Source organism: Pseudonocardia sp. N23 (genome assembly GCF_002583555.1).
Taxonomy (GTDB): Bacteria; Actinomycetota; Actinomycetes; order Mycobacteriales; family Pseudonocardiaceae; genus Pseudonocardia.
In genome coordinates this window covers 41,308-97,190 of the sequence record NZ_BEGX01000063.1, presented here as the reverse complement: position 1 = coordinate 97,190, position 55,883 = coordinate 41,308, and the positions used below count along the sequence as shown (strand labels likewise).

Here is a 55,883-nt window from a genome sequence, read left to right as displayed (position 1 = left end):
ACACCCATGCTGACCACACGGGTCAGGAACCCGACGAGCTACGAGCCATCCGGCAGCGGCTGCTGACCTCCATCGTGCTGTCAGTACCGGTCGTCGTCCTGGCCATGGTCCCGGCCTGGCAGTTCACCAACTGGCAGTGGATCTCACTGACCCTCGCCGCGCCGGTGATCGCGTGGGCCGCTTGGCCGTTCCACCGGGCGGCGTGGGCAAACCTGCGCCACGGCGCCGCGACCATGGATACCTTGATCTCGCTGGGCACCCTCGCCGCGTTCGCGTGGTCGCTCTACTCGCTGCTGTTCGGCACCGCCGGCATTCCGGGTATGACGCACCCGTTCGAGCTCACGATCAGCCCCTCGGACGGCGCCGGCAACATCTACCTCGAGGTCGCAGCCGGGGTGACCACCTTCATCCTCGTCGGCCGCTACTTCGAGGCCCGCTCCAAGCGCCGCGCCGGCGCAGCCCTCCGCGCCCTGCTCCATCTCGGCGCCAAGGACGTCACCGTGCTGCGGGAACGCCCGAACGGCGCCCGCGTCGAGGAGCGCATCCCGATCGGGCAGCTCGCCGTCGGTGACCGCTTCGTGGTCCGTCCCGGGGAGAAGATCGCCACTGACGGGACCGTCGTCGAGGGCCGCTCTGCCGTCGACGCGTCCATGCTCACCGGCGAGTCCATTCCGGTCGAGATCGGCGCCGGAGACGAGGTCGTCGGGGCCACCATCAACACCAGCGGACGGCTCGTGGTGCAGACCAGCCGGGTCGGCGCGGACACCCAGCTCGCGCAGATGGCCAAGCTCGTCGAGGACGCCCAGACCGGCAAGGCAGCCGTCCAACGGCTGGCCGACCGAATCTCCGGGGTGTTTGTGCCGATCGTGATCGCCCTGTCCGCGGTCACCCTGGCGTTCTGGCTGGGCACCGGTGCCGGTGCGGCGGCGGCGTTCACCGCCGCGGTCGCCGTTTTGATCATCGCCTGCCCGTGCGCGCTCGGGCTCGCCACCCCGACCGCGCTGCTGGTCGGCACCGGACGCGGCGCGCAGCTGGGGATCCTCATCAAGGGCCCCGAGATCCTCGAGTCCACCCGCAGGGTCGACACCGTGGTCCTGGACAAGACCGGGACCATCACCACCGGCCGAATGTCCCTGCTCGCCGTGCACACCGCCGATCCCCTCGGACCTGGTACCGACCGACCGAGCGCGGACGAGGTTCTGCGGTTGGCCGGTGCGTTGGAGAACGCCTCGGAGCACCCCGTCGCCGCAGCGATCACCCGCGCGGCCCGCGAACGGGTGGGCGAGCTGCCCGAGGTGTCCGAGTTCGGCAACCACGAGGGCCTGGGCGTGCGGGGCGTCGTGGACGGGCACGCGGTGCTGGTCGGCAGGCCGGCGCTGTTGGAGCAGTGGAGCCAGCCGCTGCCCGAGGACCTGGCCATTGTGCTCGGCGCAGAGGCCCGCAGGGGCAGGACGGTGGTCGCTGTCGCCGTCGACGGCCAACCACGAGCTGTGCTCGTGGTGGCCGACGCCGTGAAACCGACCTCGGCCGAGGCGATCGCGAGGCTGCGCCGACTCGGGCTCACCCCGATCCTGCTCACCGGCGACAACCAGGCCGTGGCCGAGACGGTCGCCCGCGAAGTCGGCATCACAGTCGGCCCCGACACCGTCATCGCGGACGTGCTACCCAGCGACAAGCTCCAGGTGATCGAGGACCTGCAGGCCCGAGGCAGGGTCGTCGCCATGATCGGCGACGGTGTCAACGACTCTGCCGCGCTCGCCCGCGCTGATCTCGGGCTGGCCATGGGGACCGGCAGCGACGTCGCCATCGAGGCGGCCGACATCACCCTGGTCCGCGGTGACCTGCGCGCCGCCGCAGACGCCATCGAGCTGTCGCGGCGCACCCTCGCCACGATCAAGGGCAATCTGTTCTGGGCCTTCGCCTACAACATCGCCGCCCTGCCACTGGCAGCCCTCGGCCTGCTCAACCCCATGCTCGCCGGAGCCGCGATGGCGTTCAGCTCGGTGTTCGTCGTCGGGAACAGCCTGCGACTGCGCAGGTTCCGGCCAACCGGCCACTAGACTCCGGACCGACGACGCGGATGCCGGGCAGAGACGTCCCGGGGGCGGCCTGCAGCAAGGCCCGGCAGGCAGGCCGGGGAGCGAGGGGCGGCGAGCAGCGGCCCCTCGCTCTCGTTGCGTTGCAGGCTCGGCCTGGACTCCGGTCAGCCCCCGGCGGCCGACTTCAGCGCGTCGGCGCGCGAGGTGGACTCCCAGGGCAGCTCGACGTCGGTGCGGCCGAAGTGGCCGTATGCCGCGGTCTGGGCGTAGATCGGGCGCAGCAGGTCGAGGTCGCGGATGATCGCGGCCGGGCGCAGGTCGAAGACCTCGGTGATCGCGGCCTGGATGCGGGCCGGGTCGACGTGCTCGGTGCCGAACGTCTCCACGAACAGCCCGACCGGTGCGGCCTTGCCGATCGCGTAGGCGACCTGGACCTCGATGCGGTCGGCCAGGCCGGCCGCGACGGCGTTCTTGGCGACCCAGCGCATGGCGTAGGCGGCCGAACGGTCCACCTTCGACGGGTCCTTGCCCGAGAACGCGCCGCCGCCGTGGCGGGCGAAGCCGCCGTAGGTGTCGACGATGATCTTGCGGCCGGTGAGGCCCGCGTCGCCCATCGGGCCACCGACGACGAACCGGCCGGTGGGGTTGACCAGGAGCCGGGCGCCGCTGGCGTCGATGCCCGCGCGCTCGAGCTCCGGCTCGACGACGTGCTCGCGCACGTCGGGGGCGAGCAGCGCGTCGAGGTCGACGTCGGCGGCGTGCTGGCTCGACACCACGACTGTGTCGACGCGGACGGCGCGGTCGCCGTCGTACTCGATGGTGACCTGGGTCTTGCCGTCCGGGCGCAGGTAGGGCAGCAGGCCGGACTTGCGGACCTCGGTCAGGCGCCGGGCCAGCCGGTGCGCGAGCGCGATCGGCAGCGGGAGCAGCTCGGGGGTGTCGGTGTTCGCGTAGCCGAACATCAGGCCCTGGTCGCCCGCGCCCTGGCGCGCGATCTCGTCCTCGCTGGCCTCGACGCGCGACTCGTAGGCGGTGTCGACACCCTGGGCGATGTCGGCCGACTGCGCGCCGATCGCGACGTTGACCCCGCAGGAGTTCCCGTCGAAGCCCTTGGCCGACGAGTCGTACCCGATCTCGAGGATCTTCTCCCGGACGATGGTCGGGATGTCGGCGTAGGCGCTGGTGGTGACCTCGCCCGCGACGTGGACCTGACCGGTGGTGACGAGGGTCTCGACCGCGACACGGCTGCGGGGGTCCTGGGCGAGCAACGCGTCCAGGATCGAGTCGCTGATCGCGTCGCACATCTTGTCCGGGTGTCCCTCGGTCACCGATTCGCTGGTAAACAAACGGCGCATGGAGTCGTTCATCCAAGCCTCCTCGCAGGTTGTATCGAGCATAGCGTTGTCGCAGTGATGACATATTCGGCATACGGGAGTTTTCTGGGCACGGAGTCAGCATCTGAGGTTTGCCACATTCGGATGTGCTCCGGTCGACTCGACTGGATCCCGTCAAGTGCCAAAGTTGCCTTGCATCGTACGAGATGGCCATCGTAGGAGATGATGGACCGGATCCAGTCGCCACTTCACCGAAGCGTTTGAGGAGACGGCACTGAGATCCGACGTCTATGTGCGAAGCACGCAAGGTTGTACCAATCGAGACGACGTGGATTGCCGGTAAGGCGCGATCCCACACCGACGTTGTCGGGACTTCGGATCCGAGATCCGTGCGCGAATCGGGGCACGCAGGACGGGCACCCCAGCGGATAGCGGCAGAACGGTGACGCTGAGGACCGCATCGCCAAATTGCATCGGAGTATGAGTGCACGATGTTTCGTCGCGGTCGTCCGCCGCGGCTGCGCTTCTACTGCTCAGGCTCAGTGGAGGTCACCAGGAGTGCTCGAGTCGCTGCGAGAGCCGCTCCATGAGCAGACCGGCCGAGGTCGTGGGCGCCGGCAATTGCTCGGGCGGCACTGGTCAGTTGACCAGCCGACGGGCCCGAGCCGACGAGGTCGATGCCGGCGGTAGTGCCGCTGCGGAGCGCGTCACGATCGCATGCATCCCGACAACGGTGAGGGCGGCCAGGAAGACGAGCAGCGGACGTCGCGGTTCCACCGCATCGCCCCAGGTCCACGCTCTCATACTACGGTCGACACAGCCGGTCGATGTGCCAGGGGCCGCCGCCGGTCACGGCCCGCGACCCCTGTTCAGCGCATCAGCAGTGCCGTCCACCTCCCTGACGAGCGCCCTGTTGGCGCCTGCCAGTAGCGTCGAAGTCAGGTCACGGAACAGGAACGAGACATGAGGATCATCCCGGCGGGCGGAGCAGGCGGTGCGGTCGCACGTGCCGCTGCGTTCGCCGTCGGGCTGTGGGGTGTGACCCATGTTGTCACGCACGCCCTGTTCGCCGACGTCGTTCCATCGACCTCAGGCGAGGTCGCCTACCGCTCGGTGGCCGGGCCGCTGACGATTGCCGCCCTGGCGTTGATCTTCGCGTCTGCGTTCGCCATCGTCGTTGGTACCGGAGGTAGGTCGACAGGCTGGCGAGAACGACATCGTGGCAGTGATGAACGCATTCTCGCAGCCACGCCTGCGGTCGCTCCCGTCGTGTTCATGGTGACCGAGGCTGCGACACATCTCGGGTCTCATCACGGCACTCCGCCTATCGATCTGCTCGTCGTCGGCTCGCTCCTCCACGCTGTGGTCGTCACCGTCGCGCGCCAGCTCTGGACCGCGTGTGTCGATCGGACAGTTCGCCTTCTCGACCGCCCGACCTTCAAGCCGCTTCTGCCGGCAGACCGCGGTGCATTCACCGAGATCGCCTCCTCTTGGGCACCTTGGGCACCGTTAGATTCGCGTCCGAGTCGCGGCCCTCCCGTTTACTGTAGGTGACGGTCTCCCACTCAGCGCGTATCCGACTCCATATTCGGTGGGCCTCTGACCGCTGGGCACCATGCAGCAAAATGGGTCGTAGGCTTGGTAATTGTCGTGCGCGCTGCTAATCCTATTAGTAGAGGGCTAGTATGTCGATGCTCACCAATAGTCTCTTGGTTCGAGAAATTCGAATGAAGTTGTGGCGCGCCATGCAAATGGCCGCCCCCCAGGGCGAACAGGGGACTTTTAGCGATCCGGCCGACCTTCCACCCGTCGACTCAACCCAATGGGAGGTCGAGGATAGGGAGGCATTCACCAGCCCGGAGATGGAGACGTTCAGGGCGTCGCTGCGTGACGGCGATCGTACCGTCCGGGAGTCTCTCCTCGACGACCTCGCCACCTATCACGGGATCACTCCGCAGGAGGCCCGAGACTTCTGTCTTCACTGGGAGCAGAAGAGTGTTGAGGAATGGGCATCGACAGGCGCCTCCACCAGCGACGCTGGCCGTGTCGAATTTTATCGGACCACGCAATCCTGGAGCTTCGACCTCACGTGGTGGGCCTACCTGCAATCCGAGTGCAGGACCGCCCCGTCGACCGTGCTCGCTCTCCGGTTCTTGCAGCAGTATTCCCCCGGGCGCCGTCATCTGGATTTCGGTTCCGGGGTCGGTGTGACCAGTCAGCTGTTCAATCGCAGCGGCTGGCGAAGCACATCGGCAGACCTCTCCTCAACGCTGCTCGATTTCGCTCGTCACCGTCATAAGCGCCGCGGCGACGACGTCGCGTACATCGATCTGCTCACCGGCGGCCTGCCTGCCGGCAACTATGATGCGATCACCGCCATCGACACCCTCGCTCACGTTCCGGACATGTTCGATACCTGCCGTCGCCTTCATGACGCACTTGGCCCGGATGGAGTCTTGGTCGCCAATTCGATATCCGGTCCCCGGCACCTGAGACTGCGTGGCATCTCTACAGTGACGAACTTCGACCGCTCTACGATCTGCGGCGTGCGGGCTTCTCCCCGATCGGCGACATCGGTTACGGGATGGTGGCCTATCGGAAGGTCCGAGACCACGGGGCCGGCCACGCGTTGCGGGTCGTTCGGGACTGGCTCGCGCTGGTCAGTCCCCCTCGCCGGCTGGCGCGCAGCGTGAGCCGGCCGTTGCTGCGAGGCCTCGTGGCCATTCGCCGGACGACCAGCCTAGCTTGAGACAACGGGGGCGGCTCCGATCGCCGTTCGCCAGAGCATGCGCCGCACCTGCGAGCGGGCCACGCCACCACCGCCATGATCCGGCCGATGACGCCACCGATCGGGGACGGGGCGCACGACCACGTTCGGCGGCCACAGTGATCTGGTGCCGGGGCTGTTCCCCGGCACCAGATCACCTCTTGCTCGGCGATCACCGTGGGCCGGCATTCGTGGGTACTACGCCAGCAACGCCCTCACCTGCGGCTCCACCGCGTCCGCCAATGAGCACCGCGGCCACGTTCGCACTTGGGCCGGACTTCCGAGCGCGGTGCGGACTGCACAGTGTTGCGGGCGGCCCCGAGCCGGCGGGCGCTCTCCTTGATAGGCACGCCATCGCCCCGCTGCAGACGACGGATCTCGGCCCAGTCCTCCACTGATAACACTCTCAGCGTCGTACAGAGGGGGTCAATCCCGATCCATCGACACTACACGGCTGAGGCCCATGACCCCGCCGTACATCCACGCGTGCCGCGCGGCACCATCATCGTGTCCACGCAGCGACGAGCCTTGCTGCAAGCAATCCGCTCCTTGGAGGAGCCGTGACGCTCGCGTACCTGCCGAGCCCCTCTCAAGGCGTCTGGCACATCGGCCCGCTCCCGATTCGTGCCTACGCGCTCTGCATCATCGCCGGGATCCTTGTAGCCGTGTCGCTCACCCGACGGCGCTGGGCCGATCGCGGCGGCCGCCCGGACGATGTCGTCGACATCGCGATATGGGCCGTACCCTTCGGCGTCGTTGGAGGACGTCTGTACCACGTCATCACCGATCCCGAGTTCTACTTCGCCCCCGGCCAGCAGCCCATCCGCGCGCTCTTCATCTGGGACGGTGGCCTCGGTATCTGGGGTGCGGTCGCACTCGGGGCAGTCGGAGCATGGATCGGATGCCGGCGCCGCGGCATCAGGCTCGCCGACTTCGCCGACGCGATGGCTCCCGGCCTCGTCCTGGCCCAGGCGATCGGCCGCTGGGGCAATTGGTTCAACCAGGAGCTCTACGGAGGGCCCTCCACGCTCCCCTGGGCCTTGGAGATAGATCCCGGCCACCGGCCACCGGACACGCCGCTCGTCGCTACGTACCAGCCGACCTTTCTCTACGAGTCGCTATGGGACATCGCGGTCGCCGTCCTGCTCATCTGGGCGGGCCGACGCTGGGCCCTGAACAACGGACGGCTCTTCGCCCTCTACGTCGCCGCCTACACCGTTGGCCGAGCCTGGATCGAGGCGCTGCGCGTCGACCACGTCAACCACTTCCTCGGGCTGCGCCTCAACGACTGGACGAGCCTCGTCGTGTTCTTGCTCGCCACCGCGTTCGTCGTGTTCCGCAAGCCGCGGCCCGGGCACGTGGACACGCCCACTGCCGAGACGAGCAGTCGCACACCGATCTGAGGGGACCGCGCGCATCGCCCGGCGCCGAGTACAAGGCCGTCTCGTCGGCTGGTCACAGTGCGATGAGACTCTGGATCCCGACGAAGATCCCCACGGCGACCAGCATGCCGGCGAAGGACTTGGTGAGCGTGGCACCGGAGAGCCGGTCCGCGACGCGCTTGCCCAGGAGGGTGCCGAGCACGGCGGCGATGGTGAACGGGGCGATGACATGCCAGTCCAGGTGCGTGACCCCGAACCGGGACACCATGGATGAGATCGAGTTCAACACGATCACCAGCAGGGACGTACCCACGGCCAGGGCCATCGGCATGCGCAGCACGATGACCAGAGCGGGGACGACCAGGAACCCACCGCCGACACCGAGGAAACCCGTCAGGAACCCGACTGCCGCGCCGCAGGCCACGACCTCGCCTGCGGTGAGCAGGAGCGCGGAGCGTGCAGGACGTTTGCGCAGGGCGGTGGCTGTCGCACCGGGCGACGAGGGACTGACGGAGGTCGTGTCCTCGGTGTCGGTGTCGGGGTCGGGTTCGCGGCGTGCGTTGAGCAGCATCGCGGCCGCCGCGACGATGGTCAGCGCCGCGAATGCGAGCAGGAGCACCGGTTGGCTGACGTGGTGGTTGAGCAGGGTGCCCAGGTAGGCGGCGGGGATGCCGATGACGCCGAGTGCGATGCCGTTGCGCCAGTCGACCCCGCGTCCCTTGATCCTCGCGGCGGCGCCGACGGCGGCGGTGATACCGACGATGATGAGGCTGCTTGTCGTGGCGTCCTGAGCGTTCTGCCCCAGGACGTAGACGAGTGCGGGAACCGTGAGCACGCCCCCACCGCCACCGAGGCCCCCGATGACCACGCCCATCACCAGCCCGAGGGCCGCCGCGAGTGCGAGCATCAGGCGACCGAGCCCGGTGTGCCGTCGTCGCGGGCGACAGTGCGGCCGTCCGCAGCCCAGGCCTTCATGCCTAAGGCGAGGTTCCGCACGTCGAACCCCGCCTGCGCGAGAGCGGCGGCAGCCTTCCCCGACCGCTTCCCCGAGCGGCACACGGCGACGACGACCCGGTCCCGAGGGATCGCTGCGAGGTCCAGGGAGCCGAGCGGCATGTGAACCGCCCCGGGGATGTGCCCGGCGGTCCATTCATCGGGCTCGCGAACGTCCAGCAGCAGGGCACCGGCGCCGGTGAGAGTCTCGGCGGCGGCGGGATCGATCTGGCTGATCTGGTCGGATGAGGTCATCGGACGCCCTTTCTGAGTTGAGCGTTGGTGAGCTGGAAGCCTTCGCGGCGAGGGAAAGAAGCGCTGACCCCGAATCGGTCACCACGCACGATGGTGCGACGCCACTCGACCGGCCGGCCGCGTGAGCAGCCAAGACGGTCGATGGCGAGCACGGCCACCTGTAATCGGTCGGCGAGACCGAGGATGTCGCGTTCACCGCGGGTCGGGACCAGGGCCCGGATCTGCTCCTGACCACCGGTCAGGTGCACCCCACAGAGTCGGGCGTACTAGTCGTAGAGGGCCATGTGGCTGAAGTCGACATCGAGCAGCGGAGCCGCCAGAGACCCCGGGAGCCAGACGCGGTCGAGGGCCAGCGGCTCGTCGTCAGCCAGCCGGAGCCGCTCGAGATACACCAGCGGGGTGGACACCTCGAGCCCGAGCCGGGCAGCCACGGATCCGTCGGCGCGCAGATCGAGCGTGTGCACGATCGAGCGCTGCTCATGTCCGGCCTGCTCGACCGAGGCGAACAAGCTCTAGAGAGTGCCGAGTGGCTGCTCGAACTCTGCGGCCGGCAGGACCTACGGCGGTCGACCACGATCGGCCGACACCACACCCTCACGCCGGAGCCGGCCGAGCGCTTCACGGACGGTATGGCGGCTGATGTCGTACTCGCGGGCCAGTGCCAGCTCACCGGGGAAGGCGTCGGCGAACTCGTCGTCGGCCATCCGCCTGCGTAGGTCGGTCAGAACCTGGACCCACAGGGGCCCGCCAGCACCATGTCGGTCGAGCGGCCGAGCGGCCATAGTCCTTCAACTCCCACTGTTCGGGACAGCTGTCGGTAATGTACGGTCATTATCAGTCGACAGCAAGGGAGGCCTCCCGTGGGTCTGTCCGTCGCAGTGATCGAGACCAGCGAGTTGGGTGATCGCAGCTATGTGGCCCACGACGGCGAGATCGCCGTGGTGGTGGACCCGCAGCGAGACCTCGACCGGGTCGAGGCCCTCGTCGACGAGCTGGGCGTCCGGGTGGGCATGGTGGTGGAGACCCACATCCACAACGACTACGTGACCGGCGGCCTGGAACTCGCGCGCCGCACCGGCGCGGACTACCTGGTGGCCGGAGCTGACGCGGTCGAGTTCAGCCGTGACGCCGTCGGTGACGGCGACGAACGCACCGTGGGCACCCTGACGGTGCGCGTGGTCGCGACGCCGGGCCACACCGACACTCATCTGTCCTACCTCGTGGACGACGGCGTGTCCATGCCGGCGGTGTTCACGGGTGGATCTCTGCTCTTCGGCAGCGTCGGGCGCACCGATCTGGTCGACCCCGCCCGCACCGAGGAGTTGACCCGAGCCCAGTTCCACTCAGCTCGGCGCCTGGCCGAGCTGCTCGACAACGACACCGCGGTCTACCCCACCCACGGCTTCGGCAGTTTCTGCTCCTCAGGAGCCGCAACCGGGGGTGACGCCAGCACCATCGGGATCGAGCGCACCCGCAACGACGCTCTCGTCGAAACCGACGAGAGCGCCTTCGTCGAGCGGCTGGTGGCCGGACTGACCGCCTACCCCAGCTACTACGCCCACATGGGCGCCCGCAACCGTCAGGGGCCCGGCCCTGCCGACCTGTCCGCACCCGAGTCGGTCGATCCCGACGAGCTGCGGCACCGGATCAAGGCCGGCGAGTGGGTGGTCGACCTGCGAGACCGCACCGCCTACACCGCCGAGCACATCGGCGGCACGATCGGCATCGCGCTGGGCACGCAGTTCGCCACCTACCTGGGTTGGCTGATCCCCTGGGGCACCCCACTCACGTTGATCGGCGAGTCCGCCCAGCAGGTCACCGACGCCCAACGACAGCTGGTCAGGATCGGCATCGACCGTCCTTCCGGCGCCGCGTCAGGCACCCCCGGAGAGCTCGCCGCACCCGATGAGCTGCGCAGCTATCCGAGCTCGACCTTCGCAGAACTCACCCACGCCCTCGACCGCGGCGACGCCCCGGTCGTGCTCGACGTGCGACGCCACGACGAACGCACCGGAGGCCACATCCCCGGCTCGGCCCACATTCCACTCAACGAGCTGCTCGACCGCCTCGACGAGATCCCGGACGGCGAGTTGTGGGTGCACTGCGCGTCGGGGTTCCGAGCCAGCATCGGCGCGAGTCTGCTCTTCCGCGCCGGACACCGGGTCGTACTCGTCGACGACGAGTACGCCAAGGCCGTCGACACCGGCCTCGCTGTCACCTCACCGTCAGACCAGGAGAACCGATGACCGACGTGCTCCACAGCGGCGATCTCGTCTTCCGCCAGTACTACCTCGGGTGTCTGTCCCAGGCGTCGTACCTGATCGGTGACCGTGGGACCGGACGCGCGGTCGTCGTCGACCCCCAGCGCGACATCGCCGAATACCTGCGCGACGCCCACGTCGAGGGGTTGAGCATCGAGCGGGTCCTGGAGACCCACGTGCATGCGGACTTCCTGTCCGGACACCTGGAGCTGGCCGCCGCCACCGGCACCCCGATCTCCTACGGTGACGCCTGCGAGGTCGAGTTCCCGATCGAACCGCTCGCCGACGGGCAGCTCCTGTCGCTGGGGTCGGTGACATTGCAGATCCTTCACACCCCCGGCCACACACCCGAGTCGATCTGCATCCTCGTCCGGCAGTCCTCCGACGGTCCGCCGTGGGGGGTTCTCACCGGGGACACCCTGTTCATCGGCGACGTCGGGCGACCGGACCTGCTCGGCGGCGCCGGATGGTCGGCCGAGCAGCTGGCCCGCGCACTCTACCGCTCGACCCGCGAGCGCCTGCTGACCCTGCCCGACGAGACCCGCGTCTATCCGGCCCACGGCGCAGGGTCCGCGTGCGGCAAGAACCTGTCGACCGAGACCTCCAGCACGATCGGCGAGCAGCGCCATCACAACTACGCCTTGGCGCCGATGGACGAGGCAGCCTTCGTCGCCGCCGTCACCGAGGGCCAGACCGTCGCGCCGATGTACTTCGAGTTCGCCTCACATCGCAACCGCGAAGCCCGGCCTGTCCTCGACGAGACCGCCCCCGTGCCGGCGCTGTCCGCGGCGCAGATCGACGGCGCTGTGGCCAACGGGGCACTGCTGCTCGACACACGCGACCCGCAGGACTTCGCCCGTGGGCACCTCGCCGAATCGATCAACGTCGGGCTCGGAGGCCGGTTCGCCGAGATGGTCGGACAGGTCGTCCCCGCCGACACCGACATCGTGCTCATCGGCGATCCCCACACCGCGACCGAGGCCCGCAACCGGTTGGCCCGCATCGGCTTCGACCACGTCCTCGGCCACCTCGGCGGCGGCCCCACAGCAGCCCCGGTCGAGCACCTGCGCACCGCCGGCCGGATCGCGGCGACCAGACTGGCTGGGCTCGCCGAGCAGGTCCAGGTCGTCGACGTCCGCGGCCCGGGTGAGGTCGCGACCTCCGGCATGGTCCCCGGCGCGCTAGCCATCCCGCTGCCTGCACTGGTATCCCGGCTCGCCGAGATCGACCCGGCTGCCCCGACCGTCGTCTACTGCGCGGGCGGGTACCGCTCCTCGATCGCCGCGTCGCTGCTGCGCGCGCGAGGGTTCGCCCGCGTCGACGACCTGCTCGGTGGCTTCGGGGCCTGGACAGACGGTTCGCGACCGGTCGAGCGGCCGGTCCCGGCGTAGGACTCAGAAAGGCACGGACGCCGAATGGGCGGCGCGGGTGGCCTCCCCGATCCGGCCCAGCAACCCACGCAGACCACGAGCGGCGTCGGCCAGGCGGACGGCACCCGCTCGGCTCGGGGCCCGGTCGGGGGAAACGTCCGGCGTCGAACCGGTTGTGGTGTCGGACAACGGGGCGGGATGTGAGACAGGGGCGGCGCTCATGGCACGAGTCCTTAAGAGGGTGACGACGGACGGCGGCAGGCCGACCACGCCCCGATCAGTTCGGGGAGGTCAGCGCGCCGTGCGACAGAACCGGTCGTCGATGGAGAGCTGATCGGTCGCCAGCAGGCACACGCAGAACGCGCACCGCATCGACCGCCCCTCAGCACTCACGTTCATCAGTTCACCACCCGGACCGCCCTTCGTGCAACCGAGTGTGACGGTCATGCCCTGCTCGCCGACGTCAGGATCTCCCACCCAGCGCGATGGCCGGGCGCGGGACGCGTCGGGCATCTCGGAGCGCTGTGCGGGGGCGACGCCGGCAGTCGATGATCGGGTTCCGAGCCAGTAGGAGCCCGGCCGACGCGTCCCGCTCGACGTTCCTCACGGGCGCCGGCATACCCGGCGGCGACTCTGGATCATGTGTGCCGGCGTGTAGGTTCGCCGAGGTGGCAGACCGCACCCAGGATCGACACGGGCACCGGATCTTTGCCGCGCTCTACGATCGCATGACGGCACCTGCCGAACGCGCGATCCTCGGGCCCCGCCGTGCGGCGCTCGTCGGCGAACTCACCGGCCGTGTGATGGACGTCGGCGCCGGGACCGGTGCGAACCTGCCGCACTACCGCCGCGCCGACGAGGTCATCGCCGTCGAGCCGGACCCGGCGATGCGTCGCCGCCTCACCGCCCGCGTGGCCGACGCAAGGGTCCCGGTCACCGTCATCGCGGCGGACGGCGAGACGCTGCCCGCCGAGGACGGCACCGTCGACTCCGTGGTCTTCACCCTCGTCCTCTGCACGGTGCCCGACCCTGCACAGGCGCTCGCCGAGGCCCGCCGGGTACTCCGCCCCGGCGGAACACTCCTTGCGCTGGAACACGTCCTCGGCCACGGCCGCGCCGCGCTCTGGCGCCGCCGGCTCGATCCCCTGTGGACGCGTGCCGCGGCCGGCTGTCATCTCGACCGCGACACCGAAACCACCATCCGCGCGGCAGGCTTCGCACCCGCGACCATCGAGCACTTCAGCACGTCGCCGGCCTGGGGACCGATCGGTGACCTGTTCCAGCTCACCGCTGAACGCTGACGCAGACGTCCTGGTCAGGCGAGCCCACGGAGCATGGCCTGCCAGTACATCGTGGGCAGCCCGTAGCGCTTGAGGTACCACATGTCCTTGCGCTCCTTGAGCGTGTCGATGACCGGGATCGTCGGCGTCGGGGTCATCGAGTAGTCGAACTCGGCTAGCAGCATCGAGTGGCGCGACGTCGTGAGTGGGCACGAGGCATAGCCGCCATAGCTCGCGCTCGGGGGCCGGCCCGCCATCACATCGAGCGGATTCGTCACGCCGACCGGCGCCTGTTTGCGGATCGCCGCCCCGGTCTTCGAGTTGGGGCTCGACCCGGCGTCGCCGAGGGCGAACACGTTCGGGTTCCGGGTGTGCTGCGTGGTGTGCTTGTCGATCTCGACGTATCCGGCGGGGCTGGCCGGATCGGCCAGCGAGGTCTTCTTGACCCAGTCCGGGGCGCTCTGAGGCGGCACCATGTGCATCACGTCGTAGTCGAGGGTGGTCTCGGCGTCCTCGTTGCCGTGGTCCACGACCGTGACCGTGCGGCGGTCCGCGTCCACCGCCGTCGCCTCACTCTGCAGATGCACGGTGATCCCGTACCTGCGAGCCACACCCTCCAGCACCTGGGCGAACTCCTTCACCCCGAACATCCCGGGTGTGGCAGCACCAGGTGGACATCGATGTCACGCGACACACCCTGCTCACGCCAGTAGTCCGCTGCGAGATAGGCGATCTTCTGCGGGGCGCCGGCGCACTTGATCGGGCCCGCCGGCATCGTGAAGACCGCCGTACCCGATCGCAGCTCGCGGATGAACTTCCAGGTCGCCGGTGCCAGCTCGTAGAGATAGTTGCTCGACACCCCGTCGCGGCCGAGGGTCGCGCTGAGCCCGGGAATCTTCTCCCAGTCCAACTGGATGCCAGGGCACATCACGAGGTAGTCGTGGGCGACAGCAGACCCGTCGTCGAGTGAGACCTCCTTCGCCTCGGGATCGACCCCGACCGCGGCGTGCCGAACCCAGGTCACACTTGTGGCTGGGATCGCTGAGCTTGAACCCGCCGTTGAACGCGGCGGCGATGTTCGCGCCGGCGAGCGACGTGGACGCTGCCGCCTGCTCGCCCTCGGCCCACCCGCGCGCTCGGCATGCGCCGCGGCCGATGAGTGACTCTCCTCGTTCGGTAGGCCACGGGATCAGGGGCCCGCCCACAGCGAGAACAGTCCGCCGTGCCCGCGGAGAGGCCCCACCGTCAGGTCCTCTGACCGCCATCCCGCAAGGAGCTCCGGCAGAGCCTCGAGGGTGCTGCGCCACGAGCCCGGCGCGGACGCGGTGTCGGCATCGTGGAGCAGGATCGTCCCGCCTCGCGCCGGCTGCCGCCGCACGGCGTTGATCACCGATGGGCCCGTGGCTCTGGACGACCAGTCACGGCCCCACGCCGTCCACAGGACAGGACGGAGGCCCACGTCAGCAGCCGCGAGGGTGGCGGTTCTCGACATCACGCCGAACGGGGGCCGGTACCAACGAGGAGCCGCGCCCGACGCCAGTTCGATGAGGTCTGCTGTTCGGCGCATCTCCTCGCGCATGCGCCGACGGCTTCGGACCAGTGGGGTCATGTGGTCCCAGCCGTGCACGCCGAGCTCGTGGCCGTCACCGTGGATGCGGGACGCGAGATCGGGATTCACGCTCAGGAGCCGGCCGAGGACGAAGAACGTCGCGCGTACGTCGTGTACGGCAAGCAGATCGAGAAACGCCGGCGTCGAAGCCGGGTCTGGTCCGTCGTCGAACGTGAGGGCTACGTGACACGTCTCCGAGCGACCTGCCACCGTCGGCGCCAGGGCTCGGCGGACTGGCCCGATCGCGGTGATCATCGGCGAGATCTGCCAACAGCCGGCTGCAACAAGAAGTCCCGCGGATACCGCCTTCATCCGGCGATCCAGTCGGCGAGGCCTGCGGAGGCGATGACCGCCTCGCTCACCGACGACCCCGGAAAAGGTCTTTCGCTCCGGAAGCTGGACCTTGCGCCAGGATCAATTTCGTCATCATCCGAACGCTACCCAGACCATGGTTCGGGAATGTGAAATTGAAGGACAGGCGTCGGCAAACTTCTTGTTCGGACTATTTACCCATCTTGTTGCTCGATTCGCTTCGCCACCGCAACTATGCCACGCTGCTCATGCGTCCTGACATCGTCAGGGTGCTGTGCGACCTCGGGACGTATTGGTCGGCGAGCACGACCTTGAGCTCGTCCGGCCGGAGAATCTCCGCGTAGGCCTGGTAAAGCTCGGCGCGGCCACCGAGGCCGACGCCGGCAACCCGTCGTGCCGATCACCCGACGAGGGCAACGCACTGCCGTTCGCTCCACGTTTGTGTCCATGAGCGTGGATACCGCTCGAAGATCGACACGTTCGGCTGGCAAGGCACCGGGGCGGGTGAGGCTCGAACCCACGACGTGACGGATCATGAGGGAAGCGCTCCACGCCGACTATGGCCGCTACCACCAACGATGACCTTGCGAGGGGCGACTTCCGCCTCGGGAACCACTCCTGAGCAACAGTTCGCACCACGTTGGGCTCCACGGCGTGTCGCGGCTACTAGGAACCGGCTCGGTAGACCTCGCGACGATGCGCCACATGCACGACCACGATGAGCAAACGACTGTCCTCGACGCTGTACACGACCCGGTAGTCACCGACTCGCAGGCGCCGCAGACCCGGCGAGCCGACGAGCCGACGAGCCGACGAGAGCCTTCACACCGGCAAGGCGAGGATCGTCCGCGAGTCGCTGGATGGCAGCGAGCACGCGGCGGGCGATCGGCGGGTCGAGCTTGCGCAGGCTCCTCAGCGCGGCAGGACGGACTTCGATCGAGTAGCGCTCGGACACCGCGTCAGAGGTTCATCTCGCGCAGCACCTCGGACAGCGGCACCGACGGCTCCGGGTCAGCAAGGGACTCGGCAGCGACTTTCTTCAGGTCCTCGTCCTCGAGATGCTCCAGATACTCGGCGACGTCCGCCGGCACGATCGCAGCGACACGACGCCCCCGGTGCGTGATGTACGTCGTGTGACCGGCATGTTCGGCCCGACCGACCACCGCAGCGAACGTCGCGCGAACCTCCGCAGCCGACAACTCCTCGGGAGCAGGTTCAGGACGGAAGTCTGGCGCTACTCTCATGTACATATCGTACCTGACGTACACGGTGGCCATCCTATTTTTGCCCGCCGCGATCGAGCGTGACTGTCGTGTATCTGCGCTCGCCAGCTTCGGTTCGAGGGCAGGCGTGCCACGGATCAGCATGGCGGTGCCGTGGACATGGCTGCCGTCGACGGGTGGTTCTGGTCGCAAGTGCGGCATCGCGTTGGGGTCGCGCACGACTCGCTGACGGCCGCCGTCGCATTCCTCGACCACTGACCGAGTAACTCAAGTAGATACTTAAACAAGACTATGCTTGAATGGTGACATGGCAATCACAACGGAGGATGAGGGGCTCGACGCGATGTTCGGCGCGCTGGCTGACCGGACCCGTCGAGACATCGTGGCGCGGCTGGCCGCCGGCGACGCGACGGTCACGGAGCTCGCCGCGCCGTACCCCATGAGTGTGCAGGCCATCTCTCAACATCTCGGAGTGCTCGAACGGTGCGGCCTGATCACCCGCGGTCGCCACCGCCAAACGCGGCCGTGCCGGCTGGAGCCACTAGCCCTGGAGGCCGCGATGTCCTGGATCCAGGAGAGCCGACGCACTTGGGCCGAGCGTATGGACCTGCTCGAAGCCCATCTCGACCGTCTGCGCGAGGACCGACAGCAATGAGAGACGACGAGCTGATCCACCAGCGAGTCCTCAAGGCACCCCGGGAGCTGGTGTGGCAGTGCATGACCGAGCCCACACACCTCGCCCATTTCTGGGGCCCGCGCGGGACGAGCACCCCGGCCGACGGCATCGTCGTCGAACTTCAGCCGGGGGGCCGGTTCGAAACCGTGATGATCGGCGAACACGGCAGCCACCAGATGCGTGCGACCTTCACCGAAGTCGCCCCTCCCGAACGCCTGGCCTGGCTGGAACCGGACAGCGGCATGCACACCACCACCACGTTCACCGATCTCGGCGACGACCGCACCGAGATCATGATCCACCAACGCCACGTACCCGAGGCGCTGCGTTCGCCCGACACGCGCGCCGGATTCCTCACCTCTCTGGACAAGTTCGAGGCTCACCTCGCCCACCTGACCGGCACTTGTGGGGACCACTGATGACCAACTTGCAGACGTCGGTCGCCGTCACCTTGCGCGACCTCGCCGACCTGCTCGCGGCCACGCCCCCCGCGACCTGGGACACCCCGTCTCTCTGCGCGGGCTGGCAGGTCCGCCACGTTGTCGCGCACGTGACGATGCCTGCCCGGCTCACCCCTGAGCAGTTCGGTGCCGAGATGGCAGCGGCAGGCGGCGACTTCGGAGTCTTGTCGAACACGATCGCGACTCGCGACTCACATCTCCCCCTCGACGAACTGCTCGCCGGCCTACGCTCCCCCGACTTGCACCAGTGGCAACCACCCGGCGGCGGAGCGATCGGCGCGCTCAGCCACGCCGTCATCCACTCCCTCGACGCGACCATCCCCCTCGGCGAGAAACCCACCGCGCCCGCCGACGGCATCACCGCCGTCCTGGACCACCTCACTGCCGCTCACGGAGCGATCTTCGGCCTCGACCTCACCGGTCTCCACCTTCAGACGACCGATGGCACCTGGGCCTGGGGCCACGGCGACCAGAGCATCCGAGGCGATGCCGACCAACTGCTCGCCCTCCTCGCCGGACGCACCCTCCCCGATCGACGCATCCTCCCTCGAGCCGGATGACCCCACCCGAGCAGCGCGGTGCGAATGCCGGCGGAGGTTCAGGCACACGACGACTCGCCGTGGGCGAATGAACGCGGTCTCCGAGGTGCTCGGGGGTGGGCCGGGACAAACGTGCGCGAATCCACCAGACCGAGGTCGACGACGGGAGCCGACCGGGCACCACCAGCGAGGAGTGCGATGAGCTCGAACTGTTGCGGCGGGCGGCTCGCAGCCAAGGCGCCCAACGAGACATTGCTGGTCCTCGGCTACTACGTCGCCGCCGCCTCGAGCACGTGCTGCACCGGGTCCATCCCGCGGCACGAGCACGACCACTCACGCCAACACCCGGCCATCAGGATTTCCGCGGGGCCAGCTCCCGGGCAAGCCTGGCGAGGTCCCTACGGTTCGCACGGCGTATCGCGGCCGCCATCGCGGGTGCCGTGACGGCGGCAAAACCGGACGGCTCGCCGCTGTTGTGCAGCGTCATCAGGGTGCGGCCCTCGCCTGCGTCGTCCCAGGTGTAGGTGGTCTCCATCGGGAACGGTCCTTGCTCGGTGCGCATGGCGAGCCTCCGGCCGGGCTCGTACTCGACGACCTCGTACACGTACTCCAGAATGCGCCCGAGGAACCGGGCCCGGAATGCGAGCCGTGAGCCCACAACCAACGGCGGCGAGGTCAGCCACTCGACTCCGTCGATGTTCGCGTACCAGCGCGGCGCGTTGGCTGGGTCACCGGCGAACGCTGCGACGAGCACCCGCGGATGGTCGAGAACAGCCTCTGTCGTGACGTCAACGACCATGGCTCCTCCGGCGCTCCCCGCACCGGCCCACGCCTGGCACCGCAGGTTCGCGTAGGTCGTCCTGCCTCAGCAACCGGATGGTCGCCGCGGTGGGCCACTGTAGTCATTGCGGTTGCCAGCGGTCGGTGCGCGAGCCTGAGACCCGCTGCGGCCAGTATCGGCCGGCCTGCCTCCACCGCCGACCGCAGGCTCGCAGCCACAATCCCGGTGCACAACGGCGCCGGCACGACGTCCGGCACCGCCGCCAAGGCGTACACCTCACGGATGGCCGCACCGGCCTCGTCGCGACCCGGACCGCGTCCGTCTAGGTCGTGGGCGCCTCCCTGGCCGAGGTTGACATCGACGCCACCACAGCATTCGCTCTGGGCCCAGCCGCCGGTGGCCGGCCGTCCGGCCGCGGCTGGACGGCGCTGATCGTCGCACCGACGGCCCCGTCGAGATCCTCGCGAGCGGCGGCTGGCCCCAGGGAAAGCGGTGCCCACCCGGGGCCCAAGGACTCACCCGCATCAGGTGCGGGAATCACCAGACGAAAGCCAACTCCCGGACTTCTGAGGAACCGCTGAGGCGCTTTCCCATTCCCTTGCCTTCGGGGCGATACGTTCCCGCGCGCCCGGCCGAACCGCTGTGCGGAAACGGTGCCGCCGGCCTGAACGCAATCCAAGGAGTAGTGGGCTGTTGATCGAAGCACGCGGCGTGACTAAGAAATATGGGGACAAGTCCGCGGTGTCCGACCTGACTTTCACGGTCCGGCCCGGGATCGTGACCGGTTTCCTCGGGCCGAACGGGGCGGGCAAGTCGACGACGATGCGCATGATCGTCGGGCTCGACGCCCCGACCACAGGCACCCTCACCGTCAACGGCAAGCACTACGCGCAGCACCCGGCGCCTCTGCATGAGGTCGGCGCTCTCCTGGAAGCCCGGGCGATCCACACCGGCCGCACCGCGCGCAACCATCTGCTCGCACTCGCCGCCACCACCGGAATCGGCCGCGACCGCGTCGACGCCCTGATCGAGCTCGTCGGCCTGTCCGACGTCGCCGACAAGCGCGTCCGAGGGTTCTCCCTCGGTATGGGCCAGCGGCTCGGCATCGCCTCAGCCCTCCTCGGGGACCCGCGCACGCTGATCCTCGACGAGCCGGTCAACGGCCTCGACCCCGAAGGCATCCTCTGGATCAGGAACCTGCTCCGGTCACTCGCCGCGGAGGGCCGGACCGTGTTCGTGTCCTCGCACCTGATGAGCGAGATGGCGCTCACCGCGGACCAGGTCATCATCATCGGCAAGGGTCGGCTCCTCGCCGACGTCCCGGTCGCCCAGGTCGTCGCACAGGCGGCGGGCGCGTACGTGAAGGTGCGCACCCCGGACGCCGCGGGCCTGCGCACCCTGTTGGCAGGCCCCGACGTGACCGTCACGACCACGGCGCCCGACGAGCTACAGGTCGCCGGCCTGACCAGTGACCGGATCGGCACGATCGCCGCCGAACACCGGATCGCACTGTTCGAGCTCACGCCGGTACACGGGTCGTTGGAGCAGGCGTTCATGGAGCTCACCAGGGATGCGGTGGAGTTCAGGACACCCGGCACCCTCGAGCAGCCGCTCGCGATGTCGGCGAGCACGGGAGACGAGCGATGAGCCCGACGGTGCAAGCATCGGCGGGGCCCGCCCGGAGCAGCGGCGCAGTCACGCTCCCGCGGACCATCGCATCGGAGTGGATCAAGTTCCGGACGCTGTGGTCGAGCGTGCTCGTCGCGACGGTGTCGGTCGTCGGGATGATCGGGGTCGGCTGGGTGGGGTCCTTCTTCACCAACGCCGACTGGGCCCACATGCGCCCCCGCGAGCTCGCCCGGTTCGACCCCGTCGTGACCAGCCTCAACGGCTACACCGTCGCGGAACTTGCCGTCGGCACACTCGGGGTGCTGCTCGTGACGGGCGAGTACTCCACCGGCATGATCCGGGCCACGATGGCCGCGGTCCCCGCACGGCTACCCGTGCTCTGGGCGAAGCTGATCGTCTTCACCGGCCTGACGGCAGTCCTCATGGTGCCGACTGCGTTCGTCTCGTTCCTCGGCGGGCAGGCCCTGCTCGGCACCCATTCCACCAGCCTCTCGGCTCCGGGTGTCCTGCGCGTCGTGATCGCAACAGGTGTCTATCTGACCATCGTCGGCGTCCTCGGAGTGGCCTTCGGCGCGCTGGTCCGCAACACCGCCGGCGGGATCGCGGCCCTGTTCGGTGTACTGCTGGTGCTCCCGGCGATCGTCGGTGTCCTGCCCAGCACGTGGCAGGACACAATCGGCCCCTACCTGCCCGCGAACGCCGGCCAGGCCGCCCTGTCCGTGACACCCGATCCCGCGGCTCTCGCACCGTGGACGGGGATGGCCGTTTTCGCCGCCTACGCCGTCGTCGCGACGGGCGTCGCCGCGGTCCTGCTGAAGCGGCGCGACGTGTAGCCGATCGCGGGATTCGACGAGCCACTGCGCCGCGCGCGCGGCCGACCCGCTGCGCCCAAATGCACGGCGGCGGACGGGGTCGCGTAAGCGCCGGGCTCCGGCATCGTCGGCAGACAGGGACGGCGAGGCCGGTGAGATCACCGCCTGCCGAGCACTCTCGCCTGATTCGTCCCTGGCGTCGGTTGCCGGGTGAGCGACTGGCAAGAAGTCGGCAACAGGTCACCGATTGGCGAAACGTCCTTGGCCCATGTCCGAGCACCATCCTGGCGGTGCAGTCCGCCGGATCGCCAAAACACGCGAGCATTCGACGGGAGCCGCTCGATGACATCGTCCCCACTCGGACGACAGCACGACGCCGCATGGACGGACGGCGCCGGCCATGTAGCGCCGCCACACCGGATGCGCGGGATCAAGGTCCCCGAGCTGACCCTGCTGTTCTGGGTCATCAAGGTCCTCACAACAGGGATGGGCGAGACCGCGTCGGACTGGCTCGCCCGCACGATCGATCCGGTCATCGCGGTCGCGCTGGCCCTGCTCGCACTCGCCGCACTGCTCGTGGCGCAGCTGCGGGCGACGCGGTACCGGCCCTGGCTCTACTGGGCCACCGTCGCGATGGTCAGCGTGTTCGGCACGATGGCAGCCGACGTCCTGCACGTCGTCATCGGCATCCCCTACGTCGTGTCCACGATCGCCTTCGCGGTGGCCGTCGCCGTCCTGCTCCTGCTCTGGCACCGGGTCGAAGGCACCCTCGACATCCACACGATCACCACCGTCCGACGCGAGTGCTTCTACTGGACGACCGTCTGCGCGACGTTCGCGCTCGGCACGGCCGCGGGCGACCTCACCGCGAACAGCGTCGGACTGGGCTACCTGGCCTCGGGCATCTTGTTCACCGTCGCGTTCGCCGTCCCGGCCGTCGCGCACCGGTGGTGGGGCCTGGGTGCCGTGCCTGCCTTCTGGATCGCATACGTCCTGACCAGACCACTGGGGGCGTCGTTCGCGGACTGGATCGCCGTCCCGCCTGCGCGCGGGGGCCTCGACCTCGGCACGGGGACGATCAGTCTCGTCCTGCTGATTGCCATCGCGATCGCGGTCGCCGTGCACACCCGGCAGGCTCGTCCGTCCGACCGAGCTGATGAGTCCGGCCGGTCCCTCAGATGAGCAATCTCCGGCACCCGGTTCAGGGCACGCTGAACCTGCGGAAGCAGATGATCAGGGGATCGCGGTGGTGACGCCTAACCCGATGACGAGGCACGATGCGGCGACCCGGTGCGCTGACGTCAAGATCCTTCGCTCAATCGTCCCAACGAAGAACAGCAGCAGGATGCTGTGGCCGAGGTTCTAACGGGAAGCACTCGACAACACTCTGCCTCGCGCCGACGGCGATGGCGTCTGCTCAGCTGCGCCATCACGCTCGGCTCCTGATTCCTGTAACGATCACGTCTTGTTCTCGGACATCCGCGGGTATGACGTAGCGGCTGCTAGCGAGTCCCGGCGAAACATTGAGCTGGCCGTCGCCTTCGAGGTCCGCCCGCCCGTCCGGGTTCGCGTCGAGTGCGGATCGGCCGGGGGAAGACTGCGTGGCGAGCATGCCGATGAGCAGCACCGCCATGCTGACCGTCGCGATGACGAGCGCGATCGGCGACGTCGTCATGGTGTCGCCGAACCAGAGTCCGCCGGCGACGAGCCCGACGACCGGATCGACGACCAGGATCACCGAGACGACCGCGGCCACCCCGACACCCTCACGCAGCGCGTGTTGGCTCAGCACGATGGCCAGCGAACCCAGTACGACCGCGACGTACAGCGCAGGATGGTCGAGCGGCGTGGCGACGCCGTCGGCGAGCTGGGCACCGACCTGCTTGAGCTGGACCGCGCTGAGGCCATAGCCGAGCCCGGTCGCGAGAGCGAGCCCGATCGCCCGCGCTCGCGGACCCCGCGTGGGACGACGAACCCACCTTGCGATGGTCGCCATGACCACGACAGCGATCGTCGCGAGGCCAACCGTCGTGAGCGCCGACGGTCCCGGGCCACCACCGGCATGCGGCGCAAGCGCCAGAAGCAGCCCGCAGAGCCCCGCCACGGTCAGGACGATTCCTGCACGCGCCACACCCGAGGTACGCCGCCGAAGCAGGAGCCTCTCAGCGAGCGTCGCACCGACGATGCTGGTCGTCATCACGCTCTGCACCAACAAGATCGGTCCCAGTGCGAGCGCCAGGATCTGGAGACCGATGCCGGCGAGGGACGCGACAGTGCCGATCCACCACCACGGGCTCCGCGCCAGCGCGCCGATCAGCCGCGGGTCACCGACGGCAAAGGCCGGGACACTCATCGAGCCACGTCGCTGAGCGACGCTGGCGGTGCCGATCAGGCCCGCGGCCGCCGCAGCGACGGCGACCGCCGCGATCATCGACATCAGAAGCCGCTGGCCCGCAGACCCGCCGCCGACCGCGCGGCCAGCTCGTCCCGCACGACGGCCGCGGCGTCAGCCCCAGCGGCCCACTGCGGCACGATCGGCGTGCGCTCGCGACGGCGCCCCTCGATCGCCGCGACGAGCTCATCGGGCGTACGCGGCCACGCGGCGATACCGGACCGCTCGAGGATCGCCGCGTTGGCGCGACCGTGTCCCGGGATCGGCAGGTAGGTCAGTGCGGGAAGACCGGCCACGAGCGCCTCGGTGAACGACAGCCCACCGGCGTTGTGGACGAGCATGTCCGCGGTCGCCATCAGCGCGGGGACGTCGTCGCGCCAGCCGAGCGCGGCAACCCGGGGGTCGCCGTCCCACCGCCGCCGCAACGCGTCGTTTCGGCCGCAGAGGACGAGCACACGCGCACGTGGGTGCCGCAGGACGGCCTCGACCGTCCGGGGGACGTCGCCCATCCCGAGCGAGCCGGCGCTGAGCAGGACGATCGGGTCCGGGCCGGGGAGCCCGAGCGACGCCCGATCGACGGGATCCGACCCGGCGCTGAAAGCCGGACCGCAGAGCGGACCGGCCGGGACGGCGTCGACCCCGTAGCGGGCCGCGTCCGCCGCGGTCGCGCGGGTGACCGTGAGGTGCCTGTCGACGTCCGGGTCGCACCACAGTGTGTGCGCGGCAGGATCGGTGAGGTAGGTCATCGACGTCGCTGTCAGCCGTCCACGCCGGCGCAACATGCCCAGCGTGCGGGACGCGAGCGGATAGGTCGACACGACGACGTCAGCGTCGCCGATCCATTGCTCGACCGCGGGCTCCGCGATCGAGCAGATCACTTCGGCCATCCGGCGCAGGGCACCGGGCCGCTCGAGACCGCGGAAAATCCCGTCGAAGACCCGGGGCGCGTGCTGCACGGTGGGCGCATAGAGGTCCTTGAGGATCCATGCTGCGGCGGTGGGCACCGCGTCGATGTAATCGTGGACGGTCACCTCGACGCCCGAGCCGGCGAGGCGGCGGCCCAACTCGCGCGCCGCCCCTTCGTGTCCCTGGCCGACCGTCGCCCCCAGGATGACGACGCGGCCGGCACCGGAGACCGGCGGGGCGACCAACCGCATCACTGCGGGGCGGGCGGCGCGGCGGCGGGCGTGCGTGCGAACGCGGCGCTCCGCGAGGAGTGCAGGCATGGGGAGGAACCTCTGCTCTCGATCGGATTAGGACGGGAAGAACGGCGGGGAGAACGGCGAAGGCAGAACGTTCAGCGAGGAAGCGGCGCCCCTGTGTGGTCGTGCACGTGCGCGACGCCGGGCGGCCCCGAGGGCCCGTCGTCGATCGCCGACGCACCGACGACACCCCCGACGGCACCGATGCCGATGACCAGCGCGGCAGCGGCGACGAGCGGGCGCCGTGCTGCCCGCTCCTTGATCGCGCGCAGCGCTGACCTGGTCCGGTCGCCGCCGAGTCGGCCTCGGTCGACCTCCGCCGCCGGCAGGTCGTGCACGAGGACCGCGAGCTCGTGGCGGAATCGGGCGGAGTAGGCGTCGGCGACGCGCTCGTCGGTCTCGGCGAGATCGAGGCGCCCGTGCCCGAGTGCCTCGTGCAGCGTCGCGACGACGTCGGCCCGTTCCGCGTCCGAGGCCCGTACTGGGCCGGCCGAGGTTGTCGAGCGGTCTCGGCCGGCGGGCTCCGGACGGTTGGTCTGGCTGGACATCGTGCTCCCGGGGACGATCGGTCAGGTGTCCCCAAGACTGGTCGGCGGCGGTGAACTGCCGTCGTGCTCCGGTTCGGAGTCGGGTAAGAGCCGGGCGGGATCGACGCTGAAGCCGACGGTCGCCCCACCGCCGGAGCGGCCGGTGGCGAAGACCGAGCCGCCGTGCGACGCCGCGACGTCGTGCACGATCGAGAGCCCGAGTCCGGAGCCGGGCAGCCCTCGGGCGTTGCGGGCCCGGTAGAAGCGGTCGAAAATGCGCCCCGCATCCTCTGGGTCGATGCCGGAGCCGTTGTCGGACACCGAAATCCGGCCCTCCCGCGCCGTCGCCTGGATCGGCTCGACGCCTGAGCCGTCGAACTTCACGGCGTTCTCCATGAGGTTGCCAACGGCCCGGTCGAGCGCCTGCCGACGTCCCCGGACGACGGAGCGGTCCGCATCGACGACGATCGTGCGCCCGGTGCGGCGGCCCACCCGGTCAGCGGCCCCGGTCAGCACGTCGGCGAGGGCGACGGGCTCCTCGGGCGAGTCCATCGCGCCGGCCAGCGCGAGCTCGACGAGCTCGTCGACGAGGTGGCTCAGCTCCCGGGTCTCCCCCTGCACGTCGCCGACCAGCCGGTCCTGCGCCGCGGGGCTCAGGTCGGCGAAGCGTCGCAGGACGCTCGCGTTGGTCCGCAGGCTCGTCAACGGTGTGCGCAGTTCATGGGCCGCGTCCTGGATCAACCGCTCCTGCGCGTCGCGGGCCGCGGCCAGCCGTCCGAGCATCGTGTTGAACGACGCCGACAGCCGTGCGACCTCGTCGCTGCCCTCCACCGGGACCTGGCGGTCTATCCCGCCGTGCAGGCTTACGTCCTCGGCGATCCCGGCCAGCCGCATGAGGCGGCGGGTGATGCGGTGGGCGAGCAGCCAGCCGGCCACGGCCGCAACCAGGAGCACGATCGAGCTTACCCACGCGATCTCGATCGCCATGTCGTGCAGGAGGTCGTGGGTTTGCTCGACGTCCGCCGCGACCTGCAGGGCACCTCGTCCATCGCTCAGCGCGGTCGTCATGATCCGGTAGGTGCCGTGGCCCACGTCCGCCTCGGTGACGTCTACCGTGCCCCCCGCCGCGGTCCCATCGGCGATGGCCCGCGCGGTCGCGTCGACGGGCAGGTCGACCGCCTCACCACCGAGGTGGGTTGTGGTGCCGTCAGGCGCCAGCATCTGCGCGACCAGCGGACGGGCTTCGCCACGGTGTCCGTGGCCCACTGTTACCGGCACCGCCGTCAGGACGTCGGTCCGGCCGTCGGCCAGTGCCGCGGTCGCCGAGCTCAGCGTCGTGTCGATCTCCTGACCGATCCGCTGCGCCGATGCGTCGTAGCTGAGCCATCCGACCGCGATCGCCACCACGGCCGCCACGACGGCGAAAGCCAGCGCGAAGCGCGTCCGCAGGTTCACGGCCGCCGTAGCGCGTAGCCGACACCGCGCAGGGTGTGGATCAACGCCGGGGCCCCGGCCGCGGCGAGCTTGCGCCGCAGATAGCCGACGTAGACGGCGAGGTTCTTCGAGTCCGGCCCGAAGTCGTAGCCCCAGATCCGTTCGTAGACCGTCGAGTGGTCCAGCACGATGCCCTCGTTGCGAACCATCAGCTCCAGGAGGTCGAACTCGGTCTTCGACAAGGCGAGCTCGGCCTCGCCCCACCACACGCGGCGCGCGGCGACGTCGACCCGGAGGGCGGCGACCTGCACCACCGCGGGGTCGCGCTCCTCCGTTCCCCCTGCCGGCGCCGCCCGACGCAGCAGCGCACGCAGCCGGGCGAGCAGCTCGTCGAGCTCGAAGGGCTTGGGCAGGTAGTCGTCGGCGCCTGCGTCGAGCCCGGCGACCCGCTCGGAGGTCTCCACCCGCGCGGTGAGCATCAGGACCGGGGTCCGGTCACCGTCGGCGCGCAGCACGCGGCAGACACCGAGGCCGTCGACACCAGGCATCATCACGTCGAGGACCAGCGCATCGAAGGACTCCCGGCGCAGAAGGGTGAGCGCCTCGACCCCGTCGACCGCCACGCCGATCTCGTAGCCCTCCAGACCGAGCGCGCGCTCGAGGGAGTCCCGGATCGCCCGGTCGTCGTCGACCACCAACACTCGCTGTGGCACGACCACATCATCCGCCCCAGATCCGTGCATGACCCCACCGTGCCTCAGGAGGGTGAACGGCCGCCGTGGCCCGGGTCGGAGGTGGGTAAGAAGCCGGAAGCCGCCGCCCATCGCGGCGCTTACCGAATGCTTACTGGCGATTGGCCGAACCCGCGCGTACACGCGCATAGCGTCGAACTCGTCGCGACAGCGGACCGCCGCCGCGGTGACGTGTACCGAGGAGAGACGTGACGACGATCCTTGCGCTCAATCCGCTCAGCGCGAACGACCTGCTGTCGTCGTTCGGGACGATCGGAATCCTGGTCGTCCTGTTCGCCGAGACGGGACTCCTCATCGGATTCTTCCTGCCCGGGGACTCGCTTCTGTTCACCGCGGGCCTGTTGTGCGCGGCCGGCACCGGCGCGCTGCATCTCAGCCTCCCGTGGGTGCTGCTTGCCGCGGCCGCCGGTGCCCTCCTCGGCGCCCAGACCGGGTTCTGGCTGGGGCAACGCGCCGGGCGCGCTCTCGAGAGCCGATCCGGTCATCCGCGACTGCTCGCCGGGATGCGCCGCGCCGAGGAGATGTTCGACCGCTACGGACCAGCGAAGGCGATCGTCCTGGCACGGTTCATTCCTGTGGTCCGGACCGTCCTCAACCCGGTCGCCGGCGCACTGCACACCCCGAAGGCGATCTTCGCCGTGTGGCAGGTCGCCGGTGGCCTAGCGTGGACCGTCGGGCTGGTGCTCGCCGGATTCGCCCTCGGCGCGACGGTCCCGGGGATCGACGCCTACCTGTTGCCGGTCATTGCCGCGGTCATCGTCGTGTCGCTCATCCCCCTGGTGGTGGAGCTCCTTCGTGAGCGCCGGCGTACTCGAACCGGCGGCTGAGCGGGTGGCAGACACCCTTGACGTGACCGAGACGGAGTCGTGACGTGAGCACTCATGCGGCGGGATCGAGTTCGACGACCGACCGACCGGCCGGGGCGCGATGTTCGACCGCCGAACGCGAGCAGACGTGCGCGGCCCTGTACAAGGCTGCCGGCGAGGGGCGGTTGACGCTCGACGAGACCGAGGACCGCGTCGGGCGTGCCTATGCCGCCACCTTCCGCGACGAGTTGGCCGCGCTCACCACGGACCTCCCGAGCAGCTCCTCTGCGTCGGGTTGGAGCGCCGTCTGGTCGACGGCGTGGTCACAGATCGTCACCGACCTCGCGGTCGCGACGGGCCGGGTCGAGGCGGACCCGCGGGCACGGCTGCGAGCCACTGCAACCGTCGTCGTTCCGCTGCTGGTGCTCCTGGCGATCACCAGCGTCGCACTCGCTCTGCTGGCACACGGCCTGATGGAGGGTCACGAGTTCGAACACGGCTTCGACCACGCGATCGTTCGCGGAGCTCCTCTCGAGCCGGGCGGCGCCGGTCCGGACTAAGACGGTCGTTCCCGGGGCCGCTGCAGGTCTCACGGGGCGCGACATCCAAGGACGATGTCGCGCTCGTTACCGTCCCGCTCGCCGATGACCTGGACATTTACGAGGGTGACCCAGCGGAGGCGGTTGCGACGCTTCCCAACTCCTAACCTGCCGATGGCGAGCCCCGTACCAGCACCTCCATAGCGTCGACGGTATGAACGGTGCAACGGTCTCCCGCCCCGCCGACGCGACGGACCACGGGCACTCGCAGGCCCCGCTACCACCGGGCGACGCGCCGCTGCCCCGGCGCCCGGCCAGGACCGGATGGCGCCGCCGGCGCCGCTGGGTCGGGCTGACACTGATCGCGGCACTGATCCCCGCGACGATCTCCTACGTGCAGGCGCTCACCTATCCGGGCAACGCGTCGTTGGCCGTGCGGACCGTCGAATGGGTGCGTGATCACGGTGGTGCACCAGTGGTGAACCTGGCCGAGAACCTCTACTACCGCCTGCACGCACCTGCCGACGCGCCCCCTGACCCGAACGCGCTGCCCATCGGCACCGTTGACACGGGAGGTACCGCGCGACCGGTCACCGTCGCACCGATTGCTCCGATCGTGACGCCCGCGCTATCCGGCGAGGGGGCCTGGACCCGGGCAGCGGCGATTCCGGGGAACGCCGCGTCGGTCCTCACGACGTTCATCCGCCCGGACCCCGCCCACGCCAGCGTTGTCGCGGGAATCGCGCGGTTCGACCAGCGCACCGTCAGCACCAGGCTGATCCCCGGTACCCGGGAGCCCAGCGGGCTGGGCTGGCCCGAGGCCGGCCAGGTCCCGGCCGTGTCCCGGCCGAACCTCCTGGCCACGTTCAACTCCGGGTTCAAGATGAAGGACGCGAACGGCGGGTTCTCCGTCGACGGCCGAACCCCGGTTCCGCTGCGCAACGGCGCTGCGTCGGTCGTCATCAACACCTCTGGTGTCGTGCACATCGGAGCGTGGGGTCGCGACGTGGGGCCCACCCTCGACGTCGTCGCGGTCCGTCAGAACCTCGACGTCATCATCGACCACGGACAGGTCGTTCCCGGTCTCGACGTCAACGGCGGCGGGCAGTGGGGTTCGGCGAGCAACCAGCTCCAGTACACCTGGCGATCCGGACTCGGCGTCACCGCGAACAACGACCTGGTCTACGTCGGCGGCGCCGGCCTGACGTTGTCGACGCTTGCCGCCGCGCTGTCGCAGGCCGGCGTCGTCACAGGGATGGAGCTCGACATCCACAACCAGATGGTCGACATGTTCACCTACGACCACACGGCGCACCTGCCCGACCACCTCGTGGGGGCCCCTCTGCTGCCGACGATGCCGGGTCCCGTCGACCGCTACCTGCAGGCCGACCAGCGGGACTTCTTCGCCTTGACCGCTCGGTGAGCGCGATCGCCCTGCTCGCGGCGCAGGACGCCATTGTCATCGCGGCGGTCGTCGTGGTCATCGCGTTCGCCTACGCCCGTCATCCCCTCGCCATACCCAGTGTGATCGTGACGGTGCTCTTCGGCGCGCACTCGGCCCTGACCTCGACCGTTGTCATGGACGGGCTGGGCCCGCTCGGATCCGACAGCGTCATTCTCATGTGGATCATACAGCAGCGCTCGGCGACCGTGACAACGGTCATGACGGTCGTGTCCGCGCTGGGTGGCACCGTCGGGATGGTCGTGGTCGCCGCGGTCGCTTGCGTCTCCCTGCTCTGGAAGCGACGCATCCGTGCCGCGGTCGTCGTGGCTGCGGCCGGCGGCGGCGCGGGAGCGCTGGTCGTCCTTGTCAAGAACTTGCTCGCCCGACCTCGGCCGCCGCAGTCCTGGCGGCTCGCTGTGGAGACCACCTACTCGCTGCCCTCAGGACATGCGCTGAGCTCGACGGTCGTGCTCGGGATCGTGGCAGCGGCCGTGGTGACGGGCGCGAGCCGGCCGCACATCGGTCGGATCGCGATCCTGCTCGCTACGGGGATTGGTGCGGCCATCGGCGTGAGCCGGCTGTATCTCGCCGTCCACTGGCCCAGCGATGTCGTCGACGGCTGGCTGCTGGGCGGTGCTTGGCTGACGGTCTGCGTGTGTGCGCTCGTGCGCGTCGAACACCCGCCGGGTGAGGTGGCCGCCTCGGACCATCCCGCCGCCCTCGGCTCGGACCCGGCGCGCGAGGACCCACCGGCGGGTGGCAGGTAAGCGACGACGGCCGTCGCGGCAAGGTGGGAGCAAATATTGCGCCTCCGCGGCGAACGCTTGCACTCCAACCACCCCGAGATTGCCCTACGCTTGCCCGCCGACTCGCAGAATCCGGGTCATGTCGACGACGAGCTCGTTGGGCCGCCGGGGATCCACGATGGCCCACAGCCGCCCCCCACATGACGGCGACCGTGTCCTGCTCACCGGCGCGGAGTACACCGGTGGGCTCGCCGCGCTGCGCGGGCTGCATCGGGCCGGCTACCGGACCTGGGTCGCGACAACAGACCCGCACTCCTACGGCGCACTCTCGCGCGCCGCGGCCGGGGTCGTCCCGATCCTCGACCCCCGCGTCGACCCAGAGGGCTTCGTGCACGGGCTCGCGGCCGCGGCGGCGCGTACCGGCGCGACGGTCGTTCTGCCCGGCACCGAGGCGGGTCTGCTGGCCCTCGCCGACCGCCGGAACCTCTTTCCTGCCGGCGTCGCGGTCGGCGCCCCCGATGCGGTGCTCGTCGCGGACGCGTGCGACAAGAGCCTGCTAGACACGCACGCCCGCGCCGCCGGTTTCGAGGTTCCTCCGACCACCCACGTCACCCTGTCCGACCTCGACGACGGCGCCGCGGTCACCTTTCCCGCCGTGGTGAAACCCCTGCGGTCGGAGATGATCCGCAACGGACGCCTAGAACGTATCGAGGTTGCACGGGTGACAGGGCTGGACGCTCTCGTCGCGGCGTTGCACGACCTGCCCGGTCAGGCCGGACTCGTCCAGCCTTACATGTACGGCCGGATCCGGACGGTCAACGGTCTGGCCTGGGAGGGTCAGGTCGTCACCACCGTGCACAAACGTGCCGACCGAACCTGGCCGCGCGACTGCGGCGTCGTCTCGTTCGCCACCACCGTCGCGCGCGACCCGGCGCTCGACGAGGCTGCCAAAACGTTGATGGCGAACCTGCGCTGGAGTGGCCTGTTCAACATCCAGCTGATCGAGTCGGCGTCGGGGCCACTTCTCATCGATCTCAACCCGCGCGTGTACCACTCACTCGCGCTCGCGATCACCGCTGGACCGAACCTCCCAGCCATGTGGGCGGACCTGCTGCTCGGCCGAACTCCTCGTGTCGTCGAGTACGAGGTCGGCCGCACGTTCCGCGCCGAGGACGATGTCTACGCCGTGCTCAGCGCGGCCCGCAGCCGCGGGGCGCGATCCGCTCTGTCCGGACTCAGACCCCGCCACGGCACGACGCACGCGGTTCTGGACCGTCACGACCCGCGGCCGACCCGAGCGCTCGTCGGCCGGGTCGTCTCCGGCCTCCGCAGGAAGGTCGCCGACCGCCTCCACAGATGAACACGCTTGACGCGCAACGACCATTGATGCCGTAGCAGGAATCAGCCCACTCCTGTTGCCCCGGGTACGAGCGGCCGGGGCCTGGCCTCGACCACGCCAGCACGTGACGTCAGCCGACGAGCAGGAGTGCGCACGTGAGCATCGCCGCGATCCCGACGCCGACCACAAAACTGCCTGTACCGACAAGGATGCACAGCCGCAGGAAGGCGGACGCGTAGCTCCGCAGTCGGGTCATCGCCCGTCCCCCGATCCTTCGCCTCGACCTCGCGGGCCCGCGACGTCGTTCGTCCGAGACCGACACTAGGCAGCTGTCTGTTCGGGGACGGGTAGGTCGACGCAAACGCCGGGTAAGGAATCGTCCCGTCTCGGGTGATGCTTTCCCGAGCTCGTCCTGCGCCCTCGCCGCGCGCCGGCCTACCTCGGCGGGAGGACGGCGTCGGCATCGTGTGCGGTCTGGACGAGCAGGGTAAAGGTGGGTGGGCGTTCGCGGCTCAAGGTGAGCCGCCCACCGTCGGCCTCGGCCAGACTCCGTGCCAGCGCCAGTCCGATTCCGTGCCCACCTGCCGGCTGCAGCCCGCCGCTGCCCTGCGAGCGACGCGCGAACAGGGCCGTCGCCGGGATGACGATTCCGGGTCCCTCATCGCTGACATCGACCGCGAGGGCACCCGCCGCGTCGCGGACGCTGACGGTAACCATGCCCTCGCCGTGCTGCAGCGCGTTCTCCAGCAGCACGGCAAGAACCTGGCGCGTTGCTGCTTCGGACATAGTCGCCGGCAGAAGGCCTTCCTCTGCCCGGACGAGCAACGTCCGGCCGCGATCGACCAACAGCCGGCGCCATTGGCCGACGACCTCCTCGACCAGGGACACGACGTCGACATTGCCGCGTTCAGTGCGGACGTCCCGGGCGAGCGCGAGCAGGTCCTCGACCGTGCGCTGCAGGCCATCGGCCGAGCGCACCGCATCGTCGATCGCCTGACGCAGGTCGGCCTCCGGATCGTCGAGCGCAGTCTCCAGGCTCAGCCGGAGTCCGGCGAGCGGCGTCCGCAGCTGGTGCGACGCGTCCACCGTAAAAGCTCGCCCGCGCGCGACGACGTCCCCGATCCGGTCGGCGGTGGTGTCCAGATCGGCCCCGACGGAGTCGATCTCCGGAATACCCACCCGCGTCGTCCGAGCGGTGAAGTCTCCCTCTCCCAATAGGCGCGCGGTGATCGACAGCTGTTCCAACGGGCCGGCCAACCGTCCGGCCTGGCGTCGGGCGACGTACCAGACCGCCGCGAGCGCCATGAGGGCGAACGTCGCCATCAGAACCCACACCAGGACGATCTGCGTGTAGACCTCCGCGCCGGAGGCGGCGACACGGATCACACCCGCGCGCGGGTCAGCGCCAGTCACCGCGATGGCGACCACGCCGTCGTCGGACGTGACCCGGCCGGTGTCGTCGAGCGCGTCTCGCACTGGCGGGTCGGCCGTCGCCGGTCCGGTTCCGAGGATGCGCGCGCCACTCGTGTCGTAGAGCGCGACGTCCGCTTCCTCCGCGACGGTCGGTAGCTGCAGCGGATGCCCGCCCGCGATGTCGACCGCGACGGTCAGGGCCGAGACGGTGGCCACCTGGTCGAGCTCGCTGCGCTCGCGGTCGACCAGGTACTTCGCAGCGATCGCGGCCAGTGGGAGCCCGAACAAGGCGATGGCGAGAACGGCGGCACCCAGGGTAAGGGCGACGATGCGGCGGCGCATCAGGCGGGCGGGTCGAGCCGGTATCCGTGGCCGCGCAGGGTCACGATGGTCGGCATGCGCTCCGAGCCGGCCGCGGCAAGCTGCCGGCGGACCGAGGCGACGTGGACATCGAGGGTCTTCGTGGAGCCGAACCAGTTCTCGTCCCAGACCTCGGCGATGAGGACGTCGCGACTGACCGCGACGCCAGGGTTCGCCGCGAGCCGTGCGAGCAGGTCGTACTCTCGGGGACGCAGGTGGAGCTCCCCCCCGTTGACCGTTACCCGCCGGCTCGCGAGATCGAGGACGAGGTCCCCGAGCTCTCTCGGGGCCTCGTGGCGTCCCACCTCGGCACGTCGCAGGTGGGCGCGCACCCGAGCATGCAGTTCACCGAGCCTGACGGGTTTGACCAGGTAGTCGTCCGCGCCGGACTCCAGCCCGAGGACGACGTCCATCTCCTCGTCGCGCGCGGTCAGCATGACGATCACGGCATCGGGCAAGGCGGGCCGGAGGTCACGGCAGACTGCGATGCCGTCGAGATCCGGGAGGCCGAGATCGAGCAGGACCAGATCGAAGAACGCGGTCGTGCCCTCGCGGACGGCGGCCATGCCGTCCTGGGCCCAGACGACCTCGTGTCCGTGCAGTGTCAGGCTACGCGCGAGCGCGCCCCCGATCGTCTCGTCGTCCTCAACCAGCAGCAATCGGGCCACACGGCAGACCTTAGGACGGGCAGCAGGCCCGATTCGCCAAAATCGGACGCGATTGCCGAATGCTTACTCCTGGCTGGCCGAGTCCGATCCCGCTCGCAGCGGCGACTCCTACCGGCATCGGCGACGAGCCGCGACGACTTCCCGGTGCTCTGGCGCCGACGTGATCCTCGCGCCCGCACATTTGCCCCCCGTTGACCTTCTGCTGCCCGGTTCCGAAGGTCCCCGCGAATAGCGTCCGGTCAATGACGGATACGGACGTTGCGCGGTGCCGGTTCGCGGGTGTCGGACCCGGCGGGTCCGTGTGAGCGACGTGGTGGTCGTGTCGGCCGGGATCGCCGGCGGGCACGACGGCGTCGCCCGTGAGCTAGCGCGGCGGATGCGACGGCAAGGGCTCTCCGTCGACATCCTGGACCTGATCGACCTGCTGCCCGCGATGATCGGTCCGCTCGCGCGCAACCTCTACCGGACCCAGCTGCGGGCAGCACCTCGAACGTGGGCCTGGACCTACGAGTCGTTCGACCGACCGCGGCCGTCCCGGCTCGCCGAGGCGATGGTCTCGCTGGCCGGACGCGCGCTGTCCTGCGCAGTCGACCCGGACGCGAGGTTGGTCGTGTCGACCTATCCGCTCGCTGGTCAGGCGCTCGGCCGACTCCGCGAGCGCGGTGACCTGCGCATGCCGGCGGTCGCCTATCTGACCGACATGTCGGTGCATCGGCTGTGGGTCGCCCGCGGCGTCGACACCCACCTCGCGATCCACACCGCCCCGGCCGATGCAGCCGCCCGGCTCGGCGCCGAACAGGTGCGGGTCGCGGCGCCGGCCGTGCGGCGCAACGCCCGGCCGCTGTCGGCGTCCGCACGGGCCGCGGTTCGGGCCCGGTTCGGGTTGCCCACCGACCGCCGGCTTGCCGTGATCACCGGTGGGTCCTGGGGCGTCGGCGAGCTGGCGGCCACCGTGACCGACGTCCGCGCGAGCGGGCAGGCCGAGCCCGTGGTCGTCTGTGGGGACAACCCACGGCTCGCGGTGCAGGTCCGTGCGGCCGGTGCCACACATGTCCTCGGCTGGGTCGGCGACCTGCCCGCACTCATCGCAGCCGCGGACGTCGTGCTGCAGAACGCCGGCGGGTTGACCTCGCTCGAGGCGTTCGCCGCGCGCGTGCCGGTGATCAGCTACCGCTGCGTTCCCGGCCACGGTCTGGCGAACTCCCATGTCCTGGCCACGGAAGGTCTAGCCCCGCTCGCGACCTCGCCCGACGACCTCGCGAGGCTGCTCGCGGAGTTGGTGGCGACGCCGGCGGCCGTCGAGTCACTGTTCGACGCACCGGACCCGGCCGAGTTCCTCCTCACCCTGGCCACCGCCCCGGTGCCGGCGCCGGGTCGGCCGGCCTCGCCGACGACGCCCCCCGTCGCCGTCCGCGCCGAGGCGCCGGTGGGCAGGGCATGACGCCGCGGCGCTCAGTCGTCGGCGCGACGGTCGGCGCCGCGACCGGCGCTGTGACGGCGGCCTGGCTCGCGCCGGCGCTGAGCGCCGTCGGCCCGCTGCGGACGAGGTTCGCCCCGGCGCTGTCGGGGGCAACGGGTGGCGGGGTGCGGGCCTGGACCGCCGCGGCGCGTCGACCACGGGACTGGGCCCCCGCCACCCCGACTCAGCCGAGGAGCGACTGGCCCCAGTGACCGCCGGGGGCCGGACCGGGCGGGCAGGCGTACAGCCCGCTGCCGACATGCTGGATGTACTCGTTGAGCGCGTCGTTGAACTTGCCCGCGAGCGAGGTCTGGATGGCGACGAACTGCCTGCGTGGGTCGCGCTGGTAGGCCATGAAGAACAGGCCGGCGTCGAGCCGGCCGAGGTCGTCGGTGCCGTCGACGAACGAGTACCCGCGACGCAGCAGGGTCGCGCCGCCGTTCGTGCTGGCGTGCGCGAGCCGGACGTGCGCCTTGGCGTCGACGACGAGCCGACCGCCCGCGTCCTTCGCCTGCAGATCGAGGGGGTCGAACTCACTCGACGCGCCGAGCGGCGCCCCGCTGCCCTTGGACCGGCCGATGACCCGCTCCTGCTCGCCCAGCGATGTCGAGTCCCACGGCTCGATCAGCATCCGGATCCGGCGGGTGACGAGATAGCTCCCGCCCGTCATCCACGCGGGCCCGTCGCCCACCCCGACCCACACCTGAGAGTCGAGCGCTTCGGTGTCCTCGGCCTTGAGGTTCGCCGTCCCGTCCTTGAACCCCATCATGTTTCGGGGCGTGGGCTGGTCGGTGGACGTCGAACTCGTGCGCCCGAAACCGAGCTGGGAGTAACGCACCGATGCGGTACCGCGGGCGATCCGGGCCAGGTTCCGGATCGCGTGCACAGCGACCTGGGGGTCGTCGGCGCATGCCTGGACGCACAGGTCGCCTCCGCTGCGCGCCGGGTCGAGGGCGTCACCGGGGAAGGGCGGCAGGTCGGCCAGCTGCGGCGGCCGGGCGGCGGCGAGGCCGAAGCGGTCCCGCCCGCTCGCATCGGTGAACAGTGCCGGTCCGAAACCGACCGTGAGCGTCAGCCGCGACGGCGCGAGCCCGAATGCCTCGCCGGTGTCGTCCGGGGGCACGGCCGGGTTGCCCGCCACCGCGCCCGTCCCGACGTCAAGTCCCGCGCTCATCCGCGCCGCCGCGTTGGTCCACGCGGTGAGCAGGGCGACGAGTTCCGCGCGGGTTGCCGCCGCGCCGAGGTCGAACACCGCGAAATGCAGCCGGTCCTGCGCGGGGGTGGCGATTCCGGCCTGATGGTCGCCGAAGAACGCGACGGCCTGCCCAGCGCCCGGAGCGTCCGCCGACCCCGCACCACCCGACGCCGAGTACGTCACGCCCACCCCCGCGGCCGCGCCGACTGCGGCGGCTCCACCGATCAGTCCGATCATCCGGCGACGGCTGACCCCGGTCGGCGGGGGTGGCACGTGCGTGGTGGCAGTCGCCCGATCGGTGCTCGAGGTGTCGGTCACGGGCCCGTCACGACTCCACTGATCTGACCGAGTGGCTCGGAGATCGCGTCGACGTCGACGGCGAGGGCCTTGACGTCGGCCGGACCCAGCGCGTCGTAGGACACGTACGGGCTGCCGGAGACGGAGCCGGGCGCGCCCGGCTTCGCTTGGTGCGTGCCGAGCAGGGTCACCAACGCGGTGAACCGCTGGTCGAGGGTTGCGACGAGCTGCGGGTTCTTCGCCTGCAGGGCGGGCCGCAAGGCCGTGAAGACGTACTTGGCGCCGTCGACGTTGCCGGCGAAGTCGACGAGGTCGATGCGCGAGTATCGCTCTTCCTCGCCGGTGACCTTGGACTTGGCGACCTCGTCGAGCAGCGACTTGGCGCCGTTGCCCATGATGAGCGGGGTGAGCTGCACGGTCTTGACAAGGTCGTTGAGCTTGCCGACGTTGGCGACGAGGGCGTCGCCGAGGGGCGCGGCGCCGTCGAGGGTGTTCTTCTGGAACAGGATCTGCTCGATGGCATGGAAGCCAACGAACGGGGTGTCGGCGGTGGCGTCGTCGATGCGCATGTCGATCAGCGGGTCCAGGTCGCCCAAGGACTCGGCGATCGGCTCGATCCGCTCGTAGTGCAGCCGGGCGGTCGGGTAGGCCTGCCGGGCCGCCGCGAGGTCGCCGCTCTCGATCGCCGCGACCAGCGCCGTGGTGGTGTCGAGCAGCGCCTTGGCCTCAGTTCCGACGTAGGCGTGGTAGGAGTCGACCGCGGCCTGCAGGCTCTGGTCGGTGGTCCCGGGCGGTGCGGCGCCGCTGACCGCCAATGCCGTCCGGTTGCCGTTGCCGACCATGCCCGGCTTGCAGGCGACCTGGTAGTCCCCGGCCGGGAGGTCGACGATGAGGGTGCGGGTCGTTGCCGGTCCGATGTTCTCGACCTCGCCCATGATCCGGTCGCCCGTCGCATAGATGTACACCTCCGTCACCTGCGACGCGGTGTTCGTGACCGTGAATGTGTGTCGGCCGGCCGCGATCGCAGTCTGCGCCACGCCGCAGCTGTTCTCCCCCGCGTCGACGGCGATACTGCCGTCACCGGCCGGTGTCGCCGCCCCGCCGCCACCCGACGAGCATCCGGCGACGAGCAGTGTCGTGACGACGAGTGGGCCGAACACGGTCGCAGCACGAAGGTGTGCCGATCTCACGGTTCTCCTCGAGGAGTTGATACGGGATGGTCCGCCGGGCTGGGGGCGCCGTCCGGGGTCGCCGTTGCAGTGGGGGTGCGACGCCGCGACGGCAGGAAGAAGAGGGTCATCACGACGATCAGGTAGCCGACCCACGCGATCGCCTGCACCCACGACGTCTGAGCGGTGAGGTTGAAGACGCCCTTGAGTAACGCGCCGTACCAAGAGCTCAGCGAGAGGTGGTCGCCGAGGTCGAAGGCGAGGTTGTTCAGCCCCGGCAGTGCGCCGCCCTCCTGCAGATCACGGATCGCGTAGGACAACACGCCGGCGGCCACGAGGATCAGACCGGCACCGGTCCAGGTGAAGAACCTGGCGAGGTTCAGCGAGACCGATCGGCGGTAGAGCAACCAGGCGAGCAGCACCGCCGTCGCGATCCCGAGCGTGAACCCGATGACGGGATCGGTCGTGCTCCCGGCGGCGTGCACCGCCGACCAGAAGAACAGCGCAGTCTCCAGGCCCTCCCGGGCCACGGCGAGGAAGGCGGTGACCCACACCGCCAGTACTCCTACCTCGAGTGCCGACGAGAGCCTGCCGTCGAGCTCGCTCCGCATCCCACGGGCAGTGCGTCGCATCCAGAAGACCATCCAGGTGACGAAGCCGACCGCCAGCAGCGACATCGTGCCGCCAAAGATCTCCTGACTGTGGAAGTCCGACAGCAGCGACGTCGACGTGTAGGTCAGCAGGGCACCGAACCCGATGCTGACGGCCACTGCGACCGCGACCCCGCCCGCCACTGCCGGGAGGCGGTCGCGGCGGTCGACCTTGACCAGGTACGCGACCAGGATGCTGACGACGAGCGCGGCTTCCAGACCCTCGCGCAGGCCGATCAGATAGTTGGCGAACAAACGCTGAGCCCCTTCGGCACAACTACTATCGAGTAATAGTAGTCGTGGGTAGCCTCACCTAAGGCCGACCGGAAATCAAGTCCCCCCGGCAGCACGCCTCGGCGTGTGGTCGGCGGGCGCCGCGATGGCAGAATCGGAGTGCACGCGCACTCCGGGAGGCCAGATGGTGGGGCGTCGCAACCCGCGACCGCGCGGCGCGCTCGAGAGCGAGGTCGTGGCCTGCCTCGCTGCGGCCGACGGTCCGCTCACACCCGCCCAGGTGCAGACCGAGCTCGGCGACGACCTCGCCTACACGACGGTGCTCACCACCCTGTCCCGCCTGCACGACAAGCAGGTCGTGACCCGAGAACCGCACGGGCGCGCCCACGTTTACCGCCTCGTCGGCGGCCGGACCGACGCCGAGGCCGGGCTCACCGCACGCGAGATGCGCAAGCTGCTCGACGGCGGCGTCGACCGGGCGAGCGTCCTGGCCCAGTTCGTGGGCCGACTCGACGAGGACTCCGAGCAGCTCCTGCGCGACCTGCTCGACCGTCGGCGCAGCGGGTTCGGACCGGGCGACGGGCCACTCGCGTGACCGCGATCGGCTTGGTCGTGCTCCTGTTCCTGCTGCTGGGCCTGCCGATAGCCGCGATCGGCGCCGCGCCGCGCTGCGCCCGCTCGCTGTCGCCGATCGTGGCGACGGCTGTACTGACGACGTTCGCCGTCAGCATCGCGGCCGGAACGTGGACGGTACTCGTCCTCGTCGCCTACGTCGGGACCGCCGGACTCGTGCCCGCGTTCCATCCGGCCGACTGGTCGGCACCGGCGATCGCGACCGGCCTGCCGCTCCCCGTCGCCATCGGCGCCGCGGCGCTCGCTACCGTCCTGGCGGGTCGCGGGGCACTCGGCCTCGCCCGAACACTGCGCAGCGACAGAGCGGCGATCACGACCGTCGACGGACTTCCGGTCGCAGGCGACCTCGTCGTCCTGCCGGCCCCTGAGATCGTGGCCTACGCCGTGCCGGCCCGGACGGGCCGGCGCGGGCGGATCGTCGTCTCGGCCGGGATGCTGCGCACCCTCACCGCTCCGCAGCGCCGGGCACTGCTCGCGCACGAGCGCGCCCACCTCGTCCATCACCATCACCGCTACCTGCGGGCGGCGTACCTCGCCGCCATGCTGAACCCGCTGCTCGGCCCTGTGGAACGCGCGGTCGACCAGGCCGTCGAGCGCTGGGCCGACGACGCCGCGGTCCGCGAGGTCGGCGACCGTGCCACGGTGGCGGAGGCGATCGGCGTGGCAGCTGTCGTGGAGTCGGTCGCGCGCGGCGGCGCGACGCTTGCGGCCGGCCACAGCGACGTCGTCGACCGTGTCCGGGACCTGCTCGACAGACCGCCCCGACGCCCGGGGGCGGGCGTCCTGCTGCTCCTGGTGACCGTGCTCGCCTGGATCGTCGTCGCCCTACTGGTCGTCCACACTCACGGCCTCGTCGAGGCGGCGGAGCTGTCCGGCAGCTGACCGTCGCGATCGCCCCGCCGGTCACGTCGCGAGAGCACGCCCCACGTTGCGCCGAGAACCGCCACTAACACGGCCGCCGCTGCGACCATCCGGATCGTCGAGGGATCGAGTCCCGTCGCGGTCCCGGTGCCATCGGGGCGCGCCACGACGACCACCGAGTACGGCCCACTCAGCTTCTCGACGAGCGGCGTCGCGTCCGACACCAGCGTCGCGAGCGCGACCTCTGCGGCATGGGCGCCGGTCTCGGTGATGACGGAAAGCTGGATCATCGGCGTCGTCTGCACCACCGTCGCCGTGACGGTGAGCGTGCCAGAAGGAATCGACGCCGCCGCCGTGGCGGGGGCGAGCCACTGCGGTTCGCCGAAGACGGCGGCCGCGACCATCACCCCCCGTTGGGGGTCGAGCAGCGTCCCGCTCGTCGTCTGCTGGGCCGCCGCCGCGGGGTTGGGCACGAGGATGACCTCGGCGGTCGCCCGGTAAGACGGCGACAACGGCAGCAGCGCGACGAACGCGACCACGGCGGCGGCGACGGCCGAACAGGCCGAGACCGTCAGCCTGCGGGAGTCCATACGCCGAACCGTAGGGAGTGCCGGGTTCTCGCCGGGCAAGCCGAGGGTCATCTACCGTTAAGGATCGGCGTCGGTGCCTGATTCATCCTGATCAAGAACCTTTCGCGAGAACATCATGGTCGACTGGGCGTACTAACGGGGATGGTCGCCCACCGCCCGCGTCGGATGTCGTCGTCAGCGGCAGGCGGCTGCGCGGCAGGACCGTCTCCGATGTCGCGCCGGGTGACCCCGTCAACCTCGCGGTCCAGCCGGCCGCGACCCGGATCCTGGTGGGCACTGCCGACATGGACCGCACCATGCACCGCGCAGTACGCGACGTGGCTTACCGTGGTCGCGGCTTCGACCACGTCGAGGACTGCGCCGCCGGCATCCTCACCGCGGTCTTCGACCCGTGGCATGCCGACGTGGTACCGAGATCCGGGTCGCGATCGACCCGGACGGATGCGTCGCCTACCGACGGTCGAACGTGGAAGTCGAACGTCATTTGCGCACAAGTAGCCGCTATTGAAGTGTTGATAGATGACCGCCCAGCACGGCTCTCGCCCATCCCGGAGGTGTCCATGAGTAGCGGCGCGTTGTTCCTGGCAGTGTTCCTGGCCTGCCTGGTAGAGGCAGTAGAGGCGCTGACGATCGTGCTCGCGGCCGGCGCCAGCCGCGGCTGGCGGTCGGCGATCAGCGGCGTCGCGGCAGGGCTCGTCGTGCTCGCTGCGGTCGTGGCCGTCCTCGGACCTGCGGTCGCGGCCATCCCGCTCGACGTCCTCCGCCTCGCCGTCGGCGGTCTGTTGCTCGTGTTCGGCCTGCAGTGGCTCCGCAAGGCGATCCTGCGCGCGAGTGGGCTCAAGGCCCTCCACGACGAGGACGCGATCTTCCGGGAGGAACTGCGGGCCGCGCGCGAGGCGCCGGCACAGCGGCGCACCCTGGTCCCCGACTGGTACGCGTTCACTCTGTCGTTCAAGGGCGTCGTCCTCGAGGGTCTCGAGGTCGCCTTCATCGCCCTGACCTTCGGCGGCAACCAGGGCGACATCCCCCTCGCCGCGCTCGCGGCCGTCGTCGCCGTCGTCGCCGTGGCCGCGGCGGGGGTCGCCGTCCGCGCGCCGCTGGCCCGGGTCCCGGAAAACACGATGAAGTTCGTCGTCGGCATCATGCTCACCTCGTTCGGGATCTTCTGGGGCGCAGAGGGAGCCGGGGCGGTGTGGCCCGGCGCGGACGCCGCGCTACTCGTCATCGTCCCGGCCGTGGCGCTGTTCTCCGTCGGTCTCGCGGTCACCATGCGCCACCGAGCCGTCGAGCCCGCGCCGGTCCGGGAGGCGACGTCGTGACCAGCGAGAACACCGCGCTCACGCGAATCCGCTCGTTCCTGATGTTCTGGTACGACTTCATCGTCGGCGACGACTGGCAGGTCGCCGTCGGGGTGGTCCTCGCGCTCGCGCTGACCTGGGGAGTCGGGGCGGCGGGGGTGCCGAGCTGGTGGCTGCTCCCGGTCGCCGTCGCCGTTCTCCTGCCGCTCAGCCTCTGGCGCGCCTCCCGGAAACGACGCGCCGGCACGGGATGAGCGGTTCGGAGCCCACCTGGCCTCAGCAGGTTTCCGGGCACGCGGCAGCGCTGTCGCGCGCCCGGGAGACTGTCCGGGTGACCGAGGCTGAGGGCAGCACCACCGACACGTCCCCCAACAACCCCGGCTGGCTCGTCCTGATCTATCGAGTGCCGTCCGAGCCCACCCGGCTGCGCGCCACCGTCTGGCGACGCCTGAAGGGCCTCGGTGCGATCTACGTCCAAAACTCCGTCGCGGCCCTGCCCGAAGGCCCCGCCGCCGAGCGCGCCCTTGCGGCTTCTGCGTAGAGATTCTCGAGATGTCCGGGACTGCCTCGCTGCTGACCTCGGTCATCGCAGGTGGGGCCGCGCGTTCCTCGCCGCGCGCGACGACGAGTACGAGGACAGCCTCGACAATTGCCACGGCTTCATCGCCGAGCTGCGCAAGGAGTACAAGGCGGACCACTTCACCTACGCGGAGCTCGAGGAGAACGACGAGGACCTCATCAAGCGGCCAACCGGTTCGCCAAGATCAAGGACCGTGATGTCCTCGGGGCGGCGGGTCGCCCGGCGTGCGCCGAACGCTGGAGGTGTGCGAACGGGCGCTGGAGGTGTACGCGGCGTGGGTGTACGCGGGCGAGTCCGACGGCGGCTGAACAATGTATGTCCCGGGTGCGGGGAGCACACCCGGGACACCGTCCAGCCGAGGCGCCGGATCAGCGCACGCTGAACCAGATCAGGCACGCGACACCGGCGGCGATGCAGTAGATCCCGAAGGGACGCAACGACCTGTTCTCGAAGTACCTCGTGAGGAAGCGCACCGACAGGTAGGCGCCGATCCCAGACAACAGGCTCCCGACCAGAATCTGGGGTCGGATGCCGTCGCCCAGTGGCCCGACGAGGTCGCCGAGCTTCAGCACGCCCGCCGCGAGGATGACCGGCGTGGCCAGCAGGAACGAGAAGCGGGCGGCGTCGCTTCGGTTCAGCCCCAGCGACAGGCCCGCGACCATCGCGCTGCCCGACCGGCTGACCCCGGGCAGCAGGGCCGCGATCTGGGCCGCGCCGATCGCGACTGCACGCCCGAAACCCATCCGGGCGATCCTGCGGTCGACGACGACCGAGTCGTCGGTGGGCAGCACCGTTGTCGTCTCGGCGGCGCTCCCGCCGGCGGCTGCCATGGCGCGTTCACGCGCAGCCGCCCGGGCGAGCAGCCGCTCGCCGACTAGCAGCAGGATGCCGTTGAGGACCAGGAAGATCGCCGTCGGGACCGGCTTGCTGAAGACGGTGCGGAACGTGTGCTCCAGCGCGAGGCCGGCGATTCCGACCGGGATGGTGGCGAGGACCAGTAGCCACGCGAGCCGCTGGTCGGGCGTGGTCACCTCACGACGGGCGATGCTCGTGACCAGCCCCTTGACGATGCGGACCCAGTCCTTGCGGAAGTAGATGATCAATGCGATCGCGGTCGCGACGTGCAGACCGACGATGAAGGCCAGGTACGGCGACTCGGGTGCGCTGACGTCGAGATTTCGCGCCCACGACCCGCCCAGTACCGCGGGCAGCAGGATGCTGTGGCCGAGGCTCGACACGGGGAACAGCTCCGCGACGCCCTGCAGCGCGCCGACGACGATCGCTTCGACCCACCCGAGCCCACTCACAGCCGACCCCTGACTCCGAAAGTACTCACGCCTGATCCTCGGACGGACTCTGGCCGAACGTGACGGTCGCAGCCGATTGCTGGCGAAACGTTGACCTAATGCTTGCCTCCCGCCGTGGAGCCGTCCACGTCGTGGGACACACGTTGTGGGTGCAACAGCCCGTACCGAGCGTCGCCGAGTCGGCAACAAGTAAGCGTCGGTCTCCACGACGACATGCTTGCTTTCCTCGAACGTTCGCCTGGGCCGACGCTCACCACCGAGTTCCCAGAGTCCTGCCGACGCGACCGACTCCAATGGCGTCGTGGCAAATGCGGCTCATCCCCTACCGCGATCGAGGAACTCTCAGATGACGACGTCCCACGCAATGCGGAGCCGCAGGCTCCTCATCAAAGTCCCCGAGATCACCATCTGGTTCTGGATCGTCAAGGTCCTGTGCACGACCGTCGGCGAGACGGCCGCGGACTTCCTCAACGTCAGCCTCAACCTCGGGCTCACGGGGACGTCCTTCGTCACCGGGCTGCTACTCGTCGTGGTGCTGTTCCTCCAGTTCCGGGCCGACCGATACGTCGCCGTCCGCTACTGGCTCGCCGTCACGCTGGTCAGCATCTTCGGCACGCTGCTCACCGACAACCTGACCGACAACCTCGGCGTGCCGCTCGAGGCGAGTACCGTGATCTTCGGTGCGCTGCTCGCGGTGACGTTCGTCGGGTGGTACCGCACCGAGGGCACCCTGTCGGTCCACTCGATCAACACCACCCGCCGTGAGGCGTTCTACTGGCTCACAGTCCTGTTCACCTTCGCGCTCGGAACCGCGACCGGCGATCTCATGGCCGAGGTCCTCGGGCTCGGCTACCTGGTCACCGGATCGATCGTTGCCGGGTTGATCCTGCTCGCCGCGATCGCCCGGAAGGCGGGCCTGCACCCGGTGCTGGCGTTCTGGATCGTCTACGTGCTCACACGCCCGCTCGGCGCGTCCATCGGCGACATGCTCTCGCAGCCGGCCGCTGACGGTGGCCTCGGGCTGGGCGCCACGCTGACCAGCGTTGCCTTCTTCGTCGCGATCATCGCGATCGTCGTCTACCTGGCGTGGTCGAAGTCAGACGTGATCCCCGCCGACCACCCGCCGGCCGACGAGCAGGCCTCCGGTGGCCTGATGCAGACCACAGTCGTGCTGGCCGTCCTCCTCGCCGCGGGCGGAACCGGGTACATCCTGCGCACCAGCTCGCTCCAGGACACCTCACCAGTACCGGTGATGGTTACCGGCCCCGCCACCGCGGGTACGCCAGGCACCGCGGCAGCAGGCCCTCTGGGCGACCTGTCGTCCTTCCGGACCATCACCCAGGACACGCTGGACCTGCTCAACCGCGGCGACCAAGCCGGCGCCACCACCCGCGTCGACGCTCTCGAGGCGTCGTGGGACCACGGCGAGGCCCAGCTCAAGCCCCGCGACGCCACCGCCTGGACGGTGACCGACGGGAAGATCGACACGGTGCTGCGGAAGCTCCGCTCCACAAGCCCGGTCCCGGCAACCGAGAAGGCTGCGCTGACTGACTTGCTCAGCGCCCTCAAATGACCGTGCCACTGGCACAGCGAGGCGAACTGCGATTCTCGAGCGCCTGGGGTGCCGCGTACTCACCATCACCGTCGACAGGTTCTCCAATCGTCACCTCGCCGGCCAGGCTGGACCCGCGCCCTCGACGCCGGACGTATCCCGCGAGCGGCGGCCTTGGCGGCTCTGTGTACTCACCCGACGGGCGTCGAACCCTCTCGGACGGAGGCTGGACGTGCGGCCACCCCACTTGTCGGGGCGACGTGCGACCCTCGAATCGTGTTGGTGGTCGAGCACGACCTGCGCCGGATCCGCCGGGAGAATCTCCGAGTACTGGTAGCGGAGTTCGGCGCCGTCTGGGCTGCGGCGGAGGATCAGGCCACCACTGCCGCGGAGGCTGGTGTGACGGATTGGTTCGCCGGCGGGGTGACACGCACATGCCGGTGGCTGGCCGGCGCGACATACGAGTCCCGCGGGCAGCGACGGCTGCCCGTCGCGCCGATCACCGGTAGGACGTCGTCGGCGATCGAGGAGCTCATCGAGGCCGAGTACATCGCAGCCGTGATCCTCGCCGAGGACACCACGTCGCCCCTTGTGCGCGGCCGGCCGGGCTACGTCGAGGCAGTCGTTGCGGCGTTGGGCTGGGCGTGGCGCCACAATGGTCCGGCGCCACGCCTCGACCGCTCCAACGCATCGTCGCACCGGGATCAGGTGTAGTCGAGCGCCTCGTCGCGGGAGTCGTCCGTCGTCAGGTCTTCCGCATGCCACGCGTTGAGCTCGGCAGCTCGGTCGGCCGGTTCGTGCTGGGCATCGTATGCGTCGCGGGCATCGATCTCGGCCAGCGCTCGATGTGCGCGGGCGAGCGCTGCGGCTGTCTCGTCGGCGGACGGGACACGGACGGCGTCCTCGCGGATCTGGGGCGCTTCCTCGGCCGCAACCTCGCGGACATCGGCTGGCCTGGCCGACACTGTCAGCTCTTCCTCGCGGAGCTCGTAGTCCGCCGTGACGTCACGGTGTGCGTCCTCGATCACCTGGTGCTCGCGGTGTGCGGTGAGCCATTCCTCGGCCGTGATCTGCGGCTCGGGCTCGGCGTCGTCGGCATGGCGGAGGGCGAGCTCCGCCTGAGCCCGCTCACCGGCGGCGCGGGTGGCTGCGGTGTGGGCGAGCCAACGGGACCTGACGGCGTCGAGCCCCTCGAGCTGCTCGATCCGCTGATCGAGGGCGCTTGCCAATGCCAGCGAGTTCTCTGCTTCTAGTCGGAGGCTCTCGCCCATCAGCGCGTCGACGGCAGCGTCCGCGTCCGCCAGGCACAACGCCGCGGTCTGCCGGTGGTACTCGCCGGCCTGGCGGGTTGCGGCGAGCTCGTTGCCGACGTAGCGCGGCGCCCACGGGACCTCACGTTCAGCGGCGCGGGCCCGCATCCGCAGCTGGCCGTCGGAGAGTTCGCGCTCTTCGCGATCGACATCCGGCCTGCCGAGCGCTCGCCAAGCTGCCTGGTATGCGGCGAACTGCTCGACCTGGCCCGGCTGCGGTGCCGGCCCGAGGGCTTCTGTGTCGCTGTGGTGGTCGCGGAGCTCACGGTAGGCGGCGACAACGCCGACGTCGTTGATCCAGTCCGCGCGTGCGTTGGGCTCGTTCGGGATCGGTCCGAACGCAGCCAGGGCCCACGTCGCCGGGTCGTCGGCGGCGGCCCGGCCCAGCTCGACAGTGCGTTGGTCGGCGGCGTCGGCGAGCTGGTCGAGGTAGCGCTGCCAGTCCGGATCGTCGACTCGGGGTGTCCAGGCGGCCCAGGTGCTGCCGTCGGGGTCGAAGCGGTGTCGGTCGCTGATGCGGTGGTAGATCACGTTGGTGGTGTTGCGGGCTCCGTCGAGGGAGCGGTCGGCGATCGCGGCGTGGAGGACCTGGCGGGGGTCGTAGCCGGCGATCTCGGCGCTGCGCAGGACACGGGTGAGGGAGGCGGCGCCGTCCTCGGCGGCGATCCGTCGCCGGTTGTGCAGGGTGAGGGTGCCGTCGGCGGTGAGCTCGTCGAGCCAGACCGCGGTGCGATGGGTCGCGGCGAGCTGGGCGGCGTCGGCGAACAACTCGGCCGGTGTGCGCACCGAGGTGGTCTCGTCGACTGAGCGAGTGGCCGTGGCCAGCGCTGACGCCGCGGCGACTGGCGCGTCCGGGTCGAGGATCGCCGCTACTGCGGCGACCGGATCACGATGGAGCGTCTGGTCGTCGCGGCCGCGGGCCGGATCGTCCGGGCCGGTGACGGTAGTGATGTGGGCGGTGTTGCGCGCGCGGCCGCGAGACATCCCGACGTAGAACGCCTCGTGCCCGGTCCGCGGGGTGACGACGGTGTGGCTCGTGTCGACCGTGGTGCCCTGCGCGGCGTGGACGGTCGAGGCGTAGGCGAGCGCCAGGTGGTCCGCGACGTAGCCAGCGAGAAGTACGATTCGCTCCCCCGCGTCGGTGGTGACCTCGACGGCGCCGTCGGGGCGGGTGGCGGTGACGCGGTAGGTCTCGCGGTTGATCGGGCCGCGACGATTGCCCTCCACCCCGGCGAGGTTCCAGCCGTTCGCGCGAGCCTGGACCAGGTCCCCGACCCCGGCATAGGTGCCATGCGACCCGAGTGATACCCCGTCCTCGGCGACTCGCCCGAGCCGGACCAGCTCGGCGCGCAGCGCCGCGGACAGGCGTGCGGCCTGGTCGTTGGTGTCGACGAGCAGCAGCGAGCGTTTGCCGGCGAGGGTGTCGGCCAGCCAAGCCCGGCAGCCGCTGGTCTCGGCCTGCTCAACGGCGCCGGAGTCCAGCAACCGACCGTGCTGGAAGTAGTCGCGCAGGACGTTCTCGTCCCCGGCTCGCAGGCGTAGCGACGCCCCCCGTTCCCATGCGTCGGTGAAGCGGCGGGCGTCGGCGAGCTCGTAGCGGGCGCCAGTGCCGGCGATCAGATCCATCCCGCCGCCGGCGCCGACCGCGGCGAGTTGGCGATGGTCGCCGACGAGCAGCAGCTTCGCCCCCGCGGCCTCGACGCGACGGTGGATCGCGGCCAGGGCCGGGGTGTCGGTCATCGCCGACTCGTCGACCACGACCAGGTCCCCGGCGCGCAGCCGCCACGGCTGGTCACCGGCGCTCTGGTCGAAGGCGGACGCGTCGAGCCGGTTCTGGATGGCCAGCCACGCAGCGACATTGCGCGCGGTCAGCCCTTCAGCGACCAGGACCTCGGTGGCGATCTGCGAGGTCGCGAGCCCGAACACCCGCCGTTCCACTCCCTCCGGGGCGTGCGAGGGTTCGGTCCACGCCTTCGCTAGCGCGCCGACGACGAATGACTTGCCCGTCCCTGCCGGTCCGATGAGGGTCTCGACGCGGGCGCCGGAGGTGAGGATGCCGTGGACGGCGGCGGCCTGGTCGACGCCGAGCTCGATGCCGGACTCGCGGAGCGCGTCGAGGAAGCGCTGTGCCTGCAGCGGATGCACCGCGACCCCGGAGGTGTCGCCGGCGGCGGCGAGCAGGATGCGTTCGGTGCGGACGTGCTCGGGTGTGGCGTAGAGCCGCCCGCCCGGGGCTTGGTAGACGGACTCGCCGTCGTCCAGTCGCAGCTCAGCCGGGAGGGCATCTTCGGCGGGGCGGGCAGTGTCGAGAGGCGTTGCGTAGCGGAGGGCCTCGTCGGCGAGCTCGTCCAAGAGCCGAGCGACGTCGACGCCGTCCGGGGTCCCGAGGTAGTCCGGCAGGGCGGCGTTGATCGCACGGGTGAGGTCGGAACGGGTCCAGCCGGCCTTGCGCTGTTGGACGTCGGCGAGCGCGGTCTCGATCACCGCTTGAAGCGACCACTCCTGCGGCGCCGGCCGACCCTCCCGCGCAGCGAGCGCTGCCTGCGCGACCCCGGCGAGACCGCCGGCCACCTCGGAACGCAGCTGGGCGTCGACCCTGGAGAGGAGTTGTTCGCGGGTCTGGCCGTCGTGGGACTTCGCCCGCCGCGTCGCAAACGTCGCCTGTCTCGACAGCCGGTCACGCTCGAGCCCGTTCGGAGTCCGGCCGAACTGGGTCTCGAACGCTTCGATCAGCTCGGCTGCCTTCGCGGTCACCGCCCGACGCCGCGACGAGATCAGCGCCATCGCCTCCGAGCTGACACCGACCACTTCGCGGGCCTTGCCATCCGGGCGTGTCGCGAACGCCATCCCTAGTGAGTGGGAGAGGCGTTCCTCGGTGGTGCGCTCGGCGACCGCTCCGGCGGCGGCGCGCCACTTGTGCATCGCGCGGGAGTCGACGGTCCGCCACGCCCCGTCGGGGCCCTGGACGCGGTTAAGGACGGCGTTGTGGATGTGGAGCTGCGGGTCGTGATCGCGTGAGTCGTGCTGGAAGAACGACGCCACCGTCCAGTCGTGCGCGTCGACGAACCGGCCCGCCACTCCCCCGTGGTGACCGACCCGGGAGTACCCGGCCTTGTCCGACAGGTAGGTGAGGGCGGCGTTGTTGCCTGCCCAGATCGCGTCCTCGACCGCGGTCTTGAACTCGCCCCACGCGGCAGCGGTCGGCTCGTCGCCGGCCGCGGCGGCTTTGACCTGTTCGGCCTCGAACGCGGTGTGCAGGAGCGTGACCGACTTCTGAACGCTGAACGTGACATCCAGGAAGGCCACGTTGCGGCGGGCGGCCTTGCCCGCTTCTGTACGAAGTTCAACGCGGCGTTCAGGGCTGGCGTTCAACTCGCGTTCAAGAGCCGTCGCGTACAGCTCGTCCTCGGACAGGTACCGGCGGCCGGTGTGCCCGAGGGTCGGGAGCTCGCCCCAGCGGGACCTGTCGGTGAACCCCTCGGCGCGCGGGTCGAGGAACCGCTCGTAGAGACCGGTCATGTCCTGGGCGTCGACCAGCCCGGACAGGCCCAGCGACTCCGCCCCGGCACCCCACCAGCGGCCCGGAGGCTCACCTTCGATGACGGCGCCGGTGTAGTAGTTCTCCCGCCCGGTCGCGACCTCCTTCAACAGGTAGTCCGGGCTGTAGCCGACGGCAATGGTCAGCATGACCCACCGCCGTACGCCCGGGCGGGCAGCGAACGGCGGAGATCAACAACAGTCGGTCGGTCCCCGTGGCGGCCGGAGGCCGCCCGGCCCCTTCGGATCGTGATGCCTAGGTGTGATGGCTTTGATCTTGTAGCTGTTGGGTCTGTTTCGGTGGCTTTGTCGGTCTTGCTGAAGTGCTGAGTGGTCGCTGTCGTGTCGTTGGTGAGGTGAGTGCTGGGTCGGTGCTGGAGAGCTGTGCTGGTCATCGCCGGGTGTCCTTATCGCGGTTGTTGAGATCACCGGTTGTGGCGGTTGCGGCGTTCGGGTCGGCCGCACGTAGCTCGCGCTGCGTCGGCTTGTCGTCGCGCAGCGCCTTGAGCACCGACGCGGCGGTGCCGCGGGACACACCTGCCTCGGTCTCGACCTCCGAGACCGTCGGCAGCCCCCCGGTGCGGGCTATGAGGCGGGCCGCGGCGGCCAGCGCGCGGTCGCGCGCTGGCGCCTCCCCGCCCCTCGCAGAGGGGCGTTCAATCCGTCCCATGAACGGAGTGACCACCCCGTCACTGCCGTTGCACGCCACCCCGGGCTCACGCTCGCCCTCGACGGCCGCGAGGGGCGCGGTTAGGGCCTCTGAACACCCCACTGAACGGCCGTTTGAACGCTCTGAACGACTGAACGGCTGCTGTTGAACGGTTTCAACGTCGACGCTTGAATGCAGCTGGACCGATTGAACGGCTGAACGCTCACTTTCGGTGGCGGGACCCTCGGCGGCCAGGAGGTGGAGCAGGTGTGCGGCGAGCGCGGCCGCGATGGCCGGCCACGCCCCGATCCCGAACCTCAGTGAGCCGGGCACCGCCAGACTCGCCGCAGTGGCCGCGTCGACGTCACTCGCAAGGAACACCGCCTGCGCGAGCCCGGACAGGCCAGCGGACAGGACCACGACGGCCCAGGCGTAGCCGCGCGCCGATCCGCTCAGGCGGGCGGTGGCGGTGTAGGCGACCACGGCGAGCCCGTCGGTGATCAGCGGATAGATCCAGGCGATCGACGCCGGAACCCGCGCAGCAACCGCGACCTCGTAGAGACCGTGCGCCGTAGCCGCCGCGGCACCGAGCGCGACGACGAGGCCGGGCAGCCACAACACCCACCGACTGCCCGAGCCGGTGTCGGCGGTCATCGGGGCCGCCGTCGCTGGCCGTCGCCGCCGCGCTGGATCAGCCGGCGCGCGAGCGCGGACCAGTCCCCGGCAGCAGAGATCGCGTGCGAGGTCTGACGGGCAGCGGCCATCCGCGACGTCCGCAGAACGGCGACCTCCGCGGCCAGACGACCGGCGATGACGATCGGGTCGCGCTCGACCAGGCAGCCGATCACGAACACCGCCACTGCTGCGAGCCTCAGCTCGGTGCCGGCCTCGGCCCACTCCTCGGTCCCGAGCAGGGGAACGTCGATGTAGTCCGGGGCTGCGGTGGCGGCGGTGATCCAGGGGTCGAGGAACTCGGCGACGGCCTCGATATCGCGTTCGCACAGCCAGCTCGGTGTGGTGTTCGCGCGCTGGTGGTCGGTGGCGGTCATGTCCAGGCTCCTTCCGCGGCCAGCGGGGCGGGTTCGGGCGGGGTGGTGTCGCGGCCGGTGGCCCACCAGGCGGCGATCTCGTGGAGCTGGTCGGAGCCCGGGAGGTCGGGGCGCCCGGCGTGCAGGGGTGGGCGGCCGGGTCGGTCGCGGTGCCGCTCACGCGAGCACGACCCGACGGTCTGGCGGATGCGGCGCACGACACCGGGGCGTTGGCGGTCGTGCCAGTCGCCGACGAGTGCGACCGACGGGGCGGGGCCTTGGTAGGCGCCCGACCAGGCGTACATCAACCAGATCAGTTCTTCGACAACGTCGGGGTGCCAGAGCCAGCAATCCGGCAACACCGCTGCGGCGTCGGGATAGCGGAGGTAGATCGCGGGCATCCACGCCGACAGCTCGTCGAGCAGCGTCGCGGTGTCCTGAGGGTTCTCCGGGGCGAGTAGCCAGGTCGGTGCAGGGCCGGTGTTGCGGCGGGTGGCGATCGCGGCGACGGTCTCCGAGAGCCGGGCCAGGACCTCGGCCAGCTCCTCCACCCGCCGTGGCAACGCAGCGAGGGGGTCGACGTCGCGGCGCAGCCCATCGACCAGGCGCGCCAGCCCGGCCACCGGCCCCGCCCAGTCACTCTCGACCGGGTTCGCTGGCGGCGGGTTGTTCGTGGTCATGCGTGAACTCCTGGAGTCGTTCATGGAGCCCGGGCCAGACCCACCCCGTTCGAGCGGGTCCGGCCAGCGGGCAAGGAGTGGGACAGCCGAGGTGGTCACCCGGTCGGGCGTTGGTCTCCCTCGTCGGTCTCGAGTGGGAGTGCGTCGACGACGACCAGAGAGGGCCGCTGCGACCTCGCGGTGTGCGGCTCCGCGGTCAGCACGCCGCGGATCGGGCGGACCAGGACGTGTCGGCGCCGCAGGCGTCGCGCGATGCGTGCAGAGAGCGCCTGCCACCAGGCGGCCCAGCGCTCGAGGCGCTCGGCGAGGCCCGGGTGGTCGGCGGCGAACGCGGCCCGGCGCCGCTCGGGGCGTTGCCAGATCATCTGCGCCCGCCCGATCACCGGCGCGATCCCCCGCCGGATCACCAGCACTCGCCCGGCCGGGAGGTTCGCGATCTGCGCCGGCGAGAGCACCGCCGTCTTGCGCGTCGCCCGCGCCGTCGTGTGCCGGGCCGGGTCGACGGTGTCGGCGGGTTCGTCGCGTTCGCCGGTGAGGGTGGACCAGAACTGGAGATCGTCCCGGTCGCGGGTGCCGCCGAACACCATGATCGAGCCCGAGTTGTTCAGGATCGTCGCCGCGTCATGGGTGCCGTAGCGGGCGAGGAGCTGCGCGCGGGACTGGAACGCGCAGATGATGTTCACCCCACGCCCACCCATGTCCGCCGTCCACGACTCCAACGGCACCGGGCAGATCAGTGCCGCCTCGTCGAGGGCCAGGCGTAGCGGCGGGTCGAGCCGCCCGCCTGGGCGGGTGGCGGCGGTGCGGCGGGCCTGGCGGGCGATGTGCCCGGTCAACGCGCACACCAGCGGAGCGACCTGCGCCTCCTCCCCACCCAACAGATAGACGGTGCCGTTCGTGCGCAGGAGCTCCTCGACATCCAACGCCCGGGCCCAGGGCACCGCATCGCCCAGACCGGCGGCGGCGCTCGCGGCCGGGCTGGTCAGCCACCCGAGCGCGGGCATGACCGTCGAGGTGATCGACGATCGGGTGCGGTCGTTCGTGCCCAGGAACTGGCCCAGGTCCAGCTCGAACGCCGGCTCCGGGCTGCGCCGCAGCAGCACCGTCACCTCGCGGGAGGCCGCACCCGGGTCGGCGAGCCAGCCCAGGACGTCACGCATCGACTTATCGCCCAGGGCGGCGGCGTGCAGGAGCGCGGCGAGGACGCGGCGGCCTTGGGCGTCCCAGAACTCCCGATCCCCCGAGCTGCTGGCGCGGGTGGTGGCGGCGAGCATGTCCGTGGCCCGCTCCCCCGCCGTCACCGGATCACCGCAGCCCGAGACCGGGTCGAACGTGACCGTGGACGGGAGCCCGGCGAGGCCGACGGCGTTGAACACCCACACCGGCCCACGTGCCGCCCGAACTCCGGCGGTCAGCTCGTAGAGATCGCCGCGGGTCGACGCGACCAGCGCTGCGCCGGGGGCGTCGAGGATCTGCCCGGCCAGCCATCCCGACTTCCCGGTCCGGGGT

57 protein-coding genes and 2 pseudogenes (1 of these 59 running past the window's edge) are annotated in these 55,883 nt (G+C 70.2%); 27 read left to right on the top strand and 32 right to left on the bottom strand.

From position 1 onward, the window contains the following. Positions 1 to 2,060, top strand: partial view of a cation-translocating P-type ATPase gene (locus tag TOK_RS19605; RefSeq protein ID WP_098959451.1) — the 3' portion only. The gene continues 316 nt to the left of window position 1, outside the view; 2,060 of the gene's 2,376 nt are visible here — the last part of the coding sequence; its start codon lies off the left edge, out of view; its stop codon occupies positions 2,058 to 2,060. A 143-nt stretch (positions 2,061 to 2,203) separates the two neighbouring features. On the opposite strand, the gene metK is transcribed toward TOK_RS19605, so the two are convergent. Then, positions 2,204 to 3,406 (bottom strand): methionine adenosyltransferase, encoded by a 1,203-nt coding sequence (metK, locus tag TOK_RS19600; protein WP_172457659.1) that lies wholly within the window; start codon positions 3,404 to 3,406, stop codon positions 2,204 to 2,206. Positions 3,407 to 4,336: 930 nt separating this feature from the next. Here metK and TOK_RS31820 point away from each other — a divergent pair. Both TOK_RS31820 and TOK_RS19595 read left to right on the top strand, forming a co-directional pair. Further along, entirely contained in the window at positions 4,337 to 4,927 is a 591-nt protein-coding gene (locus TOK_RS31820; RefSeq protein WP_141566453.1) for a hypothetical protein, read from the top strand. Positions 4,928 to 5,058: 131 nt separating this feature from the next. Further along, a complete protein-coding gene (locus TOK_RS19595) occupies positions 5,059 to 6,066 on the top strand; it encodes a bifunctional 2-polyprenyl-6-hydroxyphenol methylase/3-demethylubiquinol 3-O-methyltransferase UbiG (protein WP_253258497.1) in 1,008 nt (335 codons plus the stop codon). A 275-nt stretch (positions 6,067 to 6,341) separates the two neighbouring features. Here the strand turns inward: TOK_RS19595 and TOK_RS34245 are convergent. Further along, positions 6,342 to 6,544 (bottom strand): annotated as a pseudogene (locus TOK_RS34245) (IS21 family transposase); the annotation flags it as partial. A gap of 156 nt (positions 6,545 to 6,700) precedes the next feature. Between TOK_RS34245 and lgt the strand changes: the two are divergent. Then, positions 6,701 to 7,543: a prolipoprotein diacylglyceryl transferase gene (gene lgt / locus TOK_RS19585; protein ID WP_098959450.1), complete on the top strand. Its 843-nt coding sequence runs from the start codon at positions 6,701 to 6,703 to the stop codon at positions 7,541 to 7,543. A gap of 52 nt (positions 7,544 to 7,595) precedes the next feature. Here the strand turns inward: lgt and TOK_RS19580 are convergent, their stop codons facing one another. The 4 genes and pseudogenes from TOK_RS19580 to TOK_RS35070 form a co-directional block, all read right to left on the bottom strand. After that, complete coding sequence (locus tag TOK_RS19580) at positions 7,596 to 8,429, bottom strand: sulfite exporter TauE/SafE family protein (protein ID WP_098959449.1); 834 nt, start codon at positions 8,427 to 8,429, stop codon at positions 7,596 to 7,598. Continuing rightward, a complete protein-coding gene (locus tag TOK_RS19575) occupies positions 8,429 to 8,770 on the bottom strand; it encodes a rhodanese-like domain-containing protein (RefSeq protein ID WP_098959448.1) in 342 nt (113 codons plus the stop codon). The genes TOK_RS19580 and TOK_RS19575 overlap by 1 nt, the downstream gene beginning before the upstream one ends. Next, a pseudogene (locus TOK_RS19570) lies at positions 8,767 to 9,279 on the bottom strand (GntR family transcriptional regulator). The gene TOK_RS19575 and the pseudogene TOK_RS19570 overlap by 4 nt, the downstream one beginning before the upstream one ends. 48 nt (positions 9,280 to 9,327) lie before the next feature. Next, entirely contained in the window at positions 9,328 to 9,474 is a 147-nt protein-coding gene (locus TOK_RS35070; protein WP_306305151.1) for a GntR family transcriptional regulator, read from the bottom strand. Positions 9,475 to 9,630: 156 nt separating this feature from the next. Between TOK_RS35070 and TOK_RS19565 the strand changes: the two genes are divergently transcribed. Then, a complete protein-coding gene (locus tag TOK_RS19565; protein ID WP_306305150.1) occupies positions 9,631 to 11,016 on the top strand; it encodes a rhodanese-like domain-containing protein in 1,386 nt (461 codons plus the stop codon). Next, entirely contained in the window at positions 11,013 to 12,422 is a 1,410-nt protein-coding gene (locus TOK_RS19560; protein WP_098959447.1) for a rhodanese-like domain-containing protein, read from the top strand. The genes TOK_RS19565 and TOK_RS19560 overlap by 4 nt, the downstream gene beginning before the upstream one ends. Positions 12,423 to 12,692: 270 nt before the next feature. Here TOK_RS19560 and TOK_RS19555 read toward each other — a convergent pair whose 3' ends face one another. Next, positions 12,693 to 12,914: a hypothetical protein gene (locus tag TOK_RS19555; protein WP_098959446.1), complete on the bottom strand. Its 222-nt coding sequence runs from the start codon at positions 12,912 to 12,914 to the stop codon at positions 12,693 to 12,695. 215 nt (positions 12,915 to 13,129) lie between these two features. Here TOK_RS19555 and TOK_RS19550 point away from each other — a divergent pair, with 215 nt between their 5' ends. Then, a complete protein-coding gene (locus TOK_RS19550; protein WP_098959445.1) occupies positions 13,130 to 13,702 on the top strand; it encodes a class I SAM-dependent methyltransferase in 573 nt (190 codons plus the stop codon). A 14-nt stretch (positions 13,703 to 13,716) separates the two neighbouring features. On the opposite strand, the gene TOK_RS19545 is transcribed toward TOK_RS19550, so the two are convergent. The 6 genes from TOK_RS19545 to TOK_RS19525 form a co-directional block, all read right to left on the bottom strand. Further along, entirely contained in the window at positions 13,717 to 14,322 is a 606-nt protein-coding gene (locus TOK_RS19545) for an FAD/NAD(P)-binding oxidoreductase (RefSeq protein ID WP_141566452.1), read from the bottom strand. Then, on the bottom strand, positions 14,319 to 14,705 hold the full coding sequence (locus tag TOK_RS19540; RefSeq protein ID WP_098959443.1) for an FAD/NAD(P)-binding oxidoreductase: 387 nt from the start codon (positions 14,703 to 14,705) through the stop codon (positions 14,319 to 14,321). Before TOK_RS19540 ends, TOK_RS19545 begins: the two co-directional genes overlap by 4 nt. Positions 14,706 to 14,870: 165 nt before the next feature. Then, the gene (locus TOK_RS19535) at positions 14,871 to 15,545 is read right to left on the bottom strand and encodes a polysaccharide deacetylase family protein (protein WP_172457658.1); all 675 of its coding nucleotides are present in this window, start codon (positions 15,543 to 15,545) and stop codon (positions 14,871 to 14,873) included. Between the two features lie 723 nt (positions 15,546 to 16,268). Further along, positions 16,269 to 16,352, bottom strand: coding sequence for a type II toxin-antitoxin system RelE/ParE family toxin (locus TOK_RS33435; RefSeq protein WP_253258504.1), 84 nt, complete (start codon positions 16,350 to 16,352; stop codon positions 16,269 to 16,271). 10 nt (positions 16,353 to 16,362) lie between these two features. Beyond that, entirely contained in the window at positions 16,363 to 16,557 is a 195-nt protein-coding gene (locus TOK_RS31815; RefSeq protein ID WP_141566451.1) for a type II toxin-antitoxin system RelE/ParE family toxin, read from the bottom strand. A gap of 4 nt (positions 16,558 to 16,561) precedes the next feature. Beyond that, complete coding sequence (locus TOK_RS19525) at positions 16,562 to 17,044, bottom strand: type II toxin-antitoxin system Phd/YefM family antitoxin (protein WP_098959440.1); 483 nt, start codon at positions 17,042 to 17,044, stop codon at positions 16,562 to 16,564. Positions 17,045 to 17,132: 88 nt separating this feature from the next. Between TOK_RS19525 and TOK_RS19520 the strand changes: the two genes are divergently transcribed. From TOK_RS19520 to TOK_RS19510, 3 genes are read left to right on the top strand one after another with little or no spacing between them, the layout of a single operon-like run. Further along, positions 17,133 to 17,480 (top strand): helix-turn-helix transcriptional regulator, encoded by a 348-nt coding sequence (locus tag TOK_RS19520; RefSeq protein WP_098959439.1) that lies wholly within the window; start codon positions 17,133 to 17,135, stop codon positions 17,478 to 17,480. Then, complete coding sequence (locus tag TOK_RS19515) at positions 17,477 to 17,920, top strand: SRPBCC domain-containing protein (protein WP_098959438.1); 444 nt, start codon at positions 17,477 to 17,479, stop codon at positions 17,918 to 17,920. Before TOK_RS19520 ends, TOK_RS19515 begins: the two co-directional genes overlap by 4 nt. Further along, entirely contained in the window at positions 17,920 to 18,522 is a 603-nt protein-coding gene (locus TOK_RS19510; RefSeq protein WP_098959437.1) for a maleylpyruvate isomerase family mycothiol-dependent enzyme, read from the top strand. The genes TOK_RS19515 and TOK_RS19510 overlap by 1 nt, the downstream gene beginning before the upstream one ends. 331 nt (positions 18,523 to 18,853) lie before the next feature. Here TOK_RS19510 and TOK_RS19505 read toward each other — a convergent pair whose 3' ends face one another. Next, complete coding sequence (locus TOK_RS19505) at positions 18,854 to 19,300, bottom strand: SRPBCC family protein (RefSeq protein WP_098959436.1); 447 nt, start codon at positions 19,298 to 19,300, stop codon at positions 18,854 to 18,856. A gap of 675 nt (positions 19,301 to 19,975) precedes the next feature. Between TOK_RS19505 and TOK_RS19500 the strand changes: the two genes are divergently transcribed. From TOK_RS19500 to TOK_RS19490, 3 genes are all read left to right on the top strand, one after another. Then, positions 19,976 to 20,929 carry an ABC transporter ATP-binding protein gene (locus tag TOK_RS19500; RefSeq protein WP_098959435.1) on the top strand — a complete coding sequence of 318 codons (954 nt, stop codon included), beginning with the start codon at positions 19,976 to 19,978 and terminating at the stop codon, positions 20,927 to 20,929. Then, positions 20,926 to 21,744, top strand: a complete 819-nt coding sequence (locus tag TOK_RS19495) for an ABC transporter permease subunit (protein WP_098959434.1) — start codon at positions 20,926 to 20,928, stop codon at positions 21,742 to 21,744. Before TOK_RS19500 ends, TOK_RS19495 begins: the two co-directional genes overlap by 4 nt. 321 nt (positions 21,745 to 22,065) lie before the next feature. After that, positions 22,066 to 22,905 (top strand): hypothetical protein, encoded by an 840-nt coding sequence (locus TOK_RS19490; protein WP_172457656.1) that lies wholly within the window; start codon positions 22,066 to 22,068, stop codon positions 22,903 to 22,905. A gap of 247 nt (positions 22,906 to 23,152) precedes the next feature. Here the strand turns inward: TOK_RS19490 and TOK_RS19485 are convergent, their stop codons facing one another. The 5 genes from TOK_RS19485 to TOK_RS19465 form a co-directional block, all read right to left on the bottom strand. Next, entirely contained in the window at positions 23,153 to 24,160 is a 1,008-nt protein-coding gene (locus TOK_RS19485; RefSeq protein WP_098959432.1) for a DMT family transporter, read from the bottom strand. Further along, positions 24,160 to 25,341 carry a glycosyltransferase gene (locus TOK_RS19480; protein ID WP_098959431.1) on the bottom strand — a complete coding sequence of 394 codons (1,182 nt, stop codon included), beginning with the start codon at positions 25,339 to 25,341 and terminating at the stop codon, positions 24,160 to 24,162. The genes TOK_RS19485 and TOK_RS19480 overlap by 1 nt, the downstream gene beginning before the upstream one ends. Positions 25,342 to 25,412: 71 nt before the next feature. After that, entirely contained in the window at positions 25,413 to 25,865 is a 453-nt protein-coding gene (locus TOK_RS19475; RefSeq protein WP_098959430.1) for a DUF1707 domain-containing protein, read from the bottom strand. A gap of 21 nt (positions 25,866 to 25,886) precedes the next feature. Beyond that, complete coding sequence (locus TOK_RS19470) at positions 25,887 to 27,299, bottom strand: cell wall metabolism sensor histidine kinase WalK (RefSeq protein ID WP_098959429.1); 1,413 nt, start codon at positions 27,297 to 27,299, stop codon at positions 25,887 to 25,889. Further along, positions 27,296 to 28,021, bottom strand: a complete 726-nt coding sequence (locus TOK_RS19465; RefSeq protein ID WP_098959428.1) for a response regulator transcription factor — start codon at positions 28,019 to 28,021, stop codon at positions 27,296 to 27,298. The genes TOK_RS19470 and TOK_RS19465 overlap by 4 nt, the downstream gene beginning before the upstream one ends. Positions 28,022 to 28,218: 197 nt before the next feature. On the opposite strand from TOK_RS19465, the gene TOK_RS19460 reads away from it, so the two are divergent. From TOK_RS19460 to TOK_RS19440, 5 genes are all read left to right on the top strand, one after another. After that, the gene (locus TOK_RS19460; protein WP_098959427.1) at positions 28,219 to 28,857 is read left to right on the top strand and encodes a DedA family protein; all 639 of its coding nucleotides are present in this window, start codon (positions 28,219 to 28,221) and stop codon (positions 28,855 to 28,857) included. A 44-nt stretch (positions 28,858 to 28,901) separates the two neighbouring features. After that, entirely contained in the window at positions 28,902 to 29,396 is a 495-nt protein-coding gene (locus tag TOK_RS19455; RefSeq protein WP_098959426.1) for a DUF1707 domain-containing protein, read from the top strand. A 193-nt stretch (positions 29,397 to 29,589) separates the two neighbouring features. After that, positions 29,590 to 30,798: a phosphodiester glycosidase family protein gene (locus tag TOK_RS19450; protein ID WP_098959425.1), complete on the top strand. Its 1,209-nt coding sequence runs from the start codon at positions 29,590 to 29,592 to the stop codon at positions 30,796 to 30,798. After that, positions 30,795 to 31,586 (top strand): phosphatase PAP2 family protein, encoded by a 792-nt coding sequence (locus TOK_RS19445; protein ID WP_098959424.1) that lies wholly within the window; start codon positions 30,795 to 30,797, stop codon positions 31,584 to 31,586. The genes TOK_RS19450 and TOK_RS19445 overlap by 4 nt, the downstream gene beginning before the upstream one ends. A gap of 157 nt (positions 31,587 to 31,743) precedes the next feature. Continuing rightward, entirely contained in the window at positions 31,744 to 32,925 is a 1,182-nt protein-coding gene (locus tag TOK_RS19440; RefSeq protein WP_098959423.1) for an ATP-grasp domain-containing protein, read from the top strand. Positions 32,926 to 33,034: 109 nt separating this feature from the next. On the opposite strand, the gene TOK_RS34735 is transcribed toward TOK_RS19440, so the two are convergent. From TOK_RS34735 to TOK_RS19430, 3 genes are all read right to left on the bottom strand, one after another. Then, positions 33,035 to 33,160 (bottom strand): hypothetical protein, encoded by a 126-nt coding sequence (locus TOK_RS34735; protein ID WP_256387988.1) that lies wholly within the window; start codon positions 33,158 to 33,160, stop codon positions 33,035 to 33,037. Positions 33,161 to 33,339: 179 nt separating this feature from the next. Further along, on the bottom strand, positions 33,340 to 34,659 hold the full coding sequence (locus TOK_RS19435) for a HAMP domain-containing sensor histidine kinase (protein WP_098959422.1): 1,320 nt from the start codon (positions 34,657 to 34,659) through the stop codon (positions 33,340 to 33,342). After that, entirely contained in the window at positions 34,659 to 35,345 is a 687-nt protein-coding gene (locus tag TOK_RS19430; protein WP_098959421.1) for a response regulator transcription factor, read from the bottom strand. Before TOK_RS19430 ends, TOK_RS19435 begins: the two co-directional genes overlap by 1 nt. 301 nt (positions 35,346 to 35,646) lie before the next feature. Here TOK_RS19430 and TOK_RS19425 point away from each other — a divergent pair, with 301 nt between their 5' ends. Beyond that, a complete protein-coding gene (locus TOK_RS19425) occupies positions 35,647 to 36,786 on the top strand; it encodes a glycosyltransferase (protein ID WP_098959420.1) in 1,140 nt (379 codons plus the stop codon). A 202-nt stretch (positions 36,787 to 36,988) separates the two neighbouring features. Here the strand turns inward: TOK_RS19425 and efeB are convergent, their stop codons facing one another. From efeB to efeU, 3 genes are read right to left on the bottom strand one after another with little or no spacing between them, the layout of a single operon-like run. Further along, a complete protein-coding gene (gene efeB, locus TOK_RS19420) occupies positions 36,989 to 38,317 on the bottom strand; it encodes an iron uptake transporter deferrochelatase/peroxidase subunit (RefSeq protein ID WP_098959419.1) in 1,329 nt (442 codons plus the stop codon). Beyond that, positions 38,314 to 39,486 (bottom strand): iron uptake system protein EfeO, encoded by a 1,173-nt coding sequence (gene efeO / locus TOK_RS19415; protein WP_098959418.1) that lies wholly within the window; start codon positions 39,484 to 39,486, stop codon positions 38,314 to 38,316. The genes efeB and efeO overlap by 4 nt, the downstream gene beginning before the upstream one ends. Next, complete coding sequence (efeU, locus tag TOK_RS19410) at positions 39,483 to 40,370, bottom strand: iron uptake transporter permease EfeU (protein WP_098959417.1); 888 nt, start codon at positions 40,368 to 40,370, stop codon at positions 39,483 to 39,485. Before efeU ends, efeO begins: the two co-directional genes overlap by 4 nt. A 163-nt stretch (positions 40,371 to 40,533) precedes the next feature. On the opposite strand from efeU, the gene TOK_RS19405 reads away from it, so the two are divergent. Both TOK_RS19405 and TOK_RS19400 read left to right on the top strand, forming a co-directional pair. Continuing rightward, complete coding sequence (locus TOK_RS19405) at positions 40,534 to 40,944, top strand: BlaI/MecI/CopY family transcriptional regulator (protein WP_098959416.1); 411 nt, start codon at positions 40,534 to 40,536, stop codon at positions 40,942 to 40,944. Then, positions 40,941 to 41,864 carry a M56 family metallopeptidase gene (locus tag TOK_RS19400; RefSeq protein ID WP_098959415.1) on the top strand — a complete coding sequence of 308 codons (924 nt, stop codon included), beginning with the start codon at positions 40,941 to 40,943 and terminating at the stop codon, positions 41,862 to 41,864. Before TOK_RS19405 ends, TOK_RS19400 begins: the two co-directional genes overlap by 4 nt. Here the strand turns inward: TOK_RS19400 and TOK_RS19395 are convergent. Then, positions 41,825 to 42,433 carry a hypothetical protein gene (locus TOK_RS19395; protein WP_216362021.1) on the bottom strand — a complete coding sequence of 203 codons (609 nt, stop codon included), beginning with the start codon at positions 42,431 to 42,433 and terminating at the stop codon, positions 41,825 to 41,827. The two genes, TOK_RS19400 and TOK_RS19395, sit on opposite strands and share 40 nt — an antisense overlap. Before the next feature lie 560 nt (positions 42,434 to 42,993). On the opposite strand from TOK_RS19395, the gene TOK_RS19390 reads away from it, so the two are divergent. From TOK_RS19390 to TOK_RS35415, 4 genes are all read left to right on the top strand, one after another. Next, positions 42,994 to 43,752 (top strand): COG4280 domain-containing protein, encoded by a 759-nt coding sequence (locus tag TOK_RS19390; protein ID WP_098959414.1) that lies wholly within the window; start codon positions 42,994 to 42,996, stop codon positions 43,750 to 43,752. After that, a complete protein-coding gene (locus tag TOK_RS19385) occupies positions 43,749 to 43,985 on the top strand; it encodes a hypothetical protein (RefSeq protein ID WP_216362020.1) in 237 nt (78 codons plus the stop codon). The genes TOK_RS19390 and TOK_RS19385 overlap by 4 nt, the downstream gene beginning before the upstream one ends. A gap of 77 nt (positions 43,986 to 44,062) precedes the next feature. Continuing rightward, a complete protein-coding gene (locus tag TOK_RS33430; RefSeq protein WP_216362019.1) occupies positions 44,063 to 44,272 on the top strand; it encodes a Chromate resistance protein ChrB in 210 nt (69 codons plus the stop codon). Then, entirely contained in the window at positions 44,193 to 44,693 is a 501-nt protein-coding gene (locus tag TOK_RS35415) for a Chromate resistance protein ChrB (protein ID WP_374754909.1), read from the top strand. The genes TOK_RS33430 and TOK_RS35415 overlap by 80 nt, the downstream gene beginning before the upstream one ends. Here TOK_RS35415 and TOK_RS19375 read toward each other — a convergent pair. Further along, on the bottom strand, positions 44,680 to 45,618 hold the full coding sequence (locus TOK_RS19375) for an undecaprenyl-diphosphate phosphatase (RefSeq protein WP_098959413.1): 939 nt from the start codon (positions 45,616 to 45,618) through the stop codon (positions 44,680 to 44,682). The two genes, TOK_RS35415 and TOK_RS19375, sit on opposite strands and share 14 nt — an antisense overlap. Positions 45,619 to 45,964: 346 nt before the next feature. On the opposite strand from TOK_RS19375, the gene TOK_RS19370 reads away from it, so the two are divergent. Both TOK_RS19370 and TOK_RS19365 read left to right on the top strand, forming a co-directional pair. Beyond that, positions 45,965 to 47,191, top strand: a complete 1,227-nt coding sequence (locus TOK_RS19370; protein ID WP_098959412.1) for a hypothetical protein — start codon at positions 45,965 to 45,967, stop codon at positions 47,189 to 47,191. 255 nt (positions 47,192 to 47,446) lie between these two features. Next, entirely contained in the window at positions 47,447 to 47,884 is a 438-nt protein-coding gene (locus TOK_RS19365; protein ID WP_098959411.1) for a hypothetical protein, read from the top strand. On the opposite strand, the gene mobF is transcribed toward TOK_RS19365, so the two are convergent. The 5 genes from mobF to TOK_RS19340 all read right to left on the bottom strand — a co-directional run. After that, positions 47,875 to 52,167 carry a MobF family relaxase gene (mobF, locus tag TOK_RS19360; protein ID WP_098959410.1) on the bottom strand — a complete coding sequence of 1,431 codons (4,293 nt, stop codon included), beginning with the start codon at positions 52,165 to 52,167 and terminating at the stop codon, positions 47,875 to 47,877. The two genes, TOK_RS19365 and mobF, sit on opposite strands and share 10 nt — an antisense overlap. A 241-nt stretch (positions 52,168 to 52,408) precedes the next feature. Next, a complete protein-coding gene (locus tag TOK_RS19355; RefSeq protein ID WP_253258496.1) occupies positions 52,409 to 53,320 on the bottom strand; it encodes a hypothetical protein in 912 nt (303 codons plus the stop codon). Next, the gene (locus TOK_RS19350; RefSeq protein WP_098959409.1) at positions 53,317 to 53,715 is read right to left on the bottom strand and encodes a hypothetical protein; all 399 of its coding nucleotides are present in this window, start codon (positions 53,713 to 53,715) and stop codon (positions 53,317 to 53,319) included. Before TOK_RS19350 ends, TOK_RS19355 begins: the two co-directional genes overlap by 4 nt. Further along, positions 53,712 to 54,374 (bottom strand): hypothetical protein, encoded by a 663-nt coding sequence (locus tag TOK_RS19345; protein ID WP_098959408.1) that lies wholly within the window; start codon positions 54,372 to 54,374, stop codon positions 53,712 to 53,714. The genes TOK_RS19350 and TOK_RS19345 overlap by 4 nt, the downstream gene beginning before the upstream one ends. 95 nt (positions 54,375 to 54,469) lie before the next feature. After that, the coding region (locus TOK_RS19340; protein ID WP_253258495.1) for a type IV secretory system conjugative DNA transfer family protein at positions 54,470 to 55,883 on the bottom strand (1,414 nt) is incomplete at its 5' end.

What these genes read in the sequence shown, in the direction of transcription:
- metK (WP_172457659.1), bottom strand. Translation starts at nt 3,406, where the DNA reads ATGAACGACTCCATGCGCCGTTTGTTTACCAGCGAATCGGTGACCGAG.
- TOK_RS31820 (WP_141566453.1), top strand. Translation starts at nt 4,337, where the DNA reads ATGAGGATCATCCCGGCGGGCGGAGCAGGCGGTGCGGTCGCACGTGCC.
- TOK_RS19595 (WP_253258497.1), top strand. Translation starts at nt 5,059, where the DNA reads ATGTCGATGCTCACCAATAGTCTCTTGGTTCGAGAAATTCGAATGAAG.
- TOK_RS19580 (WP_098959449.1), bottom strand. Translation starts at nt 8,429, where the DNA reads ATGCTCGCACTCGCGGCGGCCCTCGGGCTGGTGATGGGCGTGGTCATC.
- TOK_RS19575 (WP_098959448.1), bottom strand. Translation starts at nt 8,770, where the DNA reads ATGACCTCATCCGACCAGATCAGCCAGATCGATCCCGCCGCCGCCGAG.
- TOK_RS35070 (WP_306305151.1), bottom strand. Translation starts at nt 9,474, where the DNA reads ATGGCCGACGACGAGTTCGCCGACGCCTTCCCCGGTGAGCTGGCACTG.
- TOK_RS19560 (WP_098959447.1), top strand. Translation starts at nt 11,013, where the DNA reads ATGACCGACGTGCTCCACAGCGGCGATCTCGTCTTCCGCCAGTACTAC.
- TOK_RS19555 (WP_098959446.1), bottom strand. Translation starts at nt 12,914, where the DNA reads ATGCCCGACGCGTCCCGCGCCCGGCCATCGCGCTGGGTGGGAGATCCT.
- TOK_RS19550 (WP_098959445.1), top strand. Translation starts at nt 13,130, where the DNA reads ATGACGGCACCTGCCGAACGCGCGATCCTCGGGCCCCGCCGTGCGGCG.
- TOK_RS19535 (WP_172457658.1), bottom strand. Translation starts at nt 15,545, where the DNA reads ATGATCACCGCGATCGGGCCAGTCCGCCGAGCCCTGGCGCCGACGGTG.
- TOK_RS19520 (WP_098959439.1), top strand. Translation starts at nt 17,133, where the DNA reads ATGGCAATCACAACGGAGGATGAGGGGCTCGACGCGATGTTCGGCGCG.
- TOK_RS19515 (WP_098959438.1), top strand. Translation starts at nt 17,477, where the DNA reads ATGAGAGACGACGAGCTGATCCACCAGCGAGTCCTCAAGGCACCCCGG.
- TOK_RS19510 (WP_098959437.1), top strand. Translation starts at nt 17,920, where the DNA reads ATGACCAACTTGCAGACGTCGGTCGCCGTCACCTTGCGCGACCTCGCC.
- TOK_RS19505 (WP_098959436.1), bottom strand. Translation starts at nt 19,300, where the DNA reads ATGGTCGTTGACGTCACGACAGAGGCTGTTCTCGACCATCCGCGGGTG.
- TOK_RS19495 (WP_098959434.1), top strand. Translation starts at nt 20,926, where the DNA reads ATGAGCCCGACGGTGCAAGCATCGGCGGGGCCCGCCCGGAGCAGCGGC.
- TOK_RS19490 (WP_172457656.1), top strand. Translation starts at nt 22,066, where the DNA reads ATGACATCGTCCCCACTCGGACGACAGCACGACGCCGCATGGACGGAC.
- TOK_RS19485 (WP_098959432.1), bottom strand. Translation starts at nt 24,160, where the DNA reads ATGTCGATGATCGCGGCGGTCGCCGTCGCTGCGGCGGCCGCGGGCCTG.
- TOK_RS19480 (WP_098959431.1), bottom strand. Translation starts at nt 25,341, where the DNA reads ATGCCTGCACTCCTCGCGGAGCGCCGCGTTCGCACGCACGCCCGCCGC.
- TOK_RS19475 (WP_098959430.1), bottom strand. Translation starts at nt 25,865, where the DNA reads ATGTCCAGCCAGACCAACCGTCCGGAGCCCGCCGGCCGAGACCGCTCG.
- TOK_RS19465 (WP_098959428.1), bottom strand. Translation starts at nt 28,021, where the DNA reads ATGCACGGATCTGGGGCGGATGATGTGGTCGTGCCACAGCGAGTGTTG.
- TOK_RS19450 (WP_098959425.1), top strand. Translation starts at nt 29,590, where the DNA reads ATGAACGGTGCAACGGTCTCCCGCCCCGCCGACGCGACGGACCACGGG.
- TOK_RS19440 (WP_098959423.1), top strand. Translation starts at nt 31,744, where the DNA reads ATGGCCCACAGCCGCCCCCCACATGACGGCGACCGTGTCCTGCTCACC.
- TOK_RS34735 (WP_256387988.1), bottom strand. Translation starts at nt 33,160, where the DNA reads ATGACCCGACTGCGGAGCTACGCGTCCGCCTTCCTGCGGCTGTGCATC.
- TOK_RS19435 (WP_098959422.1), bottom strand. Translation starts at nt 34,659, where the DNA reads ATGCGCCGCCGCATCGTCGCCCTTACCCTGGGTGCCGCCGTTCTCGCC.
- TOK_RS19405 (WP_098959416.1), top strand. Translation starts at nt 40,534, where the DNA reads ATGGTGGGGCGTCGCAACCCGCGACCGCGCGGCGCGCTCGAGAGCGAG.
- TOK_RS19395 (WP_216362021.1), bottom strand. Translation starts at nt 42,433, where the DNA reads ATGGACTCCCGCAGGCTGACGGTCTCGGCCTGTTCGGCCGTCGCCGCC.
- TOK_RS19390 (WP_098959414.1), top strand. Translation starts at nt 42,994, where the DNA reads ATGAGTAGCGGCGCGTTGTTCCTGGCAGTGTTCCTGGCCTGCCTGGTA.
- TOK_RS19370 (WP_098959412.1), top strand. Translation starts at nt 45,965, where the DNA reads ATGACGACGTCCCACGCAATGCGGAGCCGCAGGCTCCTCATCAAAGTC.
- mobF (WP_098959410.1), bottom strand. Translation starts at nt 52,167, where the DNA reads ATGCTGACCATTGCCGTCGGCTACAGCCCGGACTACCTGTTGAAGGAG.
- TOK_RS19355 (WP_253258496.1), bottom strand. Translation starts at nt 53,320, where the DNA reads ATGACCGCCGACACCGGCTCGGGCAGTCGGTGGGTGTTGTGGCTGCCC.
- TOK_RS19350 (WP_098959409.1), bottom strand. Translation starts at nt 53,715, where the DNA reads ATGACCGCCACCGACCACCAGCGCGCGAACACCACACCGAGCTGGCTG.
- TOK_RS19345 (WP_098959408.1), bottom strand. Translation starts at nt 54,374, where the DNA reads ATGACCACGAACAACCCGCCGCCAGCGAACCCGGTCGAGAGTGACTGG.